Annotated in this window: 28 protein-coding genes and 1 pseudogene; 10 read left to right on the plus strand and 19 right to left on the minus strand. The window is 57.9% G+C overall.

The window, feature by feature from the left end:
* The first annotated feature begins 55 nt into the window (after positions 1 to 55).
* Positions 56 to 295, plus strand: coding sequence for a rhomboid family intramembrane serine protease (locus HNR46_RS07160; protein WP_184017630.1), 240 nt, complete (start codon positions 56 to 58; stop codon positions 293 to 295).
* On the opposite strand, the gene HNR46_RS07165 is transcribed toward HNR46_RS07160, so the two are convergent.
* From HNR46_RS07165 to HNR46_RS07180, 4 genes are all read right to left on the minus strand, one after another.
* Positions 286 to 996 (minus strand): hypothetical protein, encoded by a 711-nt coding sequence (locus HNR46_RS07165; protein WP_184017259.1) that lies wholly within the window; start codon positions 994 to 996, stop codon positions 286 to 288. The genes HNR46_RS07160 and HNR46_RS07165 overlap by 10 nt on opposite strands.
* A gap of 64 nt (positions 997 to 1,060) precedes the next feature.
* A complete protein-coding gene (locus HNR46_RS07170; RefSeq protein ID WP_184017261.1) occupies positions 1,061 to 2,083 on the minus strand; it encodes a cytochrome d ubiquinol oxidase subunit II in 1,023 nt (340 codons plus the stop codon).
* Entirely contained in the window at positions 2,080 to 3,381 is a 1,302-nt protein-coding gene (locus HNR46_RS07175) for a cytochrome ubiquinol oxidase subunit I (RefSeq protein ID WP_184017632.1), read from the minus strand. Before HNR46_RS07175 ends, HNR46_RS07170 begins: the two co-directional genes overlap by 4 nt.
* Before the next feature lie 115 nt (positions 3,382 to 3,496).
* Positions 3,497 to 9,184 (minus strand): lamin tail domain-containing protein, encoded by a 5,688-nt coding sequence (locus HNR46_RS07180; protein WP_221285059.1) that lies wholly within the window; start codon positions 9,182 to 9,184, stop codon positions 3,497 to 3,499.
* A 346-nt stretch (positions 9,185 to 9,530) separates the two neighbouring features.
* Between HNR46_RS07180 and HNR46_RS07185 the strand changes: the two genes are divergently transcribed.
* Positions 9,531 to 10,712, plus strand: a complete 1,182-nt coding sequence (locus HNR46_RS07185) for a DUF4861 family protein (RefSeq protein WP_184017265.1) — start codon at positions 9,531 to 9,533, stop codon at positions 10,710 to 10,712.
* Positions 10,713 to 10,907: 195 nt separating this feature from the next.
* Positions 10,908 to 12,494 (plus strand): rhamnogalacturonidase, encoded by a 1,587-nt coding sequence (locus HNR46_RS07190; protein WP_184017267.1) that lies wholly within the window; start codon positions 10,908 to 10,910, stop codon positions 12,492 to 12,494.
* Between the two features lie 13 nt (positions 12,495 to 12,507).
* Here the strand turns inward: HNR46_RS07190 and HNR46_RS07195 are convergent, their stop codons facing one another.
* Entirely contained in the window at positions 12,508 to 13,704 is a 1,197-nt protein-coding gene (locus tag HNR46_RS07195; RefSeq protein WP_184017268.1) for a hypothetical protein, read from the minus strand.
* Positions 13,705 to 13,805: 101 nt separating this feature from the next.
* Positions 13,806 to 14,849, minus strand: a complete 1,044-nt coding sequence (ahbA, locus tag HNR46_RS07200) for a siroheme decarboxylase subunit alpha (RefSeq protein ID WP_184017269.1) — start codon at positions 14,847 to 14,849, stop codon at positions 13,806 to 13,808.
* Positions 14,850 to 15,019: 170 nt separating this feature from the next.
* On the opposite strand from ahbA, the gene HNR46_RS07205 reads away from it, so the two are divergent.
* Positions 15,020 to 20,272: a lamin tail domain-containing protein gene (locus HNR46_RS07205; protein WP_184017270.1), complete on the plus strand. Its 5,253-nt coding sequence runs from the start codon at positions 15,020 to 15,022 to the stop codon at positions 20,270 to 20,272.
* A gap of 13 nt (positions 20,273 to 20,285) precedes the next feature.
* On the opposite strand, the gene HNR46_RS07210 is transcribed toward HNR46_RS07205, so the two are convergent.
* From HNR46_RS07210 to HNR46_RS07225, 4 genes are all read right to left on the minus strand, one after another.
* Positions 20,286 to 23,669 (minus strand): BNR-4 repeat-containing protein, encoded by a 3,384-nt coding sequence (locus HNR46_RS07210; protein ID WP_184017271.1) that lies wholly within the window; start codon positions 23,667 to 23,669, stop codon positions 20,286 to 20,288.
* 125 nt (positions 23,670 to 23,794) lie between these two features.
* Positions 23,795 to 24,919, minus strand: coding sequence for a glycoside hydrolase family 76 protein (locus HNR46_RS07215; RefSeq protein ID WP_184017272.1), 1,125 nt, complete (start codon positions 24,917 to 24,919; stop codon positions 23,795 to 23,797).
* A gap of 46 nt (positions 24,920 to 24,965) precedes the next feature.
* Entirely contained in the window at positions 24,966 to 25,991 is a 1,026-nt protein-coding gene (locus HNR46_RS07220; RefSeq protein ID WP_184017273.1) for a hypothetical protein, read from the minus strand.
* An 839-nt stretch (positions 25,992 to 26,830) separates the two neighbouring features.
* Positions 26,831 to 27,802 (minus strand): glycoside hydrolase family 43 protein, encoded by a 972-nt coding sequence (locus tag HNR46_RS07225; RefSeq protein ID WP_221285060.1) that lies wholly within the window; start codon positions 27,800 to 27,802, stop codon positions 26,831 to 26,833.
* A 167-nt stretch (positions 27,803 to 27,969) separates the two neighbouring features.
* Here HNR46_RS07225 and HNR46_RS07230 point away from each other — a divergent pair, with 167 nt between their 5' ends.
* Entirely contained in the window at positions 27,970 to 28,713 is a 744-nt protein-coding gene (locus HNR46_RS07230; protein ID WP_221285061.1) for a ThuA domain-containing protein, read from the plus strand.
* A gap of 3 nt (positions 28,714 to 28,716) precedes the next feature.
* Here HNR46_RS07230 and HNR46_RS07235 read toward each other — a convergent pair whose 3' ends face one another.
* The 3 genes from HNR46_RS07235 to HNR46_RS07245 form a co-directional block, all read right to left on the minus strand.
* Positions 28,717 to 29,577, minus strand: a complete 861-nt coding sequence (locus tag HNR46_RS07235) for a phosphotransferase (RefSeq protein WP_184017275.1) — start codon at positions 29,575 to 29,577, stop codon at positions 28,717 to 28,719.
* 115 nt (positions 29,578 to 29,692) lie between these two features.
* Positions 29,693 to 30,982, minus strand: a complete 1,290-nt coding sequence (locus HNR46_RS07240; RefSeq protein ID WP_184017277.1) for an aminopeptidase P N-terminal domain-containing protein — start codon at positions 30,980 to 30,982, stop codon at positions 29,693 to 29,695.
* A gap of 33 nt (positions 30,983 to 31,015) precedes the next feature.
* On the minus strand, positions 31,016 to 31,867 hold the full coding sequence (locus HNR46_RS07245; protein ID WP_184017279.1) for an NAD(+)/NADH kinase: 852 nt from the start codon (positions 31,865 to 31,867) through the stop codon (positions 31,016 to 31,018).
* 373 nt (positions 31,868 to 32,240) lie between these two features.
* Between HNR46_RS07245 and HNR46_RS07250 the strand changes: the two genes are divergently transcribed.
* The 4 genes from HNR46_RS07250 to HNR46_RS07265 all read left to right on the plus strand — a co-directional run bounded on the left by HNR46_RS07250 (position 32,241) and on the right by HNR46_RS07265 (position 37,476).
* Complete coding sequence (locus tag HNR46_RS07250; RefSeq protein WP_184017281.1) at positions 32,241 to 33,317, plus strand: Ldh family oxidoreductase; 1,077 nt, start codon at positions 32,241 to 32,243, stop codon at positions 33,315 to 33,317.
* Between the two features lie 107 nt (positions 33,318 to 33,424).
* Positions 33,425 to 34,627: a bifunctional 3,4-dihydroxy-2-butanone-4-phosphate synthase/GTP cyclohydrolase II gene (locus HNR46_RS07255; RefSeq protein WP_184017283.1), complete on the plus strand. Its 1,203-nt coding sequence runs from the start codon at positions 33,425 to 33,427 to the stop codon at positions 34,625 to 34,627.
* Positions 34,628 to 34,813: 186 nt separating this feature from the next.
* The gene (locus HNR46_RS07260) at positions 34,814 to 36,820 is read left to right on the plus strand and encodes a sensor histidine kinase (RefSeq protein WP_184017285.1); all 2,007 of its coding nucleotides are present in this window, start codon (positions 34,814 to 34,816) and stop codon (positions 36,818 to 36,820) included.
* A complete protein-coding gene (locus tag HNR46_RS07265) occupies positions 36,817 to 37,476 on the plus strand; it encodes a response regulator (RefSeq protein ID WP_184017287.1) in 660 nt (219 codons plus the stop codon). Before HNR46_RS07260 ends, HNR46_RS07265 begins: the two co-directional genes overlap by 4 nt.
* Before the next feature lie 6 nt (positions 37,477 to 37,482).
* On the opposite strand, the gene HNR46_RS07270 is transcribed toward HNR46_RS07265, so the two are convergent.
* The 3 genes from HNR46_RS07270 to HNR46_RS07280 all read right to left on the minus strand — a co-directional run bounded on the left by HNR46_RS07270 (position 37,483) and on the right by HNR46_RS07280 (position 41,723).
* A complete protein-coding gene (locus HNR46_RS07270; protein ID WP_184017289.1) occupies positions 37,483 to 39,480 on the minus strand; it encodes a thioredoxin domain-containing protein in 1,998 nt (665 codons plus the stop codon).
* Positions 39,481 to 39,548: 68 nt separating this feature from the next.
* Positions 39,549 to 40,481, minus strand: coding sequence for a glycoside hydrolase family 16 protein (locus tag HNR46_RS07275; protein ID WP_221285062.1), 933 nt, complete (start codon positions 40,479 to 40,481; stop codon positions 39,549 to 39,551).
* 57 nt (positions 40,482 to 40,538) lie between these two features.
* The gene (locus tag HNR46_RS07280; protein WP_184017295.1) at positions 40,539 to 41,723 is read right to left on the minus strand and encodes an aminotransferase class V-fold PLP-dependent enzyme; all 1,185 of its coding nucleotides are present in this window, start codon (positions 41,721 to 41,723) and stop codon (positions 40,539 to 40,541) included.
* Positions 41,724 to 41,812: 89 nt separating this feature from the next.
* Here HNR46_RS07280 and HNR46_RS07285 point away from each other — a divergent pair, with 89 nt between their 5' ends.
* Positions 41,813 to 43,384 (plus strand): cryptochrome/photolyase family protein, encoded by a 1,572-nt coding sequence (locus tag HNR46_RS07285; protein ID WP_184017297.1) that lies wholly within the window; start codon positions 41,813 to 41,815, stop codon positions 43,382 to 43,384.
* 1 nt (position 43,385) lies between these two features.
* Here HNR46_RS07285 and HNR46_RS07290 read toward each other — a convergent pair whose 3' ends face one another.
* The 3 genes and pseudogenes from HNR46_RS07290 to HNR46_RS07300 form a co-directional block, all read right to left on the minus strand.
* Positions 43,386 to 44,135 (minus strand): tetratricopeptide repeat protein, encoded by a 750-nt coding sequence (locus tag HNR46_RS07290; protein ID WP_184017299.1) that lies wholly within the window; start codon positions 44,133 to 44,135, stop codon positions 43,386 to 43,388.
* A gap of 1 nt (position 44,136) precedes the next feature.
* Entirely contained in the window at positions 44,137 to 45,924 is a 1,788-nt protein-coding gene (locus HNR46_RS07295; protein ID WP_221285063.1) for a BatD family protein, read from the minus strand.
* Between the two features lie 5 nt (positions 45,925 to 45,929).
* Positions 45,930 to 46,413, minus strand: a pseudogene (locus tag HNR46_RS07300) (hypothetical protein); the annotation flags it as partial.

The following is a 46,413-nucleotide window of genomic DNA, read 5'->3' on the forward strand; positions in this document are numbered from 1 at the left end:
CAAATACAAGTCACCAACCCAATACCACCAAGCACAATGCAACACCGCAGCCTGAATAAAAACCAAGGCTGTCCAACTTCCAAGGGAGCACTACATTCTTGGCTTTTGGATTCTCCTCCAGTTGGTCGACGGTAGCGGTCAAATCAGCAGTGCCGACACGGGAGGAGGAGTGGCGTACGCTGCTCACATTGGGGGCTTCGTCGCTGGCGTCATCACCGGCATCTTTGCCCGACTCCTCATGAAGGAAGAACCCGATACTCCTTTTCGTCGGCTCACGGAGCCACGCTATCGCTGACCTTCAGCGGTGTCCTCCCCAGCCATCCAGCCGTACAGCATGACCCATAGGCACAAAGCCAGCGAAAATGCCGGCAACTGCACCGGCTCTGGCAACGTGTAGAGCACGGTGACAATCGGGATCCACACCCCCCAACAAGCGACCAAACTGGGCACCACCTTATCGCGATAAAAAGCAGCCGTGAAGAACCGCCGCTGCCAGCGGTATCCATGGTTCTTCCATGCATACAGCCAAACGGTGACCGGTGCGGCAAAAATCGGATTGTACACAAATTGATCGACCAATACTTGGGGCACCACCACCTCGATTCTCGCCTCATCGCCGAACCACATCGCCTGAGCCCGATAGAAAAAATCCACCACGGTTCCCATTCCTGCCCAAAACGGTGCCGCAAATACCAATTCTCTCGCATTCGCGGATTTCAGCTTTCCCTTCTGAAAGACCACCACGCGCAAGAGCTCAGGCAAAATTCCACCCGCGACCAAGCCGCTAAGGGCACTGTACGGCCACCCCCAACGAGCTTTCACCTCCGCAAGACTTTCAAGCAACCCTCGAAAGCTCACCGAAAAGCCGTAGCCTACGAGGAGCCCCACCATCGCGATCTGTACGACGAGGCCGGGGACAAGATTTGCTTTCGCCGCGCGCAACCCTGCCTTCCAAGGGGCCTCCCGAAGAACTTGCGGTTGGGCATCAATCGCCATGCCGCAAACAGCCACTCAGCTAGCCCGCTTGCCAAGCCGCAATTGCGCTCCGCTTGACCCGCTTTCAGTGCTCTTCCTCCTCGCCAGGGCGCCGCGCCTTAAATACCCGCAATAGAAAAACCAAACTCGGAAAGATGAAGGCGCTCCCGACCAACAGCGCGATCACCAACTGACGCAACGTCGCCTCCGGTGCTGCCTGCTCATAAAAACTCAGGGGGCCCTGTACGGTGATCGCTCCATTCGGAGCGTACAACAGCCACCACCCCAACAAAATCAATACCACCTGACCCGCCGCAATCACCCGGGACCATACGACCCGAGTCTTCACCAGAAAACGCCACAGCACCCCGCAAAGCAACGTTGCCAGCAGCAAAGTCGTCATCGCCAGCGGATGTCCAAGAAACTGCCGTGCGAGAGAAACCGGTTCTGCCAACGACAAGACAAATACCCCACCCCCCGACACCACGACCCAAGCATTGAACACCGCGCCCCAACGCCGAAAGCGCCGGCGTAAAGCCTCATCCTCCGTTTCACCAAGCAGATAAATGCAGGCCAAAAAACCAAAAATCCCCGCCACAAATCCTCCCACACTCAGCGGAAATGCACCCCACCATGGAGCCACGTAGGCCGACCAAAAATCCCCTGCCTCGTTGTCGATCAAACCCCGATTCAAGCTCGCGGCAATGATCCCCAGCCATAACGCACTCCATAAGCTCGAAGCTCCAAACAGCCAGGTGTACGCCCCCTGACTCCGTGGGCCTTGAATCGAATCGTAGTGCCGAAACGTAAACATGGTCCCGCGCACCACGACTCCCAACAACAACGCCAACATCGGCAGATGCAGCGACACCATCAAGGTCGTGAAAATCTTCGGAAACCCCATGAACAAAATCACCACCACCAGAATCAGCCAAATGTGATTCGCCTCCCACACCGGTCCCATGGCGTGATTGATCACTTTCTTTTGCCGCTCCCTCAGTTCCCCAGCAGGCAACAATTCAAGAATACCGGCGCCAAAATCTGACCCACCCATCAAAATGTAGAGCAGCAACGAAGCGGCCAGGAAGAAAACCAGAATATCGATCATGATGCCTCCACCTTTCTTTGAGTGACCCGAATCTGCCTCGCAAAGAGCCACACCGTCATCCCTCCCAATCCCAGATAGAGGATCAGGAACAACAGGAAGTGATACACCATCCCGGGCACTGGCGTCACCGCATCCTGGGTCCGCAGGACTTCATAAATGATCCAAGGTTGCCTCCCTACCTCGGTCACGACCCAGCCCGCCTCGATCGCAATCATTCCCAATGGCGTCGATGCCGCTAGCGCCCCCAAAAACCACCGAGGAAACTTCCCTTTCTTCAAAAACCAGAAGTGGAGTAACCCCAAGACAGCCATCAGCATCCCCAATCCCACCATCACCTGGAAGGCGACGTGGACCACCAGCACAGGGGGCCAATCCTCCTTGGGGTACTGGTCCAGTCCAATCACTTCCGCTGCCGGATCCCGGTGGGCCAACACACTCAGCATTCCCGGGATTTCAATCCCCCAGTGCATCGTTTCAGTGTCCTCGTCCGGAATGCCCCCGAGGGTCAAGGGTGCGTAGGTGGATGTCTTGAAATGCCCCTCCAAAGCAGCCAGTTTCGCCGGTTGAAGCTCCGCCACTCGCTCCCCGGCAAAATGTCCCACCAACGGCTGCACCAGCGCCGCAGCCGCACCGAAAACCATCGCGATCTTCATCGCCTTCAAATTCAGCTCCGGTGCCCGACCCTTAAGATAGAGAAAAGCGTGCACCCCGCCCACCGCAAACCCCACCGCCTGCACCGCCGCCACCTGCATGTGCGCACTCTGGTGCAGCCAGGCGCGGTTGAACATTGCCGCCACAGGATCGATCCCCGTCGCCTCACCGTTGACCCACTCAAATCCTGCCGGGGCGTTCATCCATGAGTTCGCCGCCACCACAAAAATTCCAGACAAAAACCCGGAGATTCCGACCACCAAGCCCGTCGCCCAATGCACCCACGGTGACATCCGTTTCCATCCATAAAGGAAAAGCCCAATCGCCACGGCCTCAATGAAAAAGGCCGTCCCTTCCCACGAAAACGGCATTCCGACAATCGGCCCTGCATGCTCCATGAAACCCGGCCATAAGAGCCCCAGCTCGAAAGATAGAACCGTCCCCGAAACCGCCCCTACCGCGAACAAAATCGCCACCCCACGCATCCACATCTTGGTCAGTTCCAATGACACCTTGTCGCCACGCTTCAGGTGCAAGTAGTGCGCCGCAGACATCAAAAATGGCATCGTCATCCCAATCGCCGCGAAGATGATATGAAAGCCCAAAGAGAAGGCCATCGTCGCCCGCGCCGCGGTCAGATCGTCCATGGCCTGACCGTAGGCGACCGCCATCCCGGATCAACGGCAAAGCGGTCCCTCGCCATGAAGGCCATTCATTTCATTTCTCTTTGGCCGACATTCGGCCCATGGCAGAGCCCCAGAATCACAAATCCATCAGAACGACCCTCAATCGGAGGAAACGCTGTGAGTTTGCTGTCTCTGGAGCCCCTACTCGAACCGTCTCCAACACCGTCCCATCTCCTTGATCCACAGGGCTGCCCACGGACTCCACCACTCCGGCTCCCCCGGTCCATTCGATCAAGTCCAGCGACGTCTCCACCTGGTAGTCGATTTCGGTCGCATCCGCCCGACGCCGGAATTGAAGATAGAGATACTCCCCACCCTCATCACTCGCTCGCCCAGCCACCGGCATCGCGGACCACGGAGGAGAAATCAAATCCGCCCCCAGCGCATACATCAGCAACCAGTTGATCCCCGGCAAGGCTTCCGCGTCGGGATCCGTCGCATTTTGGGCGGTCATCCATTCCTGAAAAGCGCTCGAAGCCCCCCCTGAGACTCCGGGTGAAGGAATCCCAGCCGTCCAACTCTCCGGCAACGCATGGTCGGGCGCCGATGCAGGGTCCACCAATACCATCGCAGCCCCCTCCCCGTCAGGTTCCGTGGGCCAAGGGGCCACATCGTCATAAACGAAATCGTGAATCGCAATGCCGGCACCATACGAAAGCTTCACCTGCTCACCGCCATTCGAAAGATTTTGATCCACACCCCATTCCCCTGCAATCGGCAACCCCTCTCCATAGCGCTCCTCAAATGCCGCACGACTCTTCACCACCAGCACCACCTCACCCGGAGCCAGTTCGGTGATCTCTGAACCGGCAAAATCGAAATCCACCCCCTTCGTGAAACGAACCGGAGTCAGATCGAGAGTGAGCGTCGTGCTGATGTTCTGAAGCTCCAGATACTCGAAGTCCTGGTCGTCGCCACTCGCAGGTGGCGGGCCCACGGGATGATACATCACTTCCGTGATCATCAGGTTCTGCTGAAGATCGGCCAAGTCGTCCGGCTCCGTTGTGGTGAAGGCGTACGGCTCCGACCAATGGCTCCACCGTCCTGTGTCGTCTTTCATCCGCACGCGGGCCCGGTAGCGATGACCTGCCTTGACCGCTCCCACTGGGATCGTGATGGTCGAAACATAGGTCTCCAGCTCCCCCGACAACCACACCGGAGTGTACTCCATGTGGAAATCATCGCCCTCCTGCCAGCCCGGAGCACTTGGATCCTCGATTTCTCCGATCCGCCATTCCATCGCCGCAAAAGTTCCTGCGCCCTGAGGATCGGCAAAGGCGCTGGTTTGAAAGGCCAGCCCATTGACCGAATGCTCCTCATCCCCGAGGTAGGTGAGCGTCGGACGCACGGGAAGCAGCCCGGAATCCGGGCCATCGGCGAGACTGTCCAAATACGCCGCCCGTCCACCTGCCCCCACCGTCGGACCCGAACTTCCCGACCACCCGACAAAACAAAAATTCTTCATATCCTGGAGCTTGCTAAAGCTAAAGCCCTGAAGCGCTAGCAAGGGATCATCATTGCCGGAACCCTCACCGCTCGGAGCATTGCGCCATCGGTCCATGTCGGCCTTGTAAAACTCGGAAATCACCGCGGCACGATCGTCCATCAACCCCTCGATCTGATCCGTTTGCCAAATCAAATCCCGAAACTCGCGCAACACATTCCGGTGGGCGATCTTCATCTCAGGCTTGTCGACATAGCTCGCGCCAGCAGGTGCCGAGTCCGTGCTCATATCCCACCCATACAAGGCATTGTTCGCATGCTCCCATCCCTGGTTGAAATTCGGCCCAAAACTGGCGTCCCAATCGTAAGGAAGGAACCAACAAAGACCCCGCGTAGGGTCCGGACCCACGGGTTCAAAATACCATGCCAGATTCTTCAACGCATGGCGAACGTCCTCGTGAATATAGGGAAACAGATCGTAGTGCCGGATCCCTTCAGCGACGGCCGAATATCGATACCACTTCTCATAGTTCACATACCGTTGCAACCACTCAGCCGTCTGGGCGCCGTGGAGATTGTCGCGGATATGATTGAACTCCGACCCATCCGAAACCATCGCGGAGGACTGATAACGGCGCTGCCGATCCGCATCCCAAATCCAGTCGGACATCTTGTAGAGATTTCCTTTCTCCATCTCATGGGTTTCGAGGAAGCCGCTCTCGTACTCCTCCACCGCCTGACTAAGGCCCCAAAAATCTCCACCATACTGGGTGGGGGCTTCGTCAGCATCGTCGATCACCCGAAAATGGATCCAATGCGTGTAAGCGGCAGGCACTCCAAAGGTCCGCCACAAGGTCGAACCCACCTCCTCAGGCATTCCCCAGTTATTCCCTCCCTGCGTGCCATACATGCGATTGAGAGCCATCCGCTTCCACGTCGCCGGATACTTTTCGCCTTTTTGATTGGTCGCTTGGAACTCATGCCCGCGATGAAAGCGGAACTTGTAGTGCCGCTTCCCTTGCGGAAAACGTCCGTCGTAATCGCCATAGCGGCTGTTTCCACCGCGAAGTCGCGTCACCACGTGATCGTAAACTTTGCCATCATACACCAACGCTCCCTCCCACTCTTCCGATCGGCGGGCCGACAACACCGATTCATCCCCCGTGTTTGGAAACTGTTCCCACGCATTGTACGCCTGCAGGCTGAGCATATCCGCATGTCGGATCAACCAGTGATAAACCGGCAGTTGCGTCAGCATCTCCTTCGGCCACACCTTGCCTGCCGAACCACTCACCGAAGCCGTCGTAGCCACGTAGTTCGGAACCCCATCGTAGACGAAGCAGGCGAAATTCAGGGCGTCATCATCCTCGTACGGAACTCGCACCTCCGTTCCGGCCAAATCCTCTGCCTCGATCCGATACCGCACCAACGTCCGGTGCTCCTGACCTGGAATCACCCCCGTGAACAGTCCGTCGCCTGCCACACTGTCGCCACCCGATCCATCGTCCACCATCACCACCTCGGCCCAATTGGCAGGATCCTCGAACTCGGGATTTACCGGTCTTTCCCCATCGGGATTCGCCAGCACTTCAGAAACGGAACGCGGAAATCGCGCCGGGATGAAGGCCCCAGGTGCCACGATCTGATACAACAATCGGACCTCCCCAATTCCTTCAGGATCGCTCGCCTTCGCGGTGATCAGAATCGGCTCTCCCGATTTCGGCTGCTCGGGTGCGTGACTGACTTGGCGCAACTGAGGTGGGGCCACCGTAGCAAAAACGGAATTCTGCTCTCCCGGGGTCGGTTGGATCGTGGCGCTCGAAGCCGGACGGATCAATTCGAGGTCAAACCCCAGATCCGACGATCCCAAAGACCCATTGAAAACCTGAACGGCAATCGTGTTCGTCCCCTCGACCAAGAATGTCGCAGCATGGTTGATCGAAATCTCATTCCAGACACCCTCCGTATCCGAATCGCTGGCAGCTAAGGTCGCAATGGTCGGATCCGTCGTGTTCATATTGCGCTCCCCTGCGAGAACTCCGTTGATCCAAATCAGCACCCCATCGTCTTTTGAGAAGCGCAGAAGCAAATCCGTGGGCACCTCGCCCTCCGCAATCTCGAAAGTCTTGCGCAGGAAAATACTACGGTAGTTGTTCTGCATCCCGGAAATGACCGTGTTCAGATTCAGGGTGCCCGCCGCGCTCGAAATCACCCCGTATCCGATGGGTGAAACATAAGAAGTCCAGCCCCCATCCTCGACAAAACCCGTCTGCCGCCAGGCATCCGTCGGATCCGATGCCTCGCTCATCCCTGGGCGCCACTTCCAACCGCTCGCCCCCGCATCCACATAGGTGAGCTGCTCCCAATTTCCCGTGGAGCCCGAACCCCTCCAGGAACCCGCCAAATCATTGTCCAGCGAAGGGTGAATCAACTCCATCGATGCCCCCGCACCTCCCGGCGAAATCGGCCACGGAAAGGTCGCTCCGTATTCGACCCGGTCCTTTTCCTCTCCTGCCCCATCCACCAAGACCAATGCTTCTCCGTCCCCGGAAAGTTTGCCCGAAAAGGGCCCCAGCGGAGTGAATCCGAACCGACTCAGAAACACAGAGGGATCCATCGCCACGACCAAATACCCACCGGGCTCAATCCACGAAAACGCAGGAAACGTGTAATCGATCCCCGCATCGAATCGCCACCCGGTGAGGTCGATCGCTTCCGAAGTGGGATTGAAAAGCTCCACAAACTCACTGCGACCATTGTCAGGAGGATCGTAGTAGACCTCGTTGATCACCACCGTGGACTCCGTAGCAACCACCTCGAAAACCCATACCTGTTCAACACTCAGCCCATCCGCATCCGTCACTCGCACCCGGATCGAGATCGTTTGACCTTCCAACCCCTCAAACGAAACCGTCGCCATCAGCTGATGCCCCACCACGGTGAACCAGGCGTTGTGAGTATCTCCCTCACCAGGAACCAACATGAAGGAGTGCAAGTCACCCTCGTTCGGATCCTCCGTCGTCAAATTTCCCACAAATCCCCCCTCGGAAAGATTCGAACTGAGGGTCCCCGTCGACACCTCCACCTTTGACGGGGCTGTGGGTGGAGGATCGATCCACAGCTGCATCGTCGCCACGTTCGAATCGTTCCGCCCGTCGCTCACTCGGAAAGAAAATGCATCCTCTCCAAAATAGCCCGGCTCAGGAGTGAATATCAGATTCGGTGCGGTCCCTGATAGAGACCCGTGACTCGGCCCATCGATCACTTCCCAGGTCAGTGCCGATACCGGATCATTCGGATCCGTCGCTGCCAACACCACCTCACCCGGTTCATCCTGCTCCAGCACCACTCTCCCGCCTTCCGCCACGGGGGTGCCCAGCAAAACTTGAACAGCCACCGACGCTTGGACCTCGTTCATCCCGTCGCTGGCCGTCAAAGTATAGGTCGTCGTTTCGGCCGGGAAGACCGTTACCGGGCTTCCTTCTGAAACCTCGACGCCGGGAGAGATCGATACCGAAGTCGCTCCCACCACCTGCCAGCTCAGAACCACAGGATCCCCGGAATACACCAGCGATTCATTCGATGCGAAACTCACAATCCCCACCGCACTTAGCCCGAAATCCGGAGCCTCCGCTGCGAACTCCTGGATCACCTCCCCATCACTGAAAGCCGTGTCGCAAATGCGCAGGCGAGCGACCGACAAAGCGCCATTGATCGACGTCACGGATCCATCGGTGTTCGACTGAGCTGCCAACCGAATGGGCAAATCACTTCCCAAACTGCTCGCCGACCAGGTCATCAATGGTCCGATCGATTTCGAAGTCGAAAGCCGACCATCAGTGTATGCACGAAAGCCCCCCGTCTCCGCATCATATACAAACGTACAGCAGGTCCAAACTCCGGACTTCTCCTGGTTCGACCACCCCACATCCGCCACTCCCCACCCTCCGAAGCATCCCCACGTATCATGATTGCCGTGGAAAAAAGCTGCGAGCGATCGATCCGGGCCATTGCGGCGTCCCCATGCCACGATCGTCTCCTCCGATCCCACCGTGGGATTGTAGACCCACGCCACCACTGTCCGGCTACCATTTCCCGTGAGCGATGCGGGAGCTATCGGACCCACCATGTGATCTGAAGATCCATCAAAGGTCACTCCGCGGATCCCCTCGATATCCTCCACCACCGGCCGACGACTGAAACTGCTCTGCTCAAAACTCGCCCCAAGCGAGCCGGAATTCACCCAACTTGATAATGTCCCCGTGCTGAGTTCAGCCGCATCCAAATGCACCAACTCTTCGGCTTGCAATGTCCATGGCATCAGCCATCCGATGCACATCGACCATAAAACAGACCGTAAGGGAAATTCAGACCGTGAGGGGAATTTTGTCATGAGTTGGGTCCACCAACCTACCGCTCTGTATGGACAATGCAATCCAACGCATTCACCCCATCAAAAGCCCTATTTCTCCTTTCAAATCCGTGACTTAACGTACTTTTTTGCTCCATTTTCAAAACCACCATCCCGGCAAATCTCTGTCATCGCCCCACCCACCCCTCCGTTTTGTCACTTCTTTTCTGGTGACGGTTCCTTCACCTCATTCTCCTACGGACGGGGGATAGACAATCCCACGGAACCTTGCAGGAGATACTCAGGCAAGGACGTCATGATCACCCTCTCCACGATGAATCCCAACTCGCTCTTTCTTTCGTGCCTCCTCCTCACAGGTGCTTCCAAGGGAGGGGAACTTCAACTTCAGGCGACCAATCCCCTCGCCATCGCTCGCAGCCGCGAAACTCTGGAGCTCACTGCCGCTCAACTCGCTCCTCTGGCCACCGAGGATCTTCGGAAAATCCACATTCGTGACACCTCAGGACAAGAGATTCTCTGCCAGGCCGTCGACTCCGACTTCGATCCCTATCACACTCCCGATCGGGTCGTCTTTCAGGCAGACTTTGCACCCAGCGAAACCCTCAGTTTCACCATCTCTAGCGGCCCCAAACAGACTTTTCAAAAGAAAGACTTCAGAGTCTTTGGGCGCTTCAATCGCGAACGTTTCGATGACTTCGCCTGGGAGAACGACCGCATCGCCCATCGCACCTATGGCCAGGCCCTCGAAACTTGGGACGGCGAACCTCTTATCAGCAGCACCATCGATATCTGGTCGAAACGCACCGAGAAGCCGATCATCAACGATTGGTACCTGGCCGATGACTACCACGCGGACCACGGTGAAGGTGCCGACTTCTACTCTGCCGGTCTCAGTCGAGGTTGTGGCGCCCTGGGAATCTGGGCATCGGATCGGCTCTGGACCTCGCGCAACTTCACCGCATCCCGCGTTCTCGCGAACGGGCCGATCCGACTGATCTTCGAACTTGATTACGAACCATGGAGAATTGGAGGAACCGCTGTCAGCGAAGTGAAGCGAGTCACCCTTGATGCCGGCTCACAGCTTAACCATTTCCAAAGCACCTTCCACTCCCTCACTCGTCCTGACCAACCCGTGGAACTTACGGTAGGCATCGGGTTGCGAAAGACTCCTGGAGACACTGCGGCGACCGATTCCGCCAAGGGATGGCTTTCACAATGGGAACCCGTATCCGGCAAAAATGGCATGCAGGGCCTCGCCGTCTGGCTCGATCCCGAAACCCTCACCGGACAAGCCGAAGACGAGCTCAATCGTCTCGTCCTCGCCAAACTCCCGTCCGATGGCACCCTCAATTACTGGAGTGGCTTCGCTTGGGACCGAGCCGGAATTATCACGGACTTCGCCGCCTGGCAGACCTACCTCAAAAACTTCGCTGCGTTCCAACAATCCCCCATCGAAGTGACCCTCACGGCACCCTGAACCCGTGTAACTTACTTATTTTAATAAAAATAACGAAAGCCATGGTTGCCGACCGGTTTCCTTCAATCATGACGTTGCCGCCCGCCGCACGTGACCTCGTCCGATCGATACCCCATCGGGCACATGGTTCCTTCTATCCTCCAATTGGGTTGGTTGGCGTCGACCCGAGACACCGATTGAATTGTCTCCTGACCCATGAGACGACCCACGATTTTCCTGTGCCTTTTATCCTCTCTCTTCGCCACCGACTTCAATATTCGCGACCAAGGAGCTCAAGGCAACGGAATCACCCTGGATACGGCTTTCATTCAGCAGGCCATTGATGCTGCCGCAGAAGCCGGCGGTGGAACCGTGCGATTTCCTGCTGGTACCTATCTGAGCTTCTCATTGCAGCTCCGCAGCGACGTTCACTTGCAGTTCGATCCTGGGGCCACCTTACTCGCCGCTGATCCGGCTGATGGCCAAGGACGTTACGATGCACCCGAGCCGAATCCTTGGGATGCCTATCAGGATTTTGGGCACAGCCACTGGCAGAATAGCCTGATATGGGGCATCGATCTCGAAAACGTCTCCATCACCGGTCCCGGAAAAATCGACGGCAAGGGACTCTCACGGCGCAGCCCGGGTCCACGTCGACCCACGGAACACGGAGACTTTCCTCTATCGCTCGGTGACGACAGCGGCGCTGAAATAGCGGTGAATCCCGGCGGCGAGGAAGGCAACGGAGACATGGACGGATTGGGAACCAAAGCCATTGCCCTGAAAAACTGTCGCCATGTCACTCTCCGGGACCTGACGATCTTCAGAGCCGGACATTTTGCCCTGCTCGCCACCGGGATTGACGACCTGACCTTGGATAACCTCAAGGTCGACACCAATCGGGACGGTTTCGATATCGATAGTTGTCGACAGGTGCGAATCTCGAATTGCCTCGTCAACACGCCCAACGACGACGCCATCGTGCTCAAGAGCTCCTACGCTTTGGGAGAAAACCGGGTCACGGAGAACGTCACGATTACCAACTGCCAAGTCAGTGGCTTCGATCTTGGAACCATGCTCGACGGAACCTTTGGCCGCACGCAAACCGAAGCGCCGGACCGTGAAGGTGTGTGTGGCCGAATCAAGTTCGGCACCGAATCCAACGGAGGCTTTCGCAACATCGCGATCTCGAACATCACCATGGAACGTTGCCGCGGAATCGCTTTGGAAACGGTGGATGGAGGGTTCCTAGAGGACGTCACGATCACCAACGTGACCATGCGAGAGATCGTCAATGCGCCCCTTTTCCTGCGGCTCGGGGCCCGTTTGAGAGCCCCCGAAGGAACCCGCCCGGGCACCCTCAAACGCATTCGGATCTCTCACGTGAACGTCGAAGGCGCAGATCCTGACTACGCTTCCATCATCGCCGGCACCGCCCATGATCCCATCGAAGATATCAGCCTCAGCCACATTCACATCCGCACTCGGGGCGGCGGCACTCTCGAACAAGCCGCTCGCGAGCTCCCCGACGTCGACGCAGCCTATCCGGAACCTTCGATGTTTGGCATCACGAACTGCCATGGGTTCTTGGTGCGCCACGTCCGGGGAATCACTTTTCACGATGTTTCCGTGACCCCGGACCAACCCGACTTCCGCCCCCCCTTTCATTTGCACGATGTTCTGGGGGCGCGGTTTTTCGGAGTTCGCAGCTATCCAGCGGAGGACTTACCGGCACTTTCCACCCGCGGGGATGTCGAATTGCGGCAGTGGGAATGTGAGCCAAGCCTGGAGACAAGCCCATAGCTTCAGCGAAACATCAACCTTGGGTCGGCCAAATGGACCAAGAGGTGTCCTGACCCAAGCTCGGAAGAATCGGCCCACGATCAGGCATTTCGCTGGGCAACATCTTGAACAGAGGAAGTTTGCGGGCTCCAAGAGCATCCTTCGCATACTCCGCGCCGTCCTTTTCAATCAGCAAATAGCCGCTGTAGTGCCCGCCGGGTCGCTCTCCTGTAAGAATCGCAAGCTCGATCGGGACTCCCTTTTTCACGGTCAGCCAACGACCCTCAAAAGTTTGCCATCCTCCAGGAGTGAATTCCTGCTGGAACGAATGCCGGCGCTCCGCACCTCGCAACGGGGATTTCAAGCTACCATCAAGCGCTTCACGACCATTGGCCAGAACCACCAGCACATCGTCCGCGAATCCCACAAAACGGAATTTACCATCCTCCGGTGGAACCACCGAGCCCCGATAAATGATGCCCCAGCGGCGACCCTGCACCTTATCCCCAATCTCGAAAGCCTTGGGTGCTTCTGCCGCTTCGATCCGAGGAATGTAGAGCTGGGTCAGACGCAACTGACGCGGCGCGGCAAAAAACCCTGCCAAGGCGTCGCTGGCCAAGTTGCGGCGCACCGCACGGTTCATTTCCTCATCGTAGAGGTGATTGACGGGCGCCTCGATCTGGAAACTCCCGTCCTTCTCAAAATCTTGAGGTCGCATGTCCGTTGGCTTGCCTTGGGGGTCCTGCTTCAGGTCGTAGAAGGTACCTGCGAGACCCGGCCCATGGGGCGATCCAAACATCCCGCCCCCTCCACCACCCGCACCGCCACCATCGGTGAACCCCCCGCTTCCCCAATCATCACCGAAGCCGGAACTCGCCCCGAAATCCTCCGAAATCTCGGCGTCAAATTCGGGCACCGGCACCGATGTGGGAGCCGCCACGTTCGCAGCAATCACTTTGGCGGCCGATGCAGACGAAGGCGAACTGGGCTTTTGTTGAACCCGGTTCGTCATTTTCTTCTGTTCGACCGAATCTTCATTTGAGGTCGGCGTCGAATAACTCACCAACACCTCGACAGGTTGGATGAGAGGCCGGATGAAGATGAAACCGAGGATCAGCCCCACCAGCACCAGCAGGAGGAAAGCCGCCACCATGGAGGTGATCGTCGCGTTGCGTTGTTGGGCGTGGAGCCGCTGTTGGGCTTCTTGTGTCAGTTCTGCGTGAAGGCTCATGAAGAAATTTGGGGTTTCTTATCGGAGTGTCTCCCTCCAACCCGTAAGAAACCTTTCTTCTTAGACCTTTTTGCTTACCTCATTGGAGGAATTTCACCTCCTCAAAGCCGATCCGCCTCCCACCTGATCTCAGCGTCGGTGAAATAACGGACTCTGACTTTTTTGAACTCCTTGGTTGAGAACAGGGATTGCCGATGGACGATCCCCGTGGCTTCGGCGATCGCCGCCAGAACCTTTTCACAATCTTCGGCGGATTTTCCATGGACCATCGTGAAAAGATTGAAGGGCCAATCAGGATAACTGGGTCGCTCATAGCAATGGCTCACCGCGCGGAAGCTCGCCATCTCCTCACCCATTCGTCGCAAAGCTTCCGGATCCCCTTGCGGCCCAGCCCAGACGCCCATCGCATTGGCCCCAAAACCGGCGCGCCGGTGATGCAGCACGGCCGCAAAACGCCGCTCTCTTCCTGACGCCAGAAACGCCGATTGCATGTCACAGAGCTTTGAAAAGGAACAGCCCAGCAATTTCGCCATCTCCACAAAGGGCTCAGGCACCAAATCGAGATCCTCTTGCAAATGCCGCACCGCCAAAATCTCGTCGTCCGTCAGCGGCTCCACGGCCTGTCGGTTGGCCTCGCTGTATTTCGGATGCTCACGGTCGGTCGCCTGCCCCCTCCCCTCGGTGTCAAATCGCACCCCTATCTTGAACAAGTTCAGGGTCGGCAACAACCGCGTCGACTCTGCCCCAGAGGTTCGGTGAAGGCATTCCACCGTCCCCTCCAACCCCAAGCGGCTCGTGGGGGGCACCGCCACCGTATACCACACATTGAATTCATGATTTCTCAGGTAGTTGTGACTGACCCCTGGATGTCCATTGATCTCCGCAACCGCTCGCTCCAAGCGATCTTCCGGAACCTTCGCCGCCACCAAACTCGAGGCATATCCAAGACTTCGAGTATCGAAAATCGCGCTCACCTGTCGTACCACTCGATCTGCCTTCCATTGCCTAAGGGTCGCCATCACCTCATCCTCAGAAAGACCGCAACGCTCCCCCAACTCCCGAAAAGGTCGCTCTACAAATGGAATGCCTTCCTGGATCAACCCCAGCAGGGCCACAGAACCGGAAAGTGGAGAAGAATCAGCCATCCCCCCCAAAAAGCCGCGTCCTCCGATCTGCGTCTCAGCAAAAACTGCCGGAATCCGGGCAACAATTCGCATCCCTCATGAGTGCTGAAGAGACCCGATCTCAATAGTCAACTTATTTGAAATGATCGTCCTTTCCTCACCCCCAAAGATTTCGGTAGTTCCTTCCCACCATGCGGTTGTCTATCCGAGCCAAGAGCCTCTCCGGCCTCCTCCCGATTCTCGCAAGTGCACCCCTGTACTCCGAAGAGCCTGCAGTGCGGATCAATGAATTCCTGGCCTCGAATCAAAGCATCCAACCCGACAACGCTGATTTCGACGACTACTCGGACTGGATCGAGCTTCACAATCCAGGAAACGCCGAAGTCGCCCTCGACAACTTCTACCTGACCGACGATCTCGGCGCACCGACTCAATGGCGATTCCCAGCGGGCACAAGCATCGCTGCCGGTGGATTTCTCGTCGTTCGCGCCGATGGTTTTGACGCTGGCCCAGGTGAGACCCATCTCCGCGGTTACTATCCTTGGGGTAGCACCTTCACCACCCGCCGCCACCATGCCTCTTTCAAGCTCAGCGCCGACGGGGAAGCCATCGGCCTCTATCGACTGGATTCCCCACCCACCGAAGAAACCCTCATCTCTCGCCACGCGATTTGGAGCTATCGCGACCTCGGAACCGATCCGGGAGCGGGCTGGACGGGCCCCGGATACGACGACGACCTCTGGAGCAGCGGAACGGCCCCCCTTGGATACGGCGACTCTTGGGTCACGACGCTCGTAAGCTACGGCGCTGACAGCAGCTCTAAATTCGCCACCACTTACTACCGGCGTCATTTTTCCATCACTGATCCAGCTGCCATTTCCCGGCTCTCCCTCTCCATCATGGCTGACGATGCGGCCGTCGTTTATCTCAACGGAATCGAAGTCGCTCGACTCCGCATGCCGCAGGGAACTCCCTCCCACGATCAATACTCGGGGACTCTGGCACCGACGGAAAACATCTACGAAGAACTCGAACTCGCCGGCCTTCCACTGGTTGCTGGAGACAATGTGGTGGCTGTCGAGGTGCACCAAGAGTCACCCACCAGCAGCGACACCAGCTTCGATCTTGAAATGACTGCCGACGTCCTCACCGCACCCGCCGTCGAGGTCGACTCAGTTTCCTTTGGACCACAGACCACCGATGTCTCTCAAGGCCGCGACTCGAGCGATCAATGGGTCTTCTTTGGAACCCCGACCCCAGGCGCCCCCAATCTTAGCTCAGCACTCGTTGAACCAATCGAAATGAGTCCCGAACCCACCGCTTCGATGCCGAGCGGCTTCTACGAAACCAGCCTCACCGTCGAACTCGGCGGAACGCCCTCGGGATCCATTCACTTCACGCTCGATGGGTCCGATCCCGGACCTACCTCGCCCATTTACGCCACGCCTTTAGAGCTCACAACCACCAGCATCCTCCGGTCGCGAGTGATCGAGGAAGGCAAGATTCCTGGACCCATCCTCACCCGCTCCTATTTTCTGGGATCTGATGCCGACCCTCAACTTCCTGTCGTCTCTTTCGTCGCCGATCCTGCGACGCTGTTTGACGACGACATCGGCATCTATGCAAACAGCAGCCCCTACCCCTTCAAAGGTCGTGAAATACCCTTGAGGCTGGAATTTTTCGAGGCCGATCGACAACCCGCTTTCGCCGTCAACGCCGGCACTCGCATCGCAGGTGAGAACATTTGGCTGAAGGCCCAAAAGCCCTTCAATGTCTACTGCCGAGGAAAATATGGTGACGACGCCATTTCATACGCGCTCTTCCCCGGTGAACCTTCTGCCACCATCGGAGAATTCAATCTCCGCAACGGCGGAGACGACTGGGAGGAAACCCTGCTTCGCGATGCGATGATGCCCTCAATGCTGAGCGGACAAATGGACGCCAGCTACTACACCTACCGCCCATGCGTTCTCTACCTGAATGGAGAATTTTGGGGAATCTACAACATTCGCAAACGGCTCGATTCGACCGCCTTTGCGACAGAGCACCACCTCAGTGCGGACGACTACGACCTCGTCCAATATGCCCATGACGAAAACGGGGTCACCCGTCTCACCGCCGATACCGGCAGCACGGATCGCTATCAGTCCCTCCTCGATCTCGTGACCACCCAAGACCCCGCCGACTCTGAAGTCTGGGCCCAGATCGAATCTCAGGTGAACATCGATTCGTTCATCGACTATGTGATCGCCACGGATTTCGCAGTGAATACCAGTTGGTCCCACAATCGAGAATTCTGGAAGGGCCATTCGGCCAATTCTCGGTGGGAGTGGATCATCAACGATTTCGATCGAGGCTTCGACACCGCCAACCTCTCCGGTTCCCTCATCGACAACTTTCTCTCCAGCGATCCCCTCTTTTCCCGCCTGGCACGCCAACCGGCGTATGTCGATCGATTGATCCAGCGCTACGCAGCCCACCTCGGCAGCACCTTTTTGCCAGACCGCTTCGATGCCATTCTCGACGATCTCTCCTCCGCACAAGAAGGTGAACTCGATCGTCACATCGACCGCTGGAGCGCCGAAGGCGGTATCGCCAGCCGAAGCTCCCGACAGGATCAGCTTGATGAAATCAAACAATTCGTTCGCGACCGTCCAGGTTACGCACTCGACCGACTTGAACTCGAATTGGGGCTCAATCGCGATCCCGCATCCCTCACCTTTGGTGTCGTCCCCACCCTTGCAGGCACCTTGCGAATTGCGGGAGTTCCCATGCGTCCCGCGATGGAAGGAACCGTCGAACTTTTTCAAGGTACACCCGTCGAGTTCACAGCGCAGGCCGCGCCCGGGTATCGCTTCGTCGCTTGGCGCGATGGCTCGACGGACCCCATCCGCACCCTTTCGCTTACAGGCGCCACCACCCTGACCGCTCAATTCGAAGAGGGCGCCGAGACGGTCCTCCCCCTGCGGGTCGACTCCGATCTCCATCTCACTGAGAACGACTCACCTTATGTCGTCGACGGCAACTTGATCGTCACCTCATCTGCCACCCTCACCATCGATCCCGGCGTCACTCTCCTTTTCACAGCGGGGTCCTCCATCCTTGTTCACGGCACCCTACTCGCCAATGGCACCGAAGCCGCCCCGATCGACTTCCAACCTCGCGATTCCGCGGAATGGGGGAACCTTGGATTTGCCAACACCTCCACCCCTTCCAGACTGAGCCATGTCGTTCTGCGCGGAGCCACCGTCAGCCGCGTCGACCCATTGAATCTCAAGGCCGCCATCTCCGGTTTCCATGCAGAATTGGAGATGGACCATGTCGACATCGAAGGCCCTCAACCGATTTTTGCCCGCCACGGGTCAACGCACCTTGTCGACAGTAGAATCCACATCACCTTCACGGGCGACGGGATCAACGTGAAGACCGGCGAGGCGCTCGTCGAGCGCTGCACCTTCACCGGGAATGCCTCCGTCGATACGGATGCCATCGACTATGACGGAGTCCTCGACGGCATCATCCGAGACAATCGCATCTTCAACTTCCGAGGAGACAATAGCGACGGCATCGACGTTGGCGAAGGCTGCGTCAACCTCATCGTCGAGAAGAACCGGATCTACAACAACTCAGACAAAGGCGTTTCGGTGGGACAGGGATCCGAGGTCATCATTCGCCAAAACTTGATTGTCGGCTGCGCACTTGGCGTCGGCATCAAAGACTCAGGATCAGCAGCCACCATTGATCAAAACACCTTCGCTCGCAACGATGTTGCCGTTGCCGTCTATGAGAAAAACCGAGGTGCAGGAGGGGGCTCCGCCGTGGTGACCAACTGCATCTTCTCTCGCTGCAAGGAGGCTCCCGTCACCGTCGACGCCCTTTCGTCGCTCGCCGTGAGTTTTTCGTTGAGTGACAGCACGCCCATCCTCGGAACTGGAAATATCGTTGCTGACCCGTTGTTCAGCAGTCCTGGGATTTACGATTTTTCACTCCAACTGCTTTCTCCTGCGATCGATGCCGGAGACCCGGGACACATCCTAGATCCAGATGGATCTCGCGCCGATATGGGCATGGCCTACGTCTACGATCCCCTCGACTACCCCTTTCTTCCTCCGCACGTCATTGTGGTCAATGAGGTTCTTTCACGCTCGCCTGGGACCGAACCCGATTGGATCGAGTTGTACAACCAAGGCTCCACACCAGTGGATCTCAGTGGCTGGTATTTGAGCGATCAAGCGGACGATTTGATGCGCTATCGAATCCCGGATGGGACTCTCCTCGCGGGAGGGGGCTATCTGGTCTTCCGAGAAGATGCGAATTTTGGAGCCCTCAGCGCCGACCCCGGAGTCATCACACCCTTTGCTCTGAGTGGCAATGGCGACACCGTCCATCTTTTCAAGCCAGCTTCAGGGTTGGACCTTGAATACCATGAGATCGAAGACTTTGGGGCCTCTGAAGCTGGCGTCACCTTCGGTCGCTACGATAAATCAGGTAGTGGCACCACCAATTTTGTGGCCATGAAATCGCCTACACCCGGGGCTCGCAACTCGCCACCTAAGGTCGGACCCATTGTCATCAGCGAGATCATGTATCACCCTGAAAGCTCGGCTGATGCCGAGTATCTTGAGCTTCTCAATATCTCGGCAGAACCCGTCACCCTCTACGACGAAACCCGAGGAGCCGCATGGTCCATCACGAACGGTATCGAATACACTTTCCCCACTTCACCCCCTCTCACCTTGCCTGCCGGTGGACGGCTCATCCTCACCCGAAGCCTCAGCGCCTTCCAAAGCAGCTTCTCCGTGGCCGAGGGAACTCCGGTTTACCCATGGACTTCGGGTGGCCTGAGCAACAGTGGAGAGACCTTGGAACTCGGCAAACCTGGAGAACTCGATGAGAATTTGTCGCGCACTTTCATTCGAGTGGATCGCATCAACTATCAGGACACGGCACCTTGGCCCCTCGCTGCTGACGGTGATGGCCCCGGGTTGGAACGCATCAATCCCTTCGCCTATGGCAACGACTTTTCGAACTGGCAAGCCACCGCCGCCAATCCAGGCTGGCCCACCACGCTTGCCAGCTTCCACCAATGGGCGCTCGATTCCAACCTGCCCCTCGACAGCCAAAGTCCGACCGACGATCCCGATCACGATGGCCGCGTCAATCTTCTCGAGTATGCGTTCGGCTCCTCGCCCTCAAACCCCACTCATTCTCTGCACCCTTCGGTGCTACCGAGCACCGACGTTCCTCAGGTCGTCTTTCCGTTGGAATCGATTCGGGACGATCTTTGGTACACCCTTCAATGGTCTCCCAATCTCGACGCTGGTAGCTGGGAAACTCTGGAAAACATCCAGGCCGTCTCGACCGACTCTGGGTGGGAGATTCATGCCAGCGCTCCCGACGCCACTCAGCGGGGGTTCTTCCGCATGAGCATCGAAGAGCGCTGACAAAAGGATCTCATCAGGGAGTCGTCACCTGAAACCGATAAAAGGCCCGCGAAAGTGACCACCCTTGAGAATCGGGGGCGGCGAGCAGAGCATTCGTCCCCGTGTAAGTTTCGCCGACGCTGGTCCAGTCAGAAACCAAGTCGGTGCTCTTCTGAAGCTGATACACCGCTCCAGCACTCCCATAGGTCGTGACCACGACATCGTCGCCAACTCGCGAAATGCCACTCAACCCCGTCTCCAAGGGTTCCGCGACATCCACGGCAAATTCGTAAACATGCAGGGGGGTCGTTCCCGCTGCGGAAGACGTGCTGTTCTCTTGAATGTAGACGCTCAGGACACCGTCACGAAGCAACCGCGCCTGATCGATCAGGGGCTCGCCAGTGAAGGCATTCGTCACCTCGACGACCTGCTGCACCTTCCAATCCGTATATTCCGATTCCTTCGATGCACTCGCGATCGCGAGGCGTCCGGCAGAATAGCCCGGGAACACATTCACCCCTGTGGTGTAAGTGGTGAACGCAGCGTAGACATTCCCAGCAGCATCATAGGCAATGGCTGGCCGAGAACCGACTTGGAAAACCTCGGGGGGAATGCGGCGCTGCTGCCAACGCCCAGTCCCAGGCTCCAAGAAGTAGTGGTAGTAAGCCACGCCCAAGGTCGAATACACGTTGGTCGTCACATTCGGATACTCGAAGCCCGCATCCTCTCGACGGTGCAGCATCATGGCATGCACGCGACCGTCCTCGTCAACACACTGTGTCTGTTGATTGATGAGGAGCTGGTTCAAGTCCGTTGGCTTGAACGAAATCCCTGGGGTATTCAGATCGATGTCCTCGCCAAGGCTGGTGTCTGCCACCACGGCACCTGCCGTATTTTTCCAAGTCACCCCCCGATCCTCCGAGTAGGCATAGCAAATATCGTGATTCGAGGATCCCGCGCCTTCTCGCCAAGTCCAGGTGACGTGCATCGAACCATCTGGGGCATAGTCAAAGCCGTTGATGTAGGGACAGCGGCTCGCCGAACCATTGTAGTTCCCACTGCGTTCGATGAAGCGGGTCGGAGTCGACCAATTCGATGTTGCCGGCTGGTAGTGGGAGAAGAACTGGTCGCCATTTCCTGAGCTGCCATTCCGCCAAACAAAGGTGAGCCCTCCATCTGGAGAAGGTACGAACTGCGGATAGGTGACTTCCGTCTGCACCTGCGATAAGGAAACTATCCAATTCTGCTCAGCTTGAAGCATCCCTGCTCCCCACGCGTCCTTCTGGGTCGTGCACAAGCCAGCGATCGAGCGGCGATAGCGCAAAGTATGGCCATGGTGATCGTAGGAAAAATGCAGGCTCCCATCCGATTCGCAAATTCCAAAGGCGACCACATTGTGCGCATCCCAGGACGTCCCAACTCCAGATTCGTCGCCGTTCGTGAACTCCGAATCGGTGCGGTAGATCTCCCATTCACCCACCGAAGCACCACTCACTGTTCGCCGCGCAACCACGACCATTTGAACCGAACCGATGCTATCGTAGTAAGCGGTGTACTGGTAGCCATCGAAGGTGTAGAGAATCTGATCTTGGAACGAAAGGCCATTGATCGCCCGACCATAAACGGCCGACTGAGGCATGATGCAGGCGTTGGTGGCGACAACTGAATTGCCCATGTAGGCAACTGAGGGGGCTTTCCAAGAGGGCTTGGAGCTGACGTCATTGGCATTGGTAGCAGCCACATATTCACCGATGTTCACGTAACCGTCTGAGTCCGGATCGCTGTAAGCATTGTTGTCGAGAGTTCCAAATTGCTCCTGCTCCCAGGCATCCGGCAAACCGTCGCCATCCAAATCCCCTGGCTTGGAGCTGAAGGAGGTTGGATCGGAACCACCTTCATACTCTTCCAAGTTACTGAAACCATCACCGTCCGAATCGCCTTCGGCCGTTTCATTGAGATCACCGAACCACCGAGCTTCCCAAAAGTCAGGCAAGCCATCGTCGTCGATGTCTCCGGGCTCGTTGTAAATCGTCGGATCGCTGCCCGCCAGGTATTCGTCGCGATTCGTCTGATCATCACCGTCAAAGTCATCATCCGGCAAAACATCTGCCAAGCTGGTGATCGCGTCGTCCGGATTGGCATCGATCACCCATTGCTCGAACAGATCCGGCAGGCCATCCTGGTCCGTATCCACCAAGGCTTGGCTCTGGACCTCAACCTCCGTGATGCTGTTCCAATCATTCACGGTATTGCCGTATCCCACATAGCGGATGTAGCGTGCGATGGTATTTCCCGTGAGCGCAAAACTCTCCAAGGCGGTTGTGGTGCCACTGCTGGTCTGAGAAACCAAAGCTGGCCGCCACACCACGCCATCCATCGAAAGCTCGACATCAAAAGTAGAAATACGGGTGGTGCCGTTGAAAAAGGCCAAATCGATTGCCGTGACTTCCCGATTCTTACCCAGATCAAACGAAATCCATGACCCATCCCCCTCCGCCGACCAGCGGGTTGCAAGGTCTCCATCCAAGGTATTTGCCGGCACATTCGTGGAACCTGCTTCGTAGGAACTCCAATCGTGCACTTGCACACTGTCGAAAATGAACTCGTTGGCAGCACGAGCCACTCGGCTGACACGCCCTTCGTCCAGACGGCCGATCAAACCTTCGCTGGTACCTCCGAACGAACGCCCCTCGTTGCCGAACATCAGCGGCGAGTCGTCGCTTTGAAAGGATACCGAAGTCGTCCCCGTGGCCACCAGATTGGCGACCTCCGCGCCACTGTCGACCCGGGTCCAATAGAGGGAAACCGTGCCTTGGTCGTAAACCGCTGCCACGTGATACCATTCATTTGCCACAAAAGCATGGGCCCCGGTCAACGACGTCAAACTGAAGGTCACTGCAGCGCCCCCGCCGTCGATAGGGTCAAAATTCAGAGTGCCATCGCTGTTGATCCGAAATTGAAGAGCACGACTCACCGTGCCGTCGATTCCCCACAGATGCTGGTTGGTTCCGGTGATGGCCGCCGGGCGAATCATCGCCTCCAGGGTGAAGGTGTCCCCCAGCTTGTTGAGCGTATCGAAGGTATCGGGTGCGGTCGCATTGTCGTCGTAGTGAAACACACCATCACCCGTGACATCGACGCCGACTCCGGTCGTCGCCGTATTCGTACCTGCCGTTCCGAAGCCGGAGTAACCCGCATCTCCACTAAAAATCGAGGTCGCCGTTTCACCACTCGTCGCCACCCCGTTGAAACCTCCTGCAGCATCCACGACCTGGGTTGCCCCAGTCGCTTCGTCCATGTGGTAGAGGATCACCGTTCCTGAATCGGCGATATGAGGGGAGACCGATTGCGCCGTCAAAGCAGGCGCCATCAGCGAACCGAGGGAGCTGGTCAAATATAGGAAGGTTGCACTCTTCATCCGTGGAATCTTTGAGAAAACTCCCGGACGCTTGACCGCTCTCCGGTCGTCTTCAAGGAAACCCCGCCCTTACCCCACGAAATGGTGGGGACTCGGCCAACCACCGGAAACCCCGGATCCAACCCCTATTTGACCTTTTTCCAACGGTCGACTCTCTCCCAAAAAGCGCGGCCCGCGGAGGTCTCCAAATCTGCCAACAACCACAGTTCACGGGCCAGAGAAGCCACATCGATCATCTCGCCGGAAGGCTTCTCCTTCCACTCCTCATAGTGGTGATCTGCGGTTTCGATCGCACGCTTTAGGTAGCGCTTCTTCCCGGTCAGCCGGTAGATTTCAATGTCCGCCTCGACCTGCAAATGGGACCAACGCCACTTGTCGCGATACGCCCCGTTGCCCTGAATCATTGACTGGGCCGCGTCGGCAGTACGACGTGCCTCGTTCCAATAGGCATGCTCTCCGGTAATCCCATAAAGGGCGATGAAATTTCGGATCATCAGCGCGGTGTTGTAGGTCAGCTTTCCCCGGTTCTCCTCACCGGTCGCCACCACCACCGCATCTTCAAACAGCAAGTCGTCGCCCTGAAATTGCTTGACCGTCCATGCCGTGATCCGGTTTCCCCACTCCACCCACTCCTTGGCCTTTTCCGGATCGGAATACTGAGCGAGCCGGTAGCAACCCAGAGCCGCCGGAGCATTCGCGCAGGTGTTCTTACTGCCACCCTTGTGGCCCTCGTGCCACCAGATGCCCCCGCCCAATTGATCATCCCATCCGCTAAGCACGAACTCCTGGGTCTCCTCGGCCCGTTTCAAGTAGCGCTTGTCGCCGGTGATGTCATAGGCCTCCAGGAAGGTGAGCACCATCCACGCATTATCGTCATAGTACTTGTCGTTCCCGCCTCCTCCCGTGGGCAAAGGCTCATAGCCCGGAATTTTCACGCCTTCGTCCCAGTAATGATCAAGGACTTTGAAGTATTTGCGCATCTCACGCTCGTAGGCGTCGTCATGCCGGGCACCACCCGCCAAGGCAGAAAACATGATGCCGCAGCCCCATACTGTCGCGGGCTGGGTTTCTCCAGGTTTGTCAGAATAGTAGCCGGTCTTCCTGTCTCGAAAGTTCTCCTCGAGGTAGTGGGTCACCTCACCGGCACGCTTCTGATGCAAATCGCCCGTGATGCCTTTGACCGCAGACCAAACCATGGCCGGCCACATGGCTGCCACTCCGACCAGAATCCCCCATCGATTTGCGCGCATGGCCCCCTTACGCAGCTGACGGAACCCGCATTACACGCCCCGACCGTCATTCTTGGCAACCGCCATGGGCGAAATCAAAATAGCTTGCCGGAGGTACCACCAATCCGTCCTCGGCGATCACCCATGGGCCTGCATGCGATTGCCGGACATCTGGCGCGTTTGCACATACCGACGCCCCTCGAATGCGCAGCGCAAAATCCCTCTTATCCATGGGCCGCCCCCTCGAACCCAATAGCGCCAACTCTTCCATTCCACTGTGCTGGCACTCGATGCGGCTCCACATGTCCGCAGACAAAGCACCTTCAGAGCGACATACCAGGGCTTCTCGAATCGCAGCCAACTCGACGGGAAAAGTCACACGCCCCCCCCGGCCTTTCGGTCCCACCGATTGAAATATCACGCCGAGACAGGAGTCGAACCGCCGGCCCAAATTGACGGTTTCCCACAGGTCCTCAAGATTTCCCTCGCACACCGTGCACACGAGAAAAAACGGCAAACCTGCCCCATCGCATCGCTCCATCGCCGTGTGCTTGATCTCCCGCAAGTCCGCACCCCGCAAATGAAGGTGGGCAGAAGATTGGGTTCCATCGTACTGAAGATGCACGACCAAACGGCCCGTCTCTGACCGGCACGCAAGCTGCCGACTCAATCCAGGATCTCGCCCCAGGCGGAGACCATTCGTCCGAAGAGCGATTTGACGGATCCCCGAACTTCCCAAAATCCAATCCAACAGCGGAAACAGATCCGGATGCAAAGTGGCCTCCCCTCCTCCCAATTCCAGAGTGTCGATTCCCGGCACTTGCTGCAGGGCGGTCACAATCCGATTCTTGAGAGAGGCTAGCGAATGATACTGCAAGGTCTGCCCCCAACCTCCCGCGGGCTTGTCCGATATGCAGGAAGGGCACTGCAGATTGCAGCTGTCCAAAATCTCCACCAACATCGCTGGGGTTCCCAAGCAGCCTCGGCCAACCACAGAATCTGAGGGGCTGGCCGCTTCGTTCCAGCCATCGAGCAAGGATTCGTCGATCGAGAACGTTTCTCGACGATCAAAGCGATCACATTGCCGAGTCATCCAAAACTGCTCGGATCCATGTTCTGTCGACTTCCATATCTCAACGGAACAGTATCCTTTGCACACCGGACATACCGCCCGGGATGACTTCAAAATCGCGATGGGTTTTTGCATCATGGAGTAACACCCTCCGAAAAGAGGGCGGCATATCACCCAAGGAAAACGAAAGGTGCAATGCCAATATCACAGTCATCAGGTTTCGATTGAGGGCATTTTGTATCCATTAGGGATTTCACTTAGACACGACTCTCGATAACGTCCAATTCCCGGAACAAGATCCGGATTTCTGCGAAAAAACCCCACCCTTATTCAGGGGATACCGCTGCCATTCCATCTGCGTGCCAAAGGCAAAAGCACTTCGTCAAAAATTCGTAAAGAATTCATCTTGAGATCATTTTCCCTCCCACCCGCCCACATTCATCGTTTCCAACCCAACGGAATAAATGACATTCCATAAGATCAGCGCAGTACTAGACCTCGTATACGAAACGCTCTTTGTTGAAAATATCCGAGCGGATTCGGCAATCGATAGGTCTCGGCTACTCGTGCCATGATCGATTTCCATTCGCAAAGCCTCGCCACCTCAGGTTGCCTCCATCATGTATACCACATCTGGGTGATGCCCCTGAACCTCTCGCTCACGTCTTTCGAGATGAAACGAGCGGCGCTATTCGTCCGTTTAAGCTCGTCCGATTATCCGCTTCTTTGGGACTTTCTGCCCGCTGTCGGAATCCAGCAACTGTCGTCGACGCCAGTACACCAAAGCGGGTGCCATCGGGGCTGGTTCGCCACTCATGACACCCGCGTCGCATGCCCTCCCATGGAGAGCGGTGGAGCCATCAGTCTTGCAGACTGTATTTCTCAGCCAGTTTCTGATACTCGTCCTCGGTCACAGGGAGCACCGAACCGTGGCGGAAGTGGAAGGGGAACCGAATATCATCCGCCTTCGCAAATTTGCCCTTTTCGAGGTTGTCGGTCACGTATGGCTGATAGCCCTGACCCTTGCTGTAGTAGTCGAGCAACAGGCACCACTTCCCAGGTTTCCCGGGTGCTCCTGCTTCGATCTGGAAGCAAGCGGGCCCCTCGTAACCTTCGAGATGCTTCAGCGAGAACCCATTGACCTTCTTCCAACGCCCCATCAGTTCAGTAGACTCCTCCATCGTGATCGCCTTGGTCGTTTCGTCCTTCGAGAAGCGGTAGTAGGTGCCGTTTTCGTAGACGATGTCCGTGTCGATGATGTCTCGACGCTCTTCAATGTAGATGAACGGCTCTCCAAACTCCTTGAAGTCCTTGGTGCGAGCCGCCCAGATGCGATGCTTCTTGAATTCATCGCGGCCGGTCTTCGATGCCCAAAAGACCAAGTAATCCTTCTCCTTTTCGTCGTAGATCGCTTCCGGCGCCCAGGTACAGCCGGCGTCATCCGGAGCCACCTTGACCATCCAAGGCTCACTCCAGTTCACCAGATCCTCGGTTTCCCAGACGACGATCGATTTGCTCCCTTGGGTCACGGCTCGACCCCAGTTGTGATGCGTAAGGTGGATGGAGAGATCCGTGGCGATCACCCAGGTCTTCTTGCCATCGTGCGATCGTAGAATGTAAGGATCCCGCACTCCCTTCTCGCCCAGTTGGCTGATCAACACCGGATTGCCCGAGTTCAGAGCCTTCCAATCTCGACCGTCCCGACTCAGCCCGAAGTAAATTTGCTCGGTCATGGGATCCTGTTCCCCTTTGAAAGTCGTGAACAGGTATCCGCCGTCTTCCGCCAAAAGCGGAGTCACCCACAGGGCTGCCATTGCAAGGAATCGTTTCATGAGTGACCGAGTCTCCGTGGATTTTCCAAGAATTGCAACCGATGAAGCAAATCATCGACTTCGGCCTCGGCTCCACGGAGCGTCCATGAAAGTTCCCAAGCCGGCAGCGGGTATCAGACCGTTTCCAACTCCAATTCATCGACCCCAGAACCTTCTCGACCCACGCCATGATGACCCGACTCCTCGTGACCCTCGCTCTCGCTTCCACTCCGCTTCTCGCACTCCCGCCCGATTCCATCGAACCCATGGGACAGAGCTTTGAGGCTCAATCTCCCGCCGGCACCTTGAAAGTGCTCCTCGTCGGCTCGGGATCATCCCATGACTTCCCCAAGTTCTTCCTTGGAACGGACGCCGAAACCCTTGAGGCAGCCGATAAAATCGACTGCGCTGCCACGCCCAACTTAAAGGAAGCCTTGGAGCTGATTGAGGATGCCGACGTTCTCGTTTTCAGCGGAAACCATGACCAGTGGGGCAGCAAGGAATGGCAAAAAGCTCTCAATGACTTTGCGGATTCCGGAAAAGGTTTGGTTTTCCTCCACGCCGCGACCTGGTCCCACCCGTGGGAAGGCTACAACGATCGATTCATCGGAGGCCGCACACCGAGCCATGGCTACGGGGAATTTGAAGTGAGTGTGAAAGGAGGCAACAACCCGGTCACCGAGGAATTGCCAAAGCGATTCAAAATCAAGGATGAGAACTACCGATTCGAACTCGACCCAAAGGCCAAGGTAAAGATTTGCTGCGAGAATGACCCGGATCAAACCGAGGACAAAATTCCGAGCGTCTGGATCGTCAAAGACAAGAAGGCCAAAATCGTTTGCATCACCCTCGGACATGACGCCGATGCTCACGACAACCCCAGCTTCCGCACTCTTTTGACCAATGCCGTCAACTGGGTCGGAGGTCGTTGATCGTCAGCGCGCCGACAACCATTCCAGACGCCTCCTAAGCTTCTCCATCCGCTCAGCATGGGGCAGCGGATACAGCACGGGATACCAGGCACTCATCACCGCCGCTCGAGCGGTGAAGCACGTCTCAAGGACCGCTTCGTCCACCTCGCCATAGCCGTCACGGATCGCTTCGACCGTGGCGGTGTCCGCATCCAAAAATTGCGGGTTCCATAAGATCGAAGCCAGGTCCCATTCGATGGGTCCGGAGAAAGTATCTTCCCAATCGGTCCACAGGAGACCGTCCTCCGTGGGGAGCAGATTGCCAAAATGGGCATCCCCATGGAGAACCTGCCGTGGAGCCGAAGAGAGCACCGCGATCGCCGCATCCAGATGCCGGACCAGCAGTGCATGCTCCTGGCCCGACCAGCACGGTTCTGCTTTGGAACTCTCCATCAGTGAACGCGTTTCGTGGAGGATCGCCAGATGCGGCCAGTCGCCGGTGAACTCACTCAAATGCCGATGGCACTCCGCCAGAGTCCTTCCAACCTCTGCAGCGTCGGGCTCTTGATCCACGGCTTGGACGAATCTCCAGAAATTCATGACGTAGCCCGCATGCTCGTGGGGGCCCGGCGGAATCAACGGATGGACAGGGATCACCGGAGCACCCCGCTCAGCAAGAAATTGCGCCACGGCAATCTCACGAGAAAACCAATCCATTCCTTGCCGGGGGCCGTTCCGATCCACCACGACCCGTGCCACCAGGTCGTCTGTCAATCGAACCACCAAGGTATTGGCGGCCTGCAAGACATCGCGCCGATCCGGCTCAATTCCCGCCAGACGCGCCCGTTCTTCTGCCGCATGGAGGGGCAATTCGAGAGCATTCACGGCGCAAAATCTGACTCGATTCCCCGCCCTGCCAATCGCGAACTCTCCCCTGGCATCGACGAAAAACCCCGTCCCAGGCGCACTGAGACGGGGTCAACGGCTCTCAGGAAAGGACTTAGGAATTCATCAGTTCCTCGATCTCCTCCGCCTCGATCGGGATGTTCCCCATCATGTCGAAGTTTCCGTCTTCCTGAATCAAAACGTCGTTTTCGAGGCGAATGCCAAGCCCCTCTTCTCGAATGTAGATGCCCGGCTCGATGGTGAACACCTGACCAACGGCAAACGGCTCGTGTGGCGGGCAGACGTCATGAACATCGAGTCCGAGATGGTGCGAGGTCCCGTGCATGAAGTACTTCCGCACCAGCGGCTTGTCAGGCCCCTGCTCCTTCGCAGCTTGGGCATCGATCAGGCCGAGGTTCACCAACTCAGCCTCCATCAGCTCCATCACCTGCTTCTGATACTCCATCGGGGTATTTCCCGGACGCAGGATCTCATTGGCCCCTCTCAGCACCCGCAAGACCGAATCATACACCTCACGCTGACGAGCCGTGAAGCGACCATTGACCGGCACCGAACGCGTCAAATCCGAGTTCCATCCCCCGTATTCCGCAGCCACATCCATCAGCACCACTTCACCATCCTGGCACACCTTGTCGTTCTCCAGATAGTGCAGGACGCAGGCATTCTTGCCGGATCCCACAATCGGATTGTAGGCGAACCCACGGGATCCACGGCGAAGGAATTCGTGCAGCAATTCCGCCTCGATTTCCCACTCTCCCACTCCTGGTTTGATGAACCCGAGAGTACGACGAAAACCTGCCTCGGTGATGTCGCAGGCTTTTTGGATGAACTTCAATTCCTCGACGTCTTTGGTGATCCGCAAGCGATGCATGAGCGGAGCCAGACGTTCGTAGTGATGAAGCGGATAACGCGCCTGGCACCGCTTGATGAAGCGATCATTGGCCGTCTCCACCACCACTTCAGCACGAAGATGCTCGTTGGTCGTCAGATAAATGTGCTCCGCTTGAGGCACCAAGCGGTGCAGCCAGCCATCAAACGAGGAACTCCACTCGACACGCGAGATACCGGTGGCCTGGCGGGCCTCCTCTTTCGTCAGCTTCTCCCCGTCCCAGATCGAGATCAACTCGCTGGTCTCCTTCACAAACAGGATTTCGCGCTCCTTCGGATCCCCGGCATCGGGCATCAACACCAGCACGGTGTCCTCCTGATTCACCCCGGTCAGGTAGTACAAATCGGAGTTCTGTTTCAGCAGCAGTGTGCCGTCCGCGTTAGTGGGCAAAATATCGTTGGCCAGAACAATGACGATGCTGTTCGGCTTAAGCAGAGCCCTGAGCTTGTCGCGATTGCGGACGAAGAGCTGGGGATCAATGGGATCGTAGCGCATGGGTATGTGTTTATTGGAAAAAAATCGATGTCCTCAGCCGCCCCGCCAATTCAGCTTTTGGCGCAGGGCGCCGTAAAACGACCTCCCCGGCAGGCGCACCAATTTCAGCGCCCGGGGGTCCTTGCGAATCACCACTCGATCGGCGGCGCCAATTTCATCGCAGTCCCGCCCATCCACCGTAAAAAGGAGGGCCCCGTCCTCCAGACCATCAGGCGCAAGTTCGATCTCGGTCGCATCATCGACGACCAAAGAACGTTGACTGAGAGTGTGAGGACAAATGGGAGTGATGACAAACACGCCGGCGGAAGGACTGATCAGCGGGCCACCCGCTGACAGGGAGTAGGCCGTGGACCCCGTCGGCGTAGCAACGATTAGGCCATCCGCGCGATAACGATTCAACAAATCCCCATCGACCGTCGCCTTCATCGAAACTAAGCGCCCGGTCTGCCCGCGGGCCAGCACCGCTTCATTCAGCGCGACATACTCCCGAGTACGTCCGTCACCCCTGACGACCGTCGCGGAAATCAAAGTCCGGCGGCTCAACTCAAAGTCTCCCGACTTCAACGCATCGCAGAACTCTTCCAATTCGTCGTCCGTGCAGCTGGTGAGAAATCCCAAGGTCCCAATATTGACCCCAGCCACCGGAGTCTCCGTCCGCCCAAGGGTCGCCAGCGCATGCAACATCGTGCCATCGCCTCCCAACACCACCACCACATCCGATTTTGCTGCCAAATCCGGCCCCGCCAAACCCACACCGCCCACCAACTTCGCCGTGTCCGAATCCACCTGCGACGCGATGCCTCGCTGTGCCAATGCCGCGACCAGCCGACCATAGGCCTTGACGGCTCCCGGCTTGTGCGGATTGGCAATGATGCCGATTTTCATCGCCATCGGTCTATCCGCTCCCCTCCTGATCCGCAACGCGCATTCCTGACGAATCTTGAGGATCTCCTCCCCGCGACCTGCGTCTCAATCGTCGATCCCCACCGACGTGTCCACCTGCCCGAACCACGGATCGAACCGACGTTCGCCGCTGAGGGTGAGCCTCAACTCCATCACCCTCCCTCACCAAGTTCTCCACCGATTCCCTTTCACCCGCTTCACCACCAAATTTTTCGGCCACCCACCCCCTAAGCAAGATCCCAGGCTCCCAGGCCAATCAGGACGCTCCATCGAAGAAGAATCCCAAGGACAGGGAACACACCCAATCCAGACTTGAGTTGTCTGACAACTTTGCTTCCCTCTTTCCACCACCGCCATGTCCGACTTTTTGACCGTCTCCCGCGAAGCTCACGACCAACTCGTTTCTGCCGCCTACCAAGCCCGTGGCTACACCGCTACTGAGGCCGCTGAGGGCACCAAGCTCGCCGCTGAAGCCGCCCGCCATGGCATTCGCACCCACCACGCTCTCAAGGCCCTCCATCTCGATCACCTTTTCGGCTCCGCAACCGGTGGTTGTGTTCCAGGTGCCGAAATCGAAGTCATCCCCTCGCGCTTCAAAGGGTCTGAAATCTGGAATGCCCACCGCAAACTCGGTCAAAGCGTCGCTTACCGCGCCATCGATCGCTGCATCGAACTGGCAGATGAATTCGGTATCGGCCAAGTCGCCGTCGACGACGCCTTCCACTACCTGTGGGGCGGCGGCTACGTCATGGAGGCGGCTGAACGGGGCTACATCGCCTACACCAATTGCACGTCCGCCCTGGCCGAGGTGGTTCCCTTTGGCGGAAAATTCCCGACCCTCGGCACCAATCCCCACTCCTGGGGCCTGCCGACTCAAGAAGCCGTAGGATTCCCGATGGTGAGCGACTGGGCCACTTCGGTCGTCGCCATGGGGCGCGTTCAAGCATTGAAGCGCGAGGGCAAAATGCTGCCTCCCCACGCTGCCGTCGACCGCGAAGGCCGCCCCACTACGGACCCAAACGAAGTCGCCGCCCTTCTCCCCTTTGGAGCCCACAAAGGCTATGCCATGTGCCTCCTCAATGAACTTTATGCCGCCTTCATTGGCGGTTCCTTGCCCACCCTCCGAGGGCGTGCTGCCACCGCCCCTGAAGGAGAGAAAACGACGACCACCTTCTACTTCCACGTCATCCACCCCGAGGCCATTTCCGGCGGTGCCTTTGCCCAAGGCCGCAGCCAATGGGAGAATCTCAAAGCCGTCATGGCCGATCTTTTCGGCCACGGCAATGAGACCTGCATCCTCCCTGGCCAATTCGAAGCCGAGGCTCGACAACGCTCCGATGCCGCGGGCGGCCTTCATTTCACAGCTGCCGAAATCGCCGAGTTCAACGAACTCGCCGAGGAGATCGGAGCCCCCGGTTTGCAGCCCATGTGATCCTGTTCACCTCCGACTTGGGAGAACCCGTCTCCCAAGTTTTCCCGACATCCCTCCTTCCTCCCCCTTGACCCCGTCCCTGGGAAAGCCGAGCCTGTCGGCGTCTCATGGCCACAGCCCTTGCATTCAGCCCGATCGACGAAATCCTCGCCGATATCGCCGCCGGAAAGATGGTGATCGTCGCCGACGATCCCGAGCGCGAAAACGAAGCCGACCTCGTTGGGGCCGCCTCCCTTTGCACTCAGGAAACCATTTCCTTCATGGCAACCCATGGCCGGGGGCTCATCTGCGCTCCCATCACCGCGGAACGAGCGGAGGCCCTGGAACTGCCTCAAATGACCCGCCGCAATCGCGAGGGTCACAAGACCGCTTTCACCATCTCCGTCGATGCCGCATCCGGAGTCACCACCGGCATCTCCGCCGCCGACCGTGCCCGCTGCATCCAATTGCTCGCAGACCCTCAGGCTGGTCCCGATGACTTCGTCCAACCTGGTCACGTCTTCCCCATCCAAGCCGTGCAGGCGGGCACCCTCCGTCGCGCCGGCCACACCGAGGCCGCCATCGACCTCGCTCGACTCGCAGGCCTCCCTCCCGCCGGAGTGATCTGTGAAATCATGAACGACGACGGCTCCATGGCCCGCGTCGGAGAACTGGGGACTTTTCAGCAACAGCACGGCCTCAAAGCCTGCACCATCGCCCAGCTCATCGAATGGCGCCGCCGCTCCGAGAAGCTCGTCGTAAGGGAAGAAACCATCAAACTGCCCACCGACCACGGTGACTTCGATTGCCACCTCTATCGCATCGAAACCGACGGCACCCATCACCTAGCGCTCACTCGCGGTGACATTCACTGCGATCAGCCGACCCTCGTGCGGGTCCATTCGGAATGCCTCACCGGCGATGTCTTCCTTTCCCAACGCTGCGACTGCGGGGGTCAACTCGACGCCGCCCTCGAACACATCTCCAAAGAAGGGGGCGTCCTCCTTTACCTCCGCCAAGAAGGCCGGGGCATCGGCCTCGCCGCCAAAATCCATGCCTATAAGCTTCAGGAACAAGGACTCGATACGATCGAGGCCAACGAACGCCTCGGCTTCTCCGCCGACCTCCGTGACTACGGCATGGGGGCTCAAATTCTTCAGGATCTAGGCGTCGGAAAAATTCGCTTGCTCACCAATAATCCCAAAAAAGTCGTCGGCCTCGAAGGCTATGGACTGGAGATCGTCGAGCAGCTCCCGATCCGGCTCCCCGCCAATCCTCACAATGCGCGTTATCTCGAAACCAAACGCGACCGCATGGGGCACGCACTCTGAATCAACCCCTCGCAAAGATTTTTTGATTTTTCCATATTTTTAGCCGCCCTACGGAAACACGTAATTTCCAACGACTTTCAACCCGGCTATTTGGTCAACCGATGGGGTCTATCCGGCAACTCGTCAAAAAAAGTTGCCCATATTTTTAAAAACACTTAAACACATGGGCGCTCACCCCTACACCCCATGTCGTCCCCAAGAACCCGCCTCACTGCGGCCTGCTTTCTGCTGGCTGGAGTGATCCCTCTGTTAGGGAGTCCTCCGCTGCCCCACCAGCAGGGCTACTCCGCGAATCCGATCAGCCGAATGGCTCGCGTCGTCAACCCTGACCTCGCCGAACTTGAACAACGGATCACCGCCCTGAACTCGCGCGTGCGAGGCATGGCTCCCTATTCGCCCAAACCCGTCAAACAAGAGTTCGGCTGGCGGTCCATCGAGACCGATCCCAACCAGAAACCCCAACTCACCCTCGACCTCGGCGAAACTTACCCCCTTGGCGATATCTATCTGATCCCAGCGCTCCCACCATTCGGCGAAACCCAACGCCTCTTTCCCCAGCGCCTCACCGTCGAAGTCGCTCGCCTCGCCGACTTCTCAGACTCCAAACTCATCTACACCACCGCCGAGGATAAAACGGAATCGGATGGCGGCTTCCCACTGCGCATCCCCACCCGAGAACTCGACGCTCGCTTCGTTCGCCTTACCGTTGACCAAGGCCATCGCCGTGGCGACCAAGCGGTTGCCATGATCTCGGAAATGATGGTGCTTTCCGGTGGCCAGCCCGTTTCCATGACCGCCAAGGCCCAAGCCACCGGCTCCATGGACAGCCCATCCCAGTGGAGCCCCGAGTATGCCATCGACGGCCAATCACCCCTCGGCATTTGGCAGTCCGGACGTTGGAATCGCTCTCGGGGCCAACTCCTCGAACTAGTTGATGCCGAGGATGTCGTCACCTGGCAGTTCGATCTCGGCGAATCCGCCGCCCTCGACCGCGCCACGATCTTCCCCTACGAACTTCCCGAGGTCGGCGGCACCAGCTCACTCCCGTCGACACTTCAAGTCGCTGTCAGTGACACTCCCCATCCGGACGAAGCTTCCTTCACCGCCTGCTCAGGCGGTGAAACCTTCAGCCCCTGCACGGTTCCTCTCCGTGGAAAAACTGGCCGCTACGTCACCATCCGCGGCTCGGGCCCCTTCAGTATCGGCAAACACCACCTCGTTGGAATTTCTGAATTCGAGATCTGGTCGCTCGGCCGCAACCTCGCCGCCAACTTCATCCCTGTCCTGAAGGTCAACGAGAAGCTCATCGCCGCTTCTGAAGAACTGACCGACGGTCGCGGCAATGGTCTCGAAATCATGCCCGTCGGCGACTGGCTGCTCGACATCGACCAACGTCACAAGATTGAGGAGCAACTCGCCCTGCTCACCCCCGTCTGGAACAGCAAAGTCGCCGAGTCGGAAATCAATGTCACCTGGGGAGCCTCGGTCGCGATCGGCCTCACCTTCCTCATCCCTGTCGCCATCTTTGAGCGCCGTCGTTTGGTCTCCCGCAAGCACATCGATCAACTCCGCCGTCGCATCGCCTCTGACCTCCACGACGACATCGGAAGCAACCTCGGCAGCATCTCCCTGATCGCCCGTTCCGCCAAGCGGGACCTCTCCCGGGCTCACGATCCTGACGCCCTCGCCGAAGACCTCAACGAGATGGAAACCATTGCTCGTGAGAGCTCTCTGGCGATGCGCGACATTGTTTGGCTCCTCGAAAGGAACCAAGACAGCATCGGAGATTTCGTCGAACGGATGCGCAATACCGCCGATCGCCTGCTGCGCGACATGAAGTTTGAAATGACCTGCAAATCGAACCGGACAGCCCTCAAGCTGACCCTCGAATCCAAGCGTCATCTCTTCCTCTTCTACAAAGAAGCACTGCATAACATTCTTAAACATTCCAAGGCTTCTAACGTCAGAGTAAATATCTATGATTACCGCGATAGTTTGATCATGGAAGTTGAAGATGACGGGATTGGCCTACCCCTCGACGAAGCGGGGAAAGCCGCTGCTGTCAGGAAACTTACAGCCCGTGCAGCCGTGCTGGATGGGCGTTTCAACGTCGATTCTGCCCCCGGCAAAGGGACACGCTTGCGTCTTGAGGTGAAAAGAGCGAATCTCCTCGCGAACAAAGCCGCGGCATGAACGAAAAAACCCCAAATGAGCCGATCCGGATTTGGATCCTGGAAGACCACCCCCAATTCGCCAAACAAATGACCCGGCTCATCTCCGGAGAAGATGATCTGGACTGCGAAAAGGTCTTCGCTCACCCCAACGAACTCTACTCCGAGATCAACTTCGGCACCCCCCTCCCCGATCTGATGATCTTCGACCTCGGCCTGCCGGGCAAAGATGGCCTGCAGGTGCTCCGCGAGGTGAAGGAGAAATACCCCCAACAAAAAATCGTCATTTTGACCGCCTTTGACGACCGAGAGCGCGTCTACCGCGCCATCTGCAACGGCGCATCCGGATACCTGCTCAAGACATCCGAACCTGACGATATCATTCACGGCATTCGTGACGTCATGAATGGCGCCGCCCCGCTCAGCGGAGCCATCGCCAGCATGATCCTCGACGGCTTTGCCAAACTCGGCCCAGTCGAAGAAACTGAGCCACTCACCGGACGAGAAGAGGAGGTCCTGCGAGCCATGGTGCGCGGGCTGATCAAAAAGGAAATCGCCGACGAATTGGAAATCTCGCTCCACACCGTCGACATGCACCTGCGCAGCGTCTACCGGAAACTGCACGTCCGCACCCAAACCGAGGCCGTCTCCAAAGCGATTCGCAAGGGCTTGGTTTGACCCCCCTCAACTTCTCTGCCGCCATAAACGGCACAGCTCTCCTTCGCAGACGGTGACTTCGTTGCCGTCTGCGGTTTCGTATACGCCCCGAGGCTCCACGAGCCGGCGTAAGGCCTGACGCTCGGTTAGATCCACTCGACTGCCGACGCTCCACTTCCTCACGCCTCGCAGGCGCAGATCCAAGGCCCCAAGCAGCACAGGAGCGTAGAAGCCGTGCTTTTCAGCCAGAAGCGATCCCGCACGCAAAAGAGCCTCCGCCTGCGTACGGTAACTCGCATTGCCTGTCAGGGCTTCTAACTTGAGAAGGTTGACCGCTGCAGCATGGTTCGGCGCAGGCTCCGCTCCATCGTGGTCCTCCCGAATGATCATCAACTCACGCCCTGATAGGGAGGGTCGCATCACATAGCCGATCTTCTCATCGCTCCAAAACTGGCGATCCAAGCTCCCTTGCAGCTCGACGGCCCAATCCAGCCATCCCTCGTCTCCAAGAGCATGCAGTTCGATCAATCCCTCGATCAGAAAAACATAATCTGCCGGGAAGCCTGAAACTCCCGACTTTCTGCCCCGCCAGGATCTCTCCAATTGCCCACTGGACCACAACTCCTTGCGCAGAAACTTGGCAGCAGCCGTGGCGGCCTGCATCGCCTCCTCCAAGCCAAGCACTCTCGACGCCCGGGCCAAGGCCCCAATCATCAATCCGTTCCACGCCGTGATGATCTTATCATCCCGGTGCGGTCGTAACCGCTTTTCGCGAACCTCAAGGAGATGCTTACGGATCGACTCCAATCGCTGGGGGGCATCTGCACCGAACACCTCCACCCAACGCGGCTCACTCAAAGCCTGATAAAGGGTATTCCTCCCCTCCAACTCGCCATGGGGGTCGCTCTCCGGCCGGGAGTTCCCTTGCAGTTCAATCCCCCAAACAGCGCAGGCCAGGGCTGCATCGGACGGCGACAAAACCTCCTGAATCTCCTCCGCCGTCCACGTCCAGTAGGCGCCCTCTTTCACCTCTCCATCCGCATCCCGGCTGTCAGCGTCCTCCGCCGCATGAAATCCCCCCGCTGGATCCGTCAGGTCTCGAATCACATACTCCACCAAGCGTTCCGCCACTTCGGCATGAGCTCGCTCCCCCGTCCACTGCCAAGCATCCAAGTAGAGGTGCAGCAACTGAGCCTGATCATACAACATCTTCTCATAGTGAGGAACATGCCAGTAGCGGTCCACGGAGTAGCGGTGAAATCCACCGGCGATCCGATCGTGCAGGCCTCCAGCAGCCATCCGCTCAAGGGTTCTCTCTACCATTTGCAGGGCGCTCGCCGCCTCGTCACTCTCCGCGCCAAAACGGTCTGCCAGTTGCAGCAACAGCCGCGGCACCGAGGGGCGAGGAAACTTCGGAGCCATGCCCCAACCTCCCCATTCGGGATCGAAGCTGGCCTCGCAATGGTCCAGAAAATCTCCGAACACTTTCTCTCCTGGCAAGCCACGCAGCACCACATCCGCCGTACTTTGTTCCTGCAAATGCTCCGCCACCCGAGTGGCCGCTTCCTGCATCCTCGTGCGATCCTCCCGCCACAACCGGGCCAGTTCCCGGCAAACCCGGGGAAAACCCGCCCTACCATGCCGATCTTCCGGCGGAAAATAGGTTCCGCCGAGAATCGGCTCCCCGTCTGGAGTCAGCCAGACACTCATCGGCCAACCTCCCTGGCCCGTGGTGGCCTGCACAAAGGCCATGAATGCCGCATCCACGTCAGGACGCTCCTCGCGGTCCACCTTCACACACACAAACCCTTCATTCATGACCGCCGCGATCGCCTCACTTTCAAAGCTCTCCCGCTCCATCACATGGCACCAGTGGCACGTCGAATAACCCACTGATAGAAACACCGGCACATCCCGACGACGTGCTTCCTCAAACGCCGCTTCTCCCCACGGCAACCACTCCACCGGATTGTGCTGGTGTTGCAGCAGATAGGGAGACGTTTCACGGGCGAGGGCATTGGGCATGCGCCAACCTAGGGACGGCCCGTCACCCTGTCGCCCGGATTTTTTGAACGAATCGCGACCAGAAAGTCCTACCCCCCAAACGGAAGCTTGCCGGTCCCGCGCGGAGCCACCGGCTTCTCCGGCCCTTCATACACCCTCACATAGTCAACTCGCATCTCGACCGGAAAAGCCGTCGAAACATCCGGATTGCCCAGAAACTGCCCGCCCACTGCCAGATTCATCACCAAGTGAAACGGTTGGTCGAAGGGAGCCGGCCAGGGATTCAAGTCACTCTCGGACTGCGGCACAGCGCCCTGGCCAACATTCCCCTCCAAAGTCTTCGATGAACTCCACCAAAAACGCTTCGTCGAATAATTTTCCCCATCCACATACCACCGCAATTCACCCGGCTCCCACTCCAGCGCATAGACGTGCCATCCATCGATACCCTCCCCCTCTGGAAACTCAAATTCACCTCCACTGTGAACGTTCCCAGGCCAACGGGACCCATAGTGGATCGTTCCCAAAATCCTCCCCGGCTCCTGCCCACGCGCTTCCATGATATCGATTTCCCCGGATGCTGCCCACGGACCATAGGGGTTTCCCTGGTCGGGTAACATCCACAACGCCGGCCAAATCCCCTGCCCTGTGGGAAGCTTCGCGCGAAACTCAAAACGCCCATACTTCTGCGAGAAGAGCGTCTTACCATCCCTTCTGACCGAGCGCAATCGGCCCGAGGTATACCCGCATCCATGCAGGGACTCCTTCAAAGCGCGGATCACCAACTCCCCATCGCTTACCGCCACATTGCGCTTCTCCTCCGTGTAATACTGAAGCTCCTGATTGCCCCATCCAGCAATCCATTGTTGGGCATCATATGCGTAGTAGCCGTTGCCAATCTGATAGTCCCACTTCTCCGGATCCAGTTGCTCGCCATCAAACTCGTCGCTCCAAACCAATTTCCAGGGAGTTTCCGCGCCTGCCGCCAGACCCACCGCTACCCATCCAGCCAAGATTCGCATCGAAATCATCTCGCTTGCCCTTACGCAGCCACCCCAAGCGTCTTTCCGGAATCTGTGTCACGGCGAATAGACCATCACGGGGCCCGTACCCCCTCCCCCTTGAACCCGCCGCAACTTCTCCACGGCCTTCACGACACATCCCGCGGCCTCCACCACTTCCTCACGCGTATTCATCCGACTGAATCCAAACCGCAAACTGCTCCGCGCCTTTCCATCCGAAAAGCCCATCGCCTTCTGTACATGACTCGGCTGCTGCTTCCCCGTCATGCAAGCACTTCCCGCCGAGCACGCCACCCCCATCTCATCCAACAAGATCAAGAGACCCGCCGCCTCACAACGCTCGAAGGAAAGATGACTGGTCGTCGAGACCCGGTGAATCAGGTCGCCATTCACCGTGACCCCCTCCACGCCACCCACCACACGAGCTTCAAAATCATCGCGCAACCCCCGGAGATCACGACCAGCCTCCAACCACAGCCGCGCCAACTCCGCCGCTTTTCCCATCCCCACGATCCCGGCCACATTCTCCGTTCCGCTCCGTCGATCGCTTTCCTGGCCACCACCCCGCAGCAAGGGCTCAAAGCGACAACCGCTCCGGACATAAAGAGCTCCCACTCCCTTAGGTCCATGAAACTTGTGCGCGCTTAGCGAGAGAAAGTCCACCGGCACCTCCCGAACATTCACCTCCACCTTACCCATCGCCTGAATCGCGTCGGTGTGAAACGCCAGGCCTCGGGCATGCGCTTTCTCACAAGCCTCCACCCACGGCTGAATCACTCCCGTCTCATTGTTGACCGCCATCACCGACGCAAAGCCTCCCCCCTCCTCAGCCCGAGCGCAGGCTTCATCAAATGCCTCCAAGTCCAGGCGCCCCCCTGAATCCACACCACATTTCTCCACCGCGTAGCCGACTTGGGCGAAATTCTCGATCACTTTCAGCACCGCACTGTGCTCCACCGCCGTGGTCACCACCCGACCGGATTTCCGGCCCACCCACCGCGCAAGCCACTTCAAAGCCGTATTCGTGCTCTCCGTTCCCCCGCTCATGAAAACCACCTCCTCAGGGAGGGCTCCCAACCACACCGCGACTTGCTCCCGCGCTTGCTCCACGGCCTTCCGCGCCGCTTTTGCCCCACGATAAGAAGCATTCGGGTTGCAGTATTGCTCCGTCAACCAAGGCATCATCGCCTCCACCACCTCCGGGAGCATCGGAGTCGTCGCATTCGCATCGAGGTAAATCACCCGCCCACGCTATCCGCTCCCGCTCGGCGATCAAGCCGCGCTCCTGCACTGGACAGAGGCCCCATCCCACTCCAAGCGTGAAACCACCCATGCGCCGACTCATTCTCATCCTTGGCGACCAGCTCGATGCCAACTCCCCCGCTCTCACTCACGCCGATCCTCACCAAGACCGGGTCTGGATGGCCGAGGTCACCGAGGAATCCACTCACGTTTGGTCCCACCCTCAGCGCATCGCCCTGTTCCTCGCCGCCATGCGTCACTTCCGCCACCACCTCACCGAACAAGGCTGGACAGTGGACTACTCCGAACTCGATGCCCCTGAGAACACCGGCAGCCTTTCCTTTGAGCTCACCCGCACCCTCGAGAAGCACCGACCCCAACACGTCGTTCTCGTCGAACCGGGTGATCATCGCGTTCGCCAATCCCTGCTGGAAACCTGCCACCACCTGGGAGTTCCCATCGAGTTCCTCCCCGACAGCCACTTTCTCTGTTCGATCGAAGACTTCCGGCGGCATGCATCTGAACGCAAATCGCTCCGGATGGAGTTCTTCTACCGTGAAATGCGCCAACGCCACCACGTCCTCATGGAGGACGATCGCCCCGCCGGCGGAAATTGGAACTACGACTCCGAAAACCGTAAAAGCTTCGGCAAGGAAGGGCCTCAGAACCTCCCCTCACCGATTCATTTCGAGCCCGATGAGCGCACTCAGGAAGTTCTCGAACTCGTCAAACGCCGCTTTCCCAACCACCCCGGATCACTGGATTCTTTCGCTTGGCCCGTCACGCGTCGCGCCGCACTCGCCCGCCTGAGAAACTTCATTGAAAAGGCTCTCCCTCACTTCGGCGATCATCAGGATGCCATGTGGACCGGCGAACCTTACCTCTACCACTCCCTCATTTCCACAGCTCTCAACCTCAAACTTCTCCATCCCCGTGAAGTCATTGATGCCGCAGAGCAGGCCTGGCGTGAAGGCAAAGCCCCCCTCGCCGCCACCGAGGGGTTCATTCGCCAAATCCTCGGCTGGCGAGAATACGTTCGCGGCATCTACTGGCTCCACATGCCCGAGTATCTCGAGCAAAATGCTCTGGGAGCAGACCAACCTCTCCCGGACTTCTACTGGACCGGTCATACTTCGATGCACTGCCTCTCCCAAGTGATCCGCCAAACCCTCGACACGGGGTATGCTCACCACATCCAGCGCCTCATGATCACCGGTCTCTATGCCCTCCTCCTCGGTGTTCGTCCCAAGGCGGTGCACGAATGGTACCTCGCCATCTTTGTCGACGCCGTCGAGTGGGTCGAACTCCCCAACACCCTCGGCATGTCCCAATTCGCAGATGGCGGCATCATGGCCTCCAAACCGTACTGTGCTTCCGGAAAATACATCCAGCGCATGAGCAACTACTGCCGCCATTGTCCCTACGACCCAGCTCAGAAAACCGGCCCCCGCGCATGCCCATTCACCACCCTCTATTGGGACTTCCTGCTCCGCCACGAATCGAGCTTCGATGCCAATCCACGCATGAAAATGCAGCTACGCAACCTCTCCCGGCTTTCCCCAGACGAAAAGGCAGCGATCCATCACCAAGCCGAACTCCTGCGCCAGCACCCGGCGGCACAAAAGCCTCAGCATCTCTCCGATCCCGATCTTTTCTCCTGACTCATTCCCTCCTCGGCACCACCGGTTCGATCGAATCCTTTGCAAGCCAACCTTGGCTCGCCGTCCCGTCCACCGTCACCCAAAACCAATCGCCCTTTTGCTCGCCCAATCGAACCTCGCGACCCGCCGGTAAACTTCCTTTCTCCTGCGCTGTCTCAAACGGCGAAATCCGCATCGTAGCAGGCCCTCCGATCACGACCGCACGCGTCGTCACCTCGTCCCACCCCCTTAGCATCCACGACGAGCCCACCGCAACCAGACCTCCTAACACCCCCACCGGCAATGCGATCCAACGACCTGGCTTTCGACTCCATGCCCAACCGAGAAGCACCCCCATCGGCATCATCACCGCGCCGAGCACGGCCAATTGCGACCATTTCCGCCACGACAACCGACTCCGCCAACTGGACCATCGATCCGATTTCTCCACCGTGAACACCGCCGCTTCATCCCGGATCCGCTTGAGGTTTGCCTGCAAATCCGGATCCCGAGGTGCCAGCAACAGGGCTCGTTCCAACGCAAGAATCGCCCGGCCCTCTTGCCCCAATTGGTGATAGGCGCTGCCAAGATTCTGTAACACCGAGACCCGCGGCCCGTCCCTTTCCAGAACCTTCTCAAAACCCTCCGCCGCCTCCTCAAACCTCCCGGAATGATAGTCCACCAAGGCCCGCTCAAAGCCTTCGTCCGCCCGGACTGAGGCACCGAATAACATCCCAAGACCCACCACCACTCTCCAAAACTTGCCTTTCATATCATGCGCGGGTGGAAGCTTCTGAAAGCCTTTTCAATCCCTCATGCAAAACCTCTCGCCATTCTTCCAGCGAGCCGGCGCTTGCGACCTCGCCCGAATACTCCATCCGATCTCCTGTCCGCCAAAGCTCCAGGCATCGTTCCTCAACTCGGCCCTCCAAATCCGTCAAAGTCAGCGACTCCGGGCGTACCTCTCGGAATTCGGCAAGGCGACACTGCAACGCCTCTCTCGCCGCACGGAAGAATCCCGGAACATCCCCCCGTCTCACCGCCTCTTCGGCAGCCGCCAACGCCGATGCTTCGGCAGCTCGCACGGCGAGCCATGCCAAACGCCGAGGGTCGACCTCGCGCTGCTTCCATATTCCCCACCCCAACAGCGCCAAGGCCAAACTTCCGCAACCCACCACCGTCGTCGTCACCCTCTCCACAGGCCATGGCTCATAGCGACCTACCCGGCCCAAGGTCTCACGAACGGGAGCCAACTCCGGACCATCTGGAAGCGGAGGGCGCTCGTTTCCCCCATCCTTTTGCTCGCCTTCGTCGAGAATCACCGTTCCCGTAATCGCCACCTTCTGGCCATCGGATTCGAGAACCTGATAGGCCCCAAGGTCGGGATCAAAGTACGTCAATCCCAGTCGAACGTCCTTCGCTCCCGGCCGCATTGGAACCACATTGAAGGAAAACTCCTTGGTCCCTTCGAACGATGCTGCATCTCCCGGTGAAAAATCCTCCTGCCCCTCATACGTCTTCCATTCATCGGCGGGAAGGGGCTCGGGTTGCTTGAGCAGCGTAAAATTCCCAGACCCCTTGATCCTCGCCCGAACCCTTGTGGGCTCCCCGGTCTCCATCGTTTCAGGAATCTGGACCGACTCAAATTCGAAGGTTCCGATCGCTCCCGAAAAATTTTCTGGCCGACCTTCCTTTGGTAGTTCCAACACTTCCAACTCCGGCGGTTCGGGCGTTTTCAGCGTCACGTCTTTCTGAACCATGGGCGTGAAAAGATCGTCAAATGGAGAGCGACCAAAAAACGGATCTTCGAAACCAGGGAGACCCTTTTGGGCCGAGCGGTCGGGAACTGCGACCGTACAATCGAGCGACAACCCAGCAGGATAGGTTCCCGCCTTCGTTGCCGACAATCCCGCATACCACGTCAGAACGCGGTAGTCTTTGCCTTCCAGATTCTTGATCTCCTGCCGCGGTTGCTCACTCAGATTCTGCAGAGTGAATGCGCCCCCCTCGGGTCGTGGTTGCCCCCCCAACGAAACGCGCACCCCCACCGGAAAATACGCCTGAATCCTTACCGGAGCGATCTCTCCAGGATACACATGCTTGCGATCCTTCTCCACCATTTGGAAGGTCAGATGCCCAAAATCCGATTCCTCTCCCGGCACCTTTTCTTCATCTCCCATCCCTCCCGGCTCACCCGATGACGACGGCCGCACCTTCAAATGCAGACGGTCCGTCTGAAAAACCTTCCCTCCCACTCTGACCGGAAACGAAGGGATATCATACTCTCCCGGGACGTGAGCCCCTACGATGTAAGAGTAGACCATCGCACGACTCACCGTACCATTCACAATCTGCATGGTTTGTGAACGACCCCGAGGATTCACCACCAGATCCTTCACTTCAGGAATCTGAGGAGCCTGATCCGCATCTCCACCTTCGATGCGAAGGGTGAGCATCGCACCGTGGCCAGCCTCGACCACATCCGTCGAAAGCTCGGTGGTGACTTCGGCACCTTGCAATGCCAGCCACCCGAAAAGCCAAAACAGCAAAACTCCACGCATCGTCATCACCAAGTCTTTCGATTCCTTCCCCGCCGCTCGCGGTTCTGATCGGAGAGCGGCACCGGGATCACCACCCGTTCATCGTTCCCCAAACTCTCCAAGAGACGCAAAGCTTCCTCCCGCGACATCTCACCCTTCTTCCGCTCATCACCCACCGATACCTCAGGGGTTTTTGTTCCTTGCGCTTCCTTGGCGTCTCCAGCTTCACCTCCAGAAGGCGCCGACTCCTCCGGACGCTGCCTTTCCTCCTGCCCTTTCATCCCCTCCTCCTTGGGGTTATCTTCGGAGTTCTTCGGCTCCTCTTTTTGAGAATCTTCAGCATCCTCCCCCTTACCCTCGTTCTTCTTCGACTCCTCCTGAGGATTCCCCTTCGAGTCCTGTTGTGAGTCCTGTTGTGAGTCCTGTTGTGAGTCCTGTTGTGAGTCCTGCTTCTGATCCTGCTTCTGATCCTGTTGCTGATCCTGTTGCTGATCCTGCTTCTGGTCCTGC

The sequence above is a fragment of the Haloferula luteola genome (genome assembly GCF_014201715.1).
Taxonomy (GTDB): Bacteria; Verrucomicrobiota; Verrucomicrobiia; order Verrucomicrobiales; family Akkermansiaceae; genus Haloferula; species Haloferula luteola.

Coding starts and splice junctions, on each gene's coding strand:
- HNR46_RS07210 (WP_184017271.1), bottom strand. CDS start 23,669: ATGAAGAGTGCAACCTTCCTATATTTGACCAGCTCCCTCGGTTCGCTG.
- HNR46_RS07255 (WP_184017283.1), top strand. CDS start 33,425: ATGGCCACAGCCCTTGCATTCAGCCCGATCGACGAAATCCTCGCCGAT.
- HNR46_RS07205 (WP_184017270.1), top strand. CDS start 15,020: ATGCGGTTGTCTATCCGAGCCAAGAGCCTCTCCGGCCTCCTCCCGATT.
- HNR46_RS07215 (WP_184017272.1), bottom strand. CDS start 24,919: ATGCGCGCAAATCGATGGGGGATTCTGGTCGGAGTGGCAGCCATGTGG.
- HNR46_RS07240 (WP_184017277.1), bottom strand. CDS start 30,982: ATGCGCTACGATCCCATTGATCCCCAGCTCTTCGTCCGCAATCGCGAC.
- ahbA (WP_184017269.1), bottom strand. CDS start 14,849: ATGGCTGATTCTTCTCCACTTTCCGGTTCTGTGGCCCTGCTGGGGTTG.
- HNR46_RS07275 (WP_221285062.1), bottom strand. CDS start 40,481: ATGCGAATCTTGGCTGGATGGGTAGCGGTGGGTCTGGCGGCAGGCGCG.
- HNR46_RS07290 (WP_184017299.1), bottom strand. CDS start 44,135: ATGAAAGGCAAGTTTTGGAGAGTGGTGGTGGGTCTTGGGATGTTATTC.
- HNR46_RS07230 (WP_221285061.1), top strand. CDS start 27,970: ATGATGACCCGACTCCTCGTGACCCTCGCTCTCGCTTCCACTCCGCTT.
- HNR46_RS07265 (WP_184017287.1), top strand. CDS start 36,817: ATGAACGAAAAAACCCCAAATGAGCCGATCCGGATTTGGATCCTGGAA.
- HNR46_RS07285 (WP_184017297.1), top strand. CDS start 41,813: ATGCGCCGACTCATTCTCATCCTTGGCGACCAGCTCGATGCCAACTCC.
- HNR46_RS07165 (WP_184017259.1), bottom strand. CDS start 996: ATGGCGATTGATGCCCAACCGCAAGTTCTTCGGGAGGCCCCTTGGAAG.
- HNR46_RS07245 (WP_184017279.1), bottom strand. CDS start 31,867: ATGAAAATCGGCATCATTGCCAATCCGCACAAGCCGGGAGCCGTCAAG.
- HNR46_RS07220 (WP_184017273.1), bottom strand. CDS start 25,991: ATGACTCGGCAATGTGATCGCTTTGATCGTCGAGAAACGTTCTCGATC.
- HNR46_RS07250 (WP_184017281.1), top strand. CDS start 32,241: ATGTCCGACTTTTTGACCGTCTCCCGCGAAGCTCACGACCAACTCGTT.
- HNR46_RS07270 (WP_184017289.1), bottom strand. CDS start 39,480: ATGCCCAATGCCCTCGCCCGTGAAACGTCTCCCTATCTGCTGCAACAC.
- HNR46_RS07175 (WP_184017632.1), bottom strand. CDS start 3,381: ATGGACGATCTGACCGCGGCGCGGGCGACGATGGCCTTCTCTTTGGGC.
- HNR46_RS07180 (WP_221285059.1), bottom strand. CDS start 9,184: ATGCCATGGACATTGCAAGCCGAAGAGTTGGTGCATTTGGATGCGGCT.
- HNR46_RS07185 (WP_184017265.1), top strand. CDS start 9,531: ATGATCACCCTCTCCACGATGAATCCCAACTCGCTCTTTCTTTCGTGC.
- HNR46_RS07260 (WP_184017285.1), top strand. CDS start 34,814: ATGTCGTCCCCAAGAACCCGCCTCACTGCGGCCTGCTTTCTGCTGGCT.
- HNR46_RS07195 (WP_184017268.1), bottom strand. CDS start 13,704: ATGAGCCTTCACGCAGAACTGACACAAGAAGCCCAACAGCGGCTCCAC.
- HNR46_RS07190 (WP_184017267.1), top strand. CDS start 10,908: ATGAGACGACCCACGATTTTCCTGTGCCTTTTATCCTCTCTCTTCGCC.
- HNR46_RS07225 (WP_221285060.1), bottom strand. CDS start 27,802: ATGAAACGATTCCTTGCAATGGCAGCCCTGTGGGTGACTCCGCTTTTG.
- HNR46_RS07170 (WP_184017261.1), bottom strand. CDS start 2,083: ATGATCGATATTCTGGTTTTCTTCCTGGCCGCTTCGTTGCTGCTCTAC.
- HNR46_RS07295 (WP_221285063.1), bottom strand. CDS start 45,924: ATGCGTGGAGTTTTGCTGTTTTGGCTTTTCGGGTGGCTGGCATTGCAA.